This is a genomic window from Mesorhizobium sp. WSM4312 (assembly GCF_002294875.1).
GTDB lineage: Bacteria > Pseudomonadota > Alphaproteobacteria > Rhizobiales > Rhizobiaceae > Mesorhizobium.
Window position 1 is genome coordinate 1 of sequence record NZ_NSFU01000003.1, and the last position, 56,623, is coordinate 56,623.

Here is a 56,623-nt window from a genome sequence, read left to right on the forward strand (position 1 = left end):
TACAACACCCGCCGATTGCATTCAGCGCTCGGCTATCTCAGCCCGCAACAGTTCGAAGACCAACACGCCCGGAAGATGGTCAAAACTGCCGCTTGATCCTGTCCGCTCCGAGGGGCGCACTCCATTTTCCGGGAAAAGAGCGTGGCGGTTTCCCTTGGGAATTGCGTCGGAACAAAGAGATGGAACGGCTCGCCGTTTCCGTGAAACGGTGAAACGCTCTATCATTTCGCGGCCTGGATCGCTCATCATGGCAAAACCTCCACCAGACGGGCCTGGTGGAGGTTGGAACTCGTTGTGCGATGGATCGGAGCGGCTGGATCGCGCCGAAGTCTGCGACCTATTGGCTGGCCAGCGGTGCCAGCTTGACCTTGATCACGTCGCCGGGCAGCACCGGTGTTTCTTCCTTCGCCGCGATTTCGCTGGTCTTGCCGTCGACATTGCGCACCAGCGAATAAAGCAGGGTAGGCTGCTGGCCATTGGTGATGGCGGCCGTCGTCGCGGGATCGCTGGCCTGGGCTATCAGGCCTTTCTGCATGTTCACCTTCAGCGCGGCCTCGTTCAGGTCGGCTTCGGTCTGCTGCCGGTCGGCGGCGAGGCTCGAGCTCAACGTGTTCTGGGCATCGATGGCATCCTGCGTCGCCTTGCTGATCGACTGCTTGGCGGTGAGAATGGCCGTCTCGTAGTCGAGGATCTTGCCCTGCAGGTCGGTGACGGACTGCTGCGAATCCAGCAGTCGCGCATTGGCGACCAGTCCCTTCTGCGCCAGCGGACCGATACTGGTGAGCTGCTGCTGCGCCAGGTCGACCTGCTTCTGCTGGTTGACGATCTTCTTCTGCAGTGATTCGATTTCGGACTGAAGGACACTCTTGAGATCGTCGAGCGCCTCGAGCTTCAGCTTCAGCGCCTTCTGATCTGCGGTCAGGATCGTCATTTCGTCGGCGACGATGGTCGGCAGCCGCGGATCGCCCTCGACCTCTTTGGGCGCTTCGAAACTTGCCTTGCCGGCCAGATCGGCATCGATGCGGGCGCGCCTGACGAGCAGCCGGACGCGCTGGTCGTCGGAGATATCGAAATTGCCCTTGGCGGTGACCAGGTCCTTGCCGAGCTGGGGACCGTAATCGGCGCTGCGCCTGATGCCGCCGGCGACGCTGATCGCTTTCAGCACCGTCAGTTCGGGCACAAAAGGAAACTGGCCGGGATTCTGCACTTCGCCCGAAATATAGAAGGGCCGGAACTGCGCCATCTCGACCGAGGCCTCGGGCTTGTCCGACAGAGCGAGCTTGTGCTGCAGTGCCTCGCCGATTGCCGCCGCGACTTCCGCCGTGGTCTTGCCGGCCGCCGGCAACTCGCCGACGAAAGGCACCGACAGCGTGCCGGCCGGGCCGATCGTGTATTCGCCGTTCACCGCCGACCAGTCGCGGAACGTGCCTTCGACGGTCTGCCATTCGGCTATACGGATGTTGAGTTTGTCCTGCGAGCCGAGCTGGTATTCGCCTGAGATGGCGACCTGGGGAAGAAAAGCGAGCGACATCGCAAGGCAGGTGGCCATAAGCCGAGAGCGGCCGGAAAAGCGGCCGCTGCCAAAAGCTTCGAACATGTCTTTTTTCAACTGAACGTTCCGATCCGTTTTAGCCCCATCGCCCGATGAGCTTGCCGCCGGATGCCTGGTCCCGGCGTCCGGTCAGTAGGAGCCGCGTGACATCCAGACGGCCGGCACGGTCTTGATGATGATGCGCACGTCGCCGAACAGCGACCAGTTCTCGACATAGTGGCGGTCGAAGGCGACGCGGCTGTCGTAGGAGACGTCGTTGCGGCCGCTGACCTGCCACAGGCCGGTCAGGCCGGGCCGCGACTTCAGATAGTAGACCGCGGCGCTGCCGTAGATTTCCAGCTCGTCGCGCACCACCGGGCGAGGCCCGACAAGGCTCATATCGCCCTGCAGGATGTTGATGATCTGCGGCAATTCGTCGAGGCTGAGCTTCCGCAACACCGCGCCGACACGGGTGACGCGCGGATCGTTCTTCAGCTTGCGGGTCGCTATCCATTCCGCATTGGCCTCCGGATTGGTGGCGAGATAGGCGGCCAGCACCTTGTCACCGTCCGGAACCATGGTGCGGAATTTCAGGCACGGAAAAATCCGTCCGCCGCGCCCGATTCGCCGATGGCCGTAGAAAATCGATCCACCGTCGGAAAATTTGACCAGCAGCGCTACCATGATGAACAGCGGGCTGAGCGCGATCAGACCAACCAGTGAACCGACAATATCGAAGCTGCGCTTGATGAGGCCGCCGATAGGCGGCGGAAAATCGGTGTCAGCCTGCGAAAAGCCCGCCGTGGCCGACTTGGCAATATCCCTCATGCGGAAACTCCATGCGTTGAACGAATGGTTCACCACACGATACCAAAAAAATGTTGCAGCGCAACACACAATTTCCCGGCCCACTGAAATAGTCACGTCATGAATTGACTAAATAATAAGCTAGCGATGCACATTTTTCAGGATGTTTAGCACAATTGTGACAATAAATGGGCAAGCGTAAAAAAATGCAGCCCTTTTCGCGGCGAATCTGGGGCAAGGCGTTCTCGCAGGCCCGGAATGGTACATATTAGAGCTTTAGGAAGGCGCAAAGTTCCCGACTATTAACATAAAATACTACATAATATTGGGAATTGTACTGAAACGGGTCGGCGGCTGCAGGTTGAGTGAATTGCGGTGGTGTGCGTTGCAGCATGCCAGAGTCGATCGCGCAAGCTCAATCAAAAATATGTGCGGTTGCCCTTGCCGCCTTCTGCTCGCCTTAATAGAATTGCAAATTATACCTGTCAGAGTGGCGACAGGTTGAAAGGCCGGAAGCAACCGGCCGATAGCGGGCACCTCTACAAGCCCGCATGACAAGGGACGGCGCTCGGGTGGGGCTATCGTTTGATATAACCCGGGCCGGTTTATGGGCTGTTGGGTATGTCGCTTCCAAAATTCATCGTTGGGATGATTTTCGCTCTTGCAATCGTCGTCGCCTGGTCATGGCTTGGCGGCGCTTCGCTGGGCATGACGCTGATGCGCGTCATCATCTGTGCCGGTATCATCCAGGCCGGCTATTTCGTCCTCGTCTATGCCATGATCGCCAGGAGTGCGCCGACGCAAGCCGACAGGCTGCGCGAAGCTGAGAGAAAGCTGAGTGCGCCCGACGTGACCGAAGGCGAGAAGCTGGGAAACGCCCGGCGCAGCCTGCATTAGCTCCTGCAAAGGTATCCGCGGCCTCAGGCCACATCGGCGGATTCGGTTTCCGATTGTTCCCCCGACAGCATCCTCGACAGCCGGCTCGCCGGCTTGGCCTTCAGCCGCTGATACTGGCCGACCTCCACGATACGGCCGTCTTCCATCGCCACCACCCAGTCGGCGAAGGCGATCATCGATGGCCGGTGCGCGATGGTCAGGATGGTCATCGCGCCGCGCAAGCCGTCGATCGACCGGGCGATCAGCGACTGGTTCTGCCAGTCGAGCGCGCTGGTCGCCTCATCGAGGATGAGCAGCGACGGCTTGCGCAGCAGCGCACGCGCCAGCGCAATGCGTTGGCGCTCGCCGCCGGAGAGCCGCACGCCGCGGTCGCCGACCACCGTCTTGAGCTGCAGGTCGAGCCGTTCGACGAAGTCACCGGCATGAGCGGCGCGCAGCGCGATCCACAGATCGTCGTCGCTGGCCTGCGGCGCGGCAAGGCGCAGGTTCGCCGCGATCGTGTCATGCAGCAGGAACACGTCCTGCGGCACATAGGCCACCTGATCACGCCAGCGCCGGCGATTGCCGGCATCGATCTCGACGCCGTCGACCAGGATCTTGCCGGCGGTCGGCTCGAGCAGGCCGAGCAGCATGTCGGCGATCGTGCTCTTGCCCGATCCCGAGGGGCCGATCAGGGCAGTGACTTTTCCGGCAGGGAGACCGAAGGTGATGTCGCTCACCGCCGCCTTGCCGGAGCCGTCGTCGTAGCCGAAGGAGACGCCGCGAATGTTCAGCCCGGTATCGAGCGACAGCTTGCCGGCATCCCCGGATTCGGCATGGCCGGGTTCGCGCTCGGCGTCGAAACGGGCCTGCAGGCTGCGCATGGCCGTATAGGCAGGCAGGTTGATCAGCACCTGCTGGGCCTGCGTCTGCATGTCCATGAAGCGCGGCGCGATGCGCATGAAGACGAGAAGCAGAACGACAATCTCGGCCAGCGACAGGTTGAAGCGGACCAGCGCCACATAGATGAACAGGCTGAGGCCTACCACGCTCGCCACCTGGAACACCGCGGTGCCGATCGAGCTGTTGCGCACATAGTCGATATTGTCGGCCTTCATCTTTTCCAACGTCGACCGCAACTGCGCGAAATAGCTGGCCTCGACATTCAGGCTCTTGGCCACCTTGATGCCGCCGAGGAACTCCGAGACCGTGCGGTACTGATCCTGGCGATTGCTGGTCAGGACGCGCCCGAAAGCGGTGGCGCGCGCGCGAAACGGCTGCAGCGCTATGAACATCACGATGCCGATGACGATCGCAAACGCCGTCATCACCGGTGAGATGAACATAGAGATCACGAGATAGCCCACCAAAAGCACCGCGATCTGCACCAGCATCAAAAGCGAGAAGGCGGCGCCCTGGACGCGATCGATGTCGCCGGTCAGGGCATGGTCGAGATCGGAGCTTCGCATGCGCGAGAACACGCCCCAGCGCGCCTTGCCGATGCTCTCGAACAGGTTCATGCGCAAACGGTTGACGAAATCGAAGAGAAGCCTGGCCATGTAGACCGACTTGAAGCGGTTGAATGCTGCCTGCACGGCAACGAGCCCGACCAGCGCGCACAGCACCGTCGTCAGTTGCAGCGTTCCCTCGGGCACCAGCCAGCGCACGAAATCATTGTTCGGCAAGCGGACCGCGAAATCCTGGTCGGCGCGCCCGACCAGGTGCAGCAGCGGCACAAGCAGCAGGATCGAAATGCCTTCCGTCAGGCTGCCGAGGATCAGGAACAGCAGTGCCGTCCAGGTCCGCCGCCCGCCGATCTGGGCGATGACGGCGCCGAACGCGGCGACATCGCGAAACAGCGACAGGCGAAGGATCGAAGATTTCGACATGATTGCGCTCACCGCTGCCGACGGCCGGCCGCCAGCTCTCTGGTCGTGAGGTCCGGGGCCGCCAGATCCCCGGCCGCCAGGTCGCCTTCGATCAGCGCCACGGCCTCGCCAATCCTGTCGAGGCCGGTCGGAACTTCCAGCCGGAAGACGCCGATATGGTTAGCGATTGCTGAACATTGGCGAAGATGCAGCGCCGCGAAATCGCCAGGGAGCGCCGCGCGGCCGAACCGCGTCACATAGGAGAACTTGATGATCGCCGGCAGGGCGGCAATGCCGGGCAAGGGCGTGATCGCGGCCTTCGCACCGCGCTCGAGGACATAGATCCTGGTCGCCGGCACCATGCCGCCGGAGAAGGCGCCATGCAGGCGGTGCTGCATCTTCTCGATCGCCGGATGCACTTGCGGCCGCACCTCCGCCTGGCCAAGCGAGATCGCGGCCGCGGCGTCCGCGGCAAGCTTGATCTGGGGAAAGCCCGGAACGATCATCGGCGCGTCCGGCCTGGCGAGATCGAGCGCCACGACATCGTCGGTAAGCAGATGATGACCGGCCCGGATCATGGCGCTTGCCGTGGTCGATTTGCCGGCACCCTTGTCGCCCATGAAGATGGCTCCCCTGCCGGCCACCGCGATGGCGCTGGCATGCAGGACGAGCAGGCTGCGCTGGTGCAGCAGCAGCGCCATCACCGGCCCAAGCAGTGGAAAGGCAAGCAGGGCGTCATCCACGCCGGGTGCCGGCTCGATGTCGATGCGGCTGGCATCGCTGATCAGGAAGGCGCCGACGGCATGCCAAGCCAGATATTGCCGGTCCGGCTCAAAGCGGAAGATCGTCGCGGCCTCGGACGAAGGCTTCGGCATGTCGATCGTGCCGATGGCGATCAGTATATCCGCCGCAGCCGGCTCCGCCGGCTCCAGCTCGGGCAGCGCCACGTCGGACGCCACGGTCAGGCCGTAAGCCCGGTAGTAGCGACGCTCCCTCGTGGTCCGGCCATGGGAGGGAGGATCGCCGACATATGTGGCGAGCGGCTGGTTGCGCGGCATCATGCGGGGCTCCCGCCGTGCTGGACCTGCCGCAGCCACAACGACAGCGAGGCCGAACGCCAGACATACTGGACATCCAGCGGCGCTGCCTGATCGGGCTGGCGCAGCAGCCGCGCATAGGCGGCGCTCACCTGCGGCAGGTTGACATAGGGCGCGATACGGCCGGCATCCGAAACCAGCAGCTGTTGCAGGAGGTCGCGGTGGTTGCGCACCATGCCGTTGACGAGATTGGCGGTGAAATCGATCTTGTCGCGCCGCCACTGCACCGCTGCCGGCAGGATGCCCTCCATCGCCCGGCGCAACACGTAGCGGCCAAAGCCGTGGTTGAGTTTCTCCTCGCCCGGCAGCGCCAGGCAGAATTCGACCAGCGGCTTGTCCCAGAACGGATAGCGCGGCTCGACGCCGAAATTGGCAGCGGCCTTGTCGAGCACTTCGAAAGAGTGCGGCACATAGCCGTTGGACAGGATCCAGCGATGGCTGAGTGCGTCGCTGGCCTGGACGCCGGGCGGCATATAGCCGGCCCGATGGAAGCGGTCGATGAGTTCGGTCCGCCTGGCCAGGTCCGGATTGATCAGGTCGCGCCAGCTGCGGCCGCGCTGCATTTGCGTGGGCTTGCGTATCCTGTTGAGGGCACGGTTCGCCAGCTGTCTCGCCTTGGCGATGCGCCAGGCCGGTCCGTAAAGGGTCAGGAACTGGAAATAAAGGCCGAGCGTGCTGTCGCCATAGGTGTTGGAGGCGCTGCGAACCTCGCGCCAAAGGTCCAGCCACCTTCCGCCATTGGCAAGCTCGTGCAGATGGCCATGTCCCTGTGAGACGACCTCGTCGCCGCCATGGCCGTCGAGCAGCACCTTGACGCCTTTTGCGCCCGCCGTCCGGTAGATGCCGCGGGTCAGCGTCAGGCCCGGCGCCAGGAAGGTGCCCTCCTGTTCCTCCAGCACCCGTTCGAACTCGGCGAAGGGCGCATAATTGCCGACGGGGATCAATGTCGGATCGGTCTTCTGCTGATCGAGCACCGCATCGATGAAGACCCGTTCGTCCATCGACGAGCCCTTCTCGAAAACCAGCGAAAAGGTCGGCAGCCTGGGTTTCCGCTCGGCGGCGTTCTGCAGGCCGGCGACACAGGCGATCGAGGAGGAATCGAGGCCGCCGCTCAGCATCGCGCCGACCGACGGGCTTCCGCGCATGCGATTGCGCACCGATTGCGAAAACAGATGCGCGAATTCCTCCGCCGCATCCGACCGCGGCGGTCGTGCCGACGGCTCGATCTGCCAGTATCGGCGCAGCACCACTTGTTGCGCGGTGACCGTCAGGCTGTGACGCGCCGGCAGGCTGAAGATATCGCTGTAGGGGGTGGATTGCGGGTCGTCGGGAAGCCCGGCCAGGAATCCCGAAATCCGATGCTCGCTAATGCGCGCGCCGACCCCGTCAAGCCCAAGCATAGGCCCGATCTCGGAGGCAAAGGCAAAAAGCCGGTCCGCCGCGTGGTAGTAGAATGGCTTGACCCCGAAATGGTCGCGCGCGCAGAACAGCAGCTGCCGCTCGGCGTCCCAGATGGCAAAGGCGAAATCGCCCTGCAGATGCACGGGGCAGGCTTCGCCCCAGCGCAGATAGGCCCGCATCAGCAATACGGCGTCCGCAACCGACCTGTCGCGTATGCCAAGCCTCGCCATCAGCTCGTCGCGATTGTCCAGCCGGCAATCGGCGGTGATGGCGAGCTTGCCGCCGGCCATCGTCAGCGGGCCGGGGCCGGCTTCATCCGTGGTGTTGAGCCAGGCGTGGCCAAGGGCGACGATGCTGTCCAGCCACCATGAATTTCCGTCGGGACCGCGATGGCGCATGCGGGCCAGCATCCGCTGGATATCGGTCGCCGCGTCCGCCAGCGCGTGTCCCCGGACCGTTTCAGCGTGTCCTCGGACCGCTACCGCGTGTCCCCGGACCGCTACAGCGTGTCCCTGTCGCAGCAGGATTCCGGCCACGCCGCTCATCGGCTGCCGTGGTCGACCAGATGCGCGAAACCATCGACGGAGCCGCCAAGCACGACATGGTTGTCGCTGACCAGCCAGGCATGCGCCTTCAACTGCTCGCCCGTGCCGCGTTCGATGCCGATGCGGATGTTGGAGGCATTGCCCTGGCGCGCGAGAATGTATTGGCCCGAAAGCGCCTGGGTAAGGCAGGTGGCGCGCGGCACGAACCGTGCGGCCGCGGCAACCCCCCAGGCGACGAGCCGCAGTTCGCCCATGCTGGCGCACTGGCGCGCGTCGAGCCGGGTCACCATGCCGCGAACACGGTTGTAGGAAAACAAGGTCAGCCCCAGCCGGACGGTCGCGACCACCAGCAGGCAGTGGCAGAGGAAAAGGGCTTCCGAGCCGCTCAGGGACAGGATCCTGGCCAATCCCCGGCCGGGCCGGCGTTTGGCAGCCCTCGGTCTTTGGTCCATCGCAGGTCTCTGCCGCGAGATCATGGCCTTCTGCGGAACCTGCCTAGACAAGTGCCTCATTGTGCAGCCTCGCAAGTCCGTTTTCGGCGAAGCCCTTAAGCAAGGCGTCGACGTCAGCCTTACAGCGCTCGGCGTCGACATTGTAGCGCGCAAGCACGGCGCTGCGGATATCGGCGATCGACTTCGGCTCCTGGATCTGCTCCCAGATGAACGCACCGACGCTGTTGAGGCTGTAATAGATATTGGATTTCAGGTTGAGAAGCGCGAGGCCATCGCCGAATTCACAGGCCACCGCATCCCCGGTGGCACTTACGCAATCGTGCTCGGATGGGTTCCAGTTCATGCCAAAACCTCGTTAGCAACACACGGTCTACGCGTCGTCAGTTCAAAAAGCGGAAAGTCGGGGATTTTCATCCCCGGCTCCATTTGCGGTCTTCAATCCTGGAGGCCCAACGTCACTCCTCCAGAACCAAGCTAGTCTCAGGAGAACGTCAGGTCGCCAATCGGGGTGTGCGCCGGAAACGACGCGTCGATTGCCGTGCTGCCGCCACCGCCCTGGGTAATGGTTTCGATCGAACCATGTACTGTCAGGCTTGGCGTTTCGTACTCATGCTTTTCAACATTCTGTTCCATTTTACTCTCCACTGAGGACTGGAAACGGCCTGTCGAGTGCCGTCAGCACTTTCATGCTGCGATGCAATAGCTGCATAGCAACATTTATGAGTCAAGCCTGATTTACTTCTGGTTAATCAATTACGGGTTGCGGACGTCACCATGCGTGTGCGGAATGCTCAAGATTCCACCTTTGTCGAGTTGAAGCTTGATGCAGTCTGCCTTCAGCGCTGGCGATTCTTTAAGCAATTGAATTTGCTTGCATAAAAAGTTCATGGCGATGACGCTTTTTTAGGCATGTCTAAAATGATGGATTCTTGTCAGCCAGCTGGTGTCGATGATCAGCTGTAGCGCCACGATTGCGTCGGAATTTCAGCCGAATGTTGCGCCGCATCGAGGAAGCGCGGCAAACGCTCTGGTTGCAAAATTTCGCACTGCGAAAGGAAAGACTTTACGGCGTCCAGGTTTTTGAGGATGCTTTGTTTCGCATTTGCAGCATAAACGCCGTGCAAACCGCATTTTGGAGACCATGCGCTCAATGGCCTTGCCGGAAAGTTCCTATGAACGACTGCGCGCCGCCGACTGTGCCGACGAGATTGCCTATGTGCAGGCCTGCCTGCGGTTGTATTTCTCAGGCGCGGCGGCTCTGGCCGGCAATGTGTCGACGCCGAGCCTTTCCGCCGCCGCCGTCGCCGATATCGCCAGGCTGAACAAGGTCGCCACCTTCGTTTTGAAAGCGCTGTCGCGCGCCCCGGCCACCGAAAGGCCCGCCGTACTTTTCCAATGGCTCGACACCTATCGCCGGCGGACGGTGTCGATGAACGCCGCCTGTCTCATGGATTCGATGGCGATCCATCGGGCGCTGCGCGACAGGCAGATCGATTTCGTCTTTCTCAAAGGTCCCTTCCAGCAGCATCTGCTCTATGACGACCATTTCATGAAGCCTTCGGGCGATGTCGACATCCTGGTTTCCCCGTCCGGATTCACGAAAGCACGCAATGCGCTGCGCTCGATCGGCTATGAGGTCTCAGGCAAGTCACGCTCCCTCTGGTGGGTCCGCTTCCTTGGCGAGCAGCACATGATCCGTGGCAACGGGCCGTCCACGGTCGACCTTCATTACCGCCTCCAGCAGCCCGGCTCGCCCAGTCCGCGCGATGCCGACGGTTTCCTGCGGCGCAAGCGGCTGGTCGAGATCACCGGCACCGAAGTGCCGTTCACATCGGCCGCCGACACGTTGATGCTGTCCTGCATCAGCGTCGCCAAGGCACTGTTCAACCGCGAACCCTGCGCCGGCTATGTCTGCGATATCAGGGCCAGCGCCAACCGTCTTGGCGAGGCCGATCAGCAGCGTGTGCTGGATGCAGCGGTGAGCCAGGGGCTGGACGACACGTTGCTGCTCGGCCTGCGCGCCGCCGATGTGCTGCTGGGCGCCACCGGCACGCTTCTGTCGGAGCGGGCCAAGCCGGTCTTGTCGCGCATCGGCAACGAGGACCTGCTCAACATGGTCATCGCGCCATGGCTGTCATCCTTGCGGTGGCCGCAGCGGCGAACGGTGTTGTGGGAATTGTGCGGCAGGGCTCCCGTCCGCTACCTGGCCGAAGCCGGCTGGGCAGCGTCGGCGGATATCAGCCGCCGCATCTTCGAGCGGCCGGCCAGCCCGTGATGGCGGTGGTGTTGCAATACGTACAGGGCGAGGGCAAATCGGAACCTGTGCAAGAGGCTAACCCATGTCGATGACGAAATCAGAGGTCTGCGTGATCATCGCGGCCAAAAACGCGGCACGCACGATCGCGGTCGCCATCGCGTCCGCATTGCGCGAGCCCGAGGTGGCGGAGGTCGTTGTCGTCGACGACGGCTCTACCGACAATACGGCCGAGGTCGCCCGCGCCGCCGACGACGGCAGCGGCCGGCTCAAGGTCATGCGCCTTGAGGTCAATCGTGGCCCCTCCTTCGCGCGCAATGCCGCGATCGCAGGTTCGAAAGCGCCGTTCATCAGCATTCTGGATGCCGACGACTTCTTCCTCGGGGGCCGGTTCCGCAATCTGTTTGCCGCCGCCGACTGGGATTTCGCGGCCGACAACATCATGCTCATCAGGGATGATGCGACTGATGACGCGACCAAGATCGTCGCTCCGGATTTTGCCGCCGATCCGGAATTCCTCGACTTCGAGCGCTTCGTCGAAGGCAACATCTCCAGGCGCCGCGTGCAAAGAGGCGAGCTGGGCTTCTTGAAGCCGGTGATCAGCCGCGCCTTCCTCGATCGGCACCGATTGCGCTACGACGAAAGCCTGCGGCTGGGCGAGGACTACGAACTCTACGCCCGCGCGGTCGCCCACGGCGCGCGGTTCAAGGTCATCCGTTCCTGCGGCTACGGCGCCATCGTACGCGCTGATTCGCTCAGCGGCCGCCACAAGACGCAGGATCTGAAGCGGCTGGCCGACGCCGATCTGGCGCTGTTGGCGATAGACAGCCTGCCGGAAGGCTCCAAGGCGGTGCTGCGGCGGCACGAGCGGCATGTGCGCGACAAATACCGGCTGCGCAATTTTCTCGACGTGAAGGCCGAGCGCGGGCTGGCTTCGGCCGCGGCCTACGCCTTTGCAAGTCAATCCAACCTGGTCCCCATCGTCCAGGGCGTGGCCTTCGACAAGCTGGAGGCGCTGTTTCGGCGCGTTGGCCTTGTGTCCAGGCAAAAGCGCGTGCCGCCGTTGCGTTTCCTGATGGCCGGGACCAGTGCGGGCAAGGAGCGGTAAGGGGCGCCCGCGTCACCCCTCAAACAGCATTCGCACTGTGCAAACCATTTCCACTGGATTTAAGAGTTTACGAATTGGGTGGTTGCCTCACGGCTCCGACGATGGCAGTCTATGTTGCGGTGCAGCAAATCGAACGACCAACCGAATTGGCCCCCGATCGGATTGGTCCGACGTCTCTCCCGTCAAAGGAGTTGGACGATGCGGTACGAGCTTTTCAGCCCTGCTTGCGGGGATCGGCCAGTGGTCGGCAGTAAGCCGGCGATGACAGGAATTTAAGCCCATGGCCTCGATATTTGGCTTCAGATCAAGGGATCCTGCCCGCGACCGGCAGGCCGACATCGCCCGCCTCGACCGGCTGGCGAAACTGTTCGAGCAGATCTCCGCCGAGATCGCAGCCGAGAAAACGGGCCTGGAGAGCCGCTACCGCAAGACGGCGACCAACGCGGCCTTTCTCGTCGAAGCCATGGAAAACGGCTCCGCTTCCGAGAAGCGCTCATCCGAAGTCAGCGCGCTGACGCAATCGATCCTGAATTGCGAGCGCCGCATCGCGGCACTGTCGCGCCAGCACGGTTTGATGAAGGAACTGCGTCATTCGCTCGATATGGTCTTCGACGCGGTTGGGGAGTCCGATTCGGCCGCCACGGCTGATTTCGCCAAGCCCGCGGGCGCCAGCCGGGCGTGAGACTACTTCAAAGGCATGATGCAAGCTTCAAAGCTATGATGCAGGACAGGAGAGGGATTTCTGGGGGCTCGAAAAGGAGGCCAAGGTTGGCCCGTTTGGAAGCGGTTCAAACGTCGACTTTGGGTTGGGGACGCACAGCACAAAGGTGAGTTTGGCATGAATTTAGATCCGAAAACCACGTCCACGACAGCAATTGCCGCAACCTCCGTCGCGCATGAGATCCGGCAAGGCGACCTGCGGCGGTTGGGCTTGATCGGCGGATTGCTGCTGGCTGCTCTCGGCAGCCTCTTTGCGGCTCCATCCCATGCGCAGGATATCCAGTCCGCTCCCTCTTTCGTCGATGATTTCAAGAGCTTCGACAAGTCTCGCTGGTATGTCTCCGACGGCTGGAGCAACGGCAGCCACCAGAATTGCACCTGGTCGAAGGGGCTGGTCGAGCTTTCAGACGGTGTGCTGTCGCTCGGCTTCGGAAAACAGAAGCTGAAGGATCGCGAGTTCGCCTGCGGCGAGATCCAGACCAAGCAGCGCTTTGGTTATGGCACCTATGAGGCGCGGCTGAAGACCGACACCGGTTCCGGCCTCAACGCGGCCTTCTTCACCTATATCGGCCCGTCGGACAAGCAGCCCTGGGACGAGATCGACTTCGAGATCCTGACCAAGGACACCTCCAAGGTGCAGGTCAACGCCTATATCGACGGTAAGGGCAAGAACGAGAAGCTGGTCGAGGTGCCGGGCGGCACCGACAAGGCCTTCAACGACTACGCCTTCGTCTGGGAGAAGGACAGTTTGCGCTGGTACGTCAACGGCCAGCTGGTGAACACCATCACCGACCCGGCGAAGCTGCCCAGCCACGCGCAGAAGATCTTCTTCAGCCTTTGGGGCAGCGACACCATGAAGGGTTGGATGGGCGCCTTCGCTGATCCGGGCCGCAAGCTTTCGCTGCAGGTCGAACGCGTTGCCTTCACCGCGCTCGGCGAGCCATGCCAGTTTCCGGAATCGCTCGTATGCAGCGTAAAAGAGTTGGGAAAGACGAATTGAACCGGCCGGACCGAGAACGGGTCGCGGCCATGGATGGGAATGAAACCGAATGAACTTGACGGTGTTTGGAATTGGCTATGTCGGCCTCGTGCAGGCGGCGGTGCTTGCCGAGGTTGGCCACCAGGTGGTTTGCGTCGACATCGACGAAAGCAAGGTGGAGCGCCTCAACCAGGGCTTCGTCCCGATCTTCGAGCCAGGCCTCGAAAGCATCGTCAGGGAGAATCATGCCGCCGGCCGCATCAAATTCACCACCGATGCCGCCGCCGCCGTCCGGCACGGTGAAATCCAGATGATCGCGGTCGGCACGCCGCCCGGCGAGGACGGCTCGGCCGACCTCAAATACGTGCTGGCGGTCGCCGAGACCATCGGCCGCGAGATGGATAGCGCCAAGATCGTCGTCGGCAAGTCGACCGTGCCGGTCGGTACCTGCGAAAAGGTGAAAGCCAGGATCGCCGAGACGCTGAAGAAGAGAGGGCGTGAGGATCTTGCCTTCGACGTCGCCTCCAATCCCGAATTCCTCAAGGAAGGCTCGGCCGTCGCCGATTGCATGAAGCCCGACCGTATCATCGTCGGCACCTCGAGCGAGGAGACCGAGGTGGTGATGCGTGAGCTTTACGCGCCCTTCAACCGCAACCACGAAAAGATGATCGTGATGGACGTGCGCAGCGCCGAATTCACGAAATACGCCGCCAACTGCATGCTGGCCACCAAGATCAGCTTCATGAACGAGATGGCCAATCTGGCCGAGCAGCTCGGCGCCGACATCGAGGAGGTGCGCAAGGGCATCGGCAGCGATCCGCGCATCGGCTACCACTTCATTTATCCGGGTCTCGGCTATGGCGGCTCGTGCTTTCCCAAGGACGTCCGCGCCCTGATCAAGACCGCCGAGGGCGTCAAGTTCGACGCCAAGCTGCTGCGCGCCGTCGAGGAACGCAACAATGACCAGAAATCCGTGCTGTTCGACAAGGTGAACCGCTATTTCAAGGGCAGTCTCAAGGGCAAGACCTTTGCGCTGTGGGGCCTGGCCTTCAAGCCCAACACCGACGACATGCGCGAGGCGCCGGCACGCGTCCTGATGGAAGCGCTGTGGAAGGCCGGCGCGACCGTACAGGCTTATGATCCGGAGGCGATGCAGGAATGCCAGGCCATTTACGGCCTGCGCGACGACCTGCTGCTGTGCGGCACCAAGGAAGCGGCCTTGCGCGGCGCCGATGCGCTGCTCATCGCCACCGAATGGAAGAGCTTTCGCGCCCCGTCCTTCGACGCGTTGAAGGACGCGCTGACCACGCCGGTCATCTTCGACGGCCGCAATCTCTATGACCCCAAGGTCGTGGCGCGCCACGGCATCGAATATCACTCGATCGGCAGAATGGCGGCATGAGAGCGACCGCGGGAAGCAAGCGGAATTTGGCATACGCGCCCGGCGCGGAAAGGAGTTGCGGCTGATGGTGCTGGACGTAAAGCCAGAGCAAATCACCAAGGATCATTTCGATCTCATCGCGATCGGTTCCGGTTTCGGTTCGACCTTCTTCCTGCACGAATTCGCCATGCGGCGTAAGGCGCGCATCCTGATCCTGGAATGGGGTCGGCACAACACGCATGAATGGCAGCTCGCCCAGAACGCCAACACCGACATCGACGACGAGTCGACATACAAGACCAACTCCGACAAGCCGTGGAATTACACGATCGGACTGGGTGGCGGGACCAACTGCTGGTTCGCCCAGACGCCGAGGTTCCATCCCAATGACTTCAGGCTGAAAAGCACCTATGGCGTCGGCAATGACTGGCCGATCAGCTATGACGACGTCGAGCCATTCTACTGCGATGCCGAAGAGATCATGTCGATCTCCGGCGATCCCGACATGGCGGCGATGCTGCCGCGCTCGAAACCGTTTCCGCAGCCGCCGCATCGCATGTCGACGCCGGACAAGATGATGAAGGTGGCCCAGCCCGGCCAGCATTTCGTCATGCCGACCGCTCGCGCCCGGGTCCCGACCGCGCAGCGCACCTCGTGCTGTGCCAATCTGCGCTGCTGGCTGTGCCCGGTCGACGCGAAATTCACCGCCAACAATGGCCTGATGCATGTCTTCGAGCATCCCGACGTTTCGGTCTGCCTCGGTGCGGAAGTGCGCAGGCTCGATCAGGTCGGCGGCGCGGTCCGTTCGGTCACCTTCGTTCATGACGGCAAGGAGTATCAGGTCAGCGGCGACCTTTTCATTCTCGGCGCCAACGCCATCCAGAGCGCGGCGATCATGCTGCGCTCCGGCCTGGGAGACGAATTCGTCGGGCGCGGCCTGCATGAATCCTATGGCTGGAATTTCGAGGTCTATCTCGACGGCGTCGACAATTTCGACGGCAGCACCATCACCACCGGCCTGAATTTTGGCCTCTATGACGGTCCGCACCGGTCCGAGCATGCGGCGGCACTGGTCTATTTCGAAAACCGCTGGCAGCACGGGATGCGCGCCGAGCAGGGGCGGTTGCGCCAGACGCTGCCGCTGGTCGTGGTCACCGAAAACCTGCTCGATCACGAGAATTTCGTCACCCTCGACAAGGACGACAATGCCTTCGTCTCCTTCAAGGCACCGTCGGACTATGCGGTCAAGGGCATGGCCCGGGCGCTGGACAAATTGCCGGCGCTGCTTGCCCCGCTGCCGGTCGAGCGGCTCTTCGACCGCGGCATCCGGCCAACGGAATCGCATGTCCAGGGTACGCTGAGGATGGGTACCGGCCCGGCTGATTCGGTGATCGACAGCAACATGATCCATCACCGGTTGAGAAACCTGGTTGTCGTCGGAACCAGCACCTATCCGAGCTGCTCCTGCGCCAACCCAAGCCTGACCGCGGCGGCTTTGTCCCTGCGGGCGGCGAGCCGGATCGCGTGAGAGGAGCGGCCCGATGATCGAAGTCACACGGCGTTCCGCACTGGCCATCCTGGCGGGTGGCGTTGCCTCGACGGGCGTTGCCTACGCCGCCGTCTCCTCGTTTTCGGACGAGGATCTGGTTCGCGTCACGCTCGAAAAATATCTCGGCAGGCTGAATATGCGCATCGAGCACCTGCAGCAGTTCGTGCTGGAGTTCCGCAACCGCAATCCCTGGATCTTTCCGAGCGAGAAATTGAGCGACGCAGTCACTCTGGCCGAGGAGCTCAAACTGGGCGCCGTCCGCCGTCTGCTGCCCCATGAAAAGCGGGAAGATCTGGTACATTTCGACCGCTGGGTCATCGCCGAATTCCATATGCTGACGGACTACGCCTGGCGCAGTTCGCCTGACGATCCGATCCGGTTCACCGGATGGCACTCATGTACCAATCCGTTCGCGACGCTTGACCCGCCAAAGAGCGCGTGAGGCGCTTTCGACACGGCGAAAAGACAGGAGCCACGACCATGAAAGTTCTTTTTGCAGGCGGCAACGGCTACCCGCCGGAGTTCAGCGGCGGCGTTCAGTCGAGCACGCATCATCTGGCCGAACAGCTGATCGAGCACGGACATGAGGCCGCGGTGCTTGCCGCCCTCTTCGGCGACGGCGTCTTCGGCTTGAAGGCGCGTGCCAAGATGAAGCTGTTGCGCCAGCCTGCGGTCGTCGACAGTTTTCCCGGCTACCCGGTGATCCGGGCGTGGTTTCCCTGGGAAGCGGCGGGTTTTGCCGTCAAGAAACTGAGGCCGGACGTGGCGGTGGTTCAGTGCCACAAATCGGTGCCCCTCAGCAAAGCGCTGAAGGCCGAGGGCGTGCCGCTGGTCGTCTATCTCAGAAATGTCGAGTTCCACGAGTTGGGCGGCGATTTGCGCGAACTGGGTTCCGCACTCTACATCGCCAATTCGGAGTTCACCGCGCGCACCTACAAGCGGGAATTCGGCATCGAGGCGACAGTGATCCCGCCGACCATCAACCCGACGCAGTACAGCACGCCGACCACGGGCCAGTTCGTCACGCTGATCAACCCCTATGAGGAAAAGGGCTTCGAACTGGCGGTCCGCATCGCCGGCGCCTGCCCGGAAATCCCGTTCCTGTTCGTCGAAAGCTGGAAGCTGGACGACGACCACCGCGCGCGCATCGAGGAGACGATCGCGCCGCTCGGCAACGTCACGCTGGAGAGCCGCACCAACGACATGAAGACGGTCTATGGCCGCACGAGGATCCTGCTTGCGCCCTCGAAATGGGAGGAGGCCTGGGGCCGAGTCGCGTCCGAGGCCCATTGCAGCGGCATCCCGGTCGTCGGTTCGCGGCGCGGTGGCCTGCCCGAAGCCATCGGCCCCGGCGGCACGGTACTCGACTACGATGCTCCGCTCATCGACTGGGTCGCGGCTGTCAGGCAGCTGTGGAACGATAACAAGGAATATGAAGGGGTTTCAAACCTGGCGCGCGGCTTCGCGGCGCGTCCGGAGCTCGATCCGGACCGCCAGTTCGTCACCTTCTTCTCTATCCTGGACAGGGCGGTTCAGCAGCGGGCGCGCCAGGCGGCGTAGCCGGCGCTCAGAAAGCCAGCCGATCAGGCCGGGCGCTTGACCCGGCTTTTCAGCGTCTCGTAGCCGCGGGCGCCGAGCAGGGCGCGGGCCAGGGCCTTGGCGGCGCCCTTGCGGCCTTGCTGCGAGTTGATCTGCCGCAGCCTTGCCGGCAGATTGCGCGCGGCTTGGCCGAGCGCCGGCAGCGACAGCGCATCGGGGAAGCTCACCATATGGGTTTCGACGCACAGCACCGGCTTGCCCGACAGCTCCGTGATCTTCAGCGCCTGCGCATGCTCGCTTTCGATGAACAGGATAGCGTTGGATTTGCGGTAGAAATCAGCCTTGAAACTGCCATGCGCGCCGAGCCGCTGGCGCTCCGCCTTGCTCGGCAGGTCGAGCATGATCAGTTGGTCGTACACGATCCCATTCTTGGCCAGCCACGCCTCGGTCAGCGCACGGTATTTCTCCAGCCGGCTGGTGACCAGCCAGCCGATCCGGTGGGTCGGGGCATGAAGCGGGCGCGCTTCGCTGAGGAATTTCTCATAGGCCGGACCATCGTCGTTTTCCGCCTCGGTCGGATCGAGGCACAATACGCCGTCAATGTCGACGCAGCATTGCGCCAGGAATTTGTGATGCATGAAATTCCACTGGAACATGCGCGGATGCGGCACGACTTCGAAGACGACGTCGGTTTCCCGATGCTTCGGCTCCAGGCCGAATACCGCGGCATAGATGAAATCACCCTCTATGCCGGCAGCCTCGATACGGGCACGGGCATCGCGCATGGCGTTGCCGCCGGCGATGCTGTCGTCGATCACCAGCACCTTGCGCATGTCCGAGACCTTGCGGTCGAGCGCGGCGCGCCGCTTGGTGATGCCGGACGTATAGACCCGGCCGTCCAGGAAGGAATCCAGGTCGGTCATCGGAATGTTCGCCGCAAGGCTGACCAGCGTCGCCGCCAGCACGCCGCTTCTGGGCACGCCGACCACCAGGTCGATGTCGCGCGGCAGCCGGTGAAGGTTGCCGACAATCGTGTCGTTCATGTCGGAGATCGATCGGTAGTGCATGCATCAGACCTGATGTTCGTGTGGATATTGGGTAGCTGGCAAAGGCGCCGAAATTATTGCGCCTCGCGCGGCGTTGCCGCCGGCTGTCGTGCCGGCAGCATCTTCAGGGCCTCGCGCAAGGCCTCGCGGCCGGATGCGAAGGCCAGCGCGACGACAATGGTGATGAGGTAGGCAAGCATGGCGCCGCTGGCCAGGGCGACGACATGCTGCTGCGGCAGCATCGGCTTGATCAGCCAGACCGCCGCCAGTGCCAGATGCGCGCCGAGCACGAATGGCGTTGCCGCGCGCAGCACATGGCTGGCCCGCAGCGGTCCGCTCTTGCCGACATAGAGCCACAGGAACGGCGTGCGCAGATATTCGCTAACCGCATAGGCTATCGCCACGCCGAGCGCGCCATAGGGCAGGCCGAGCGCGAAGGCGAGCACCGAGGTCACGGCGGTGATGATGCCCCAGCGCATGAAGTCGCCGGAGCGGCCCTGGCTGACGAAAAGCCAGCCCGCCGGGTTGTTGAGCGGCTGCAGCAGCCCGGCAAAGCCGAGCGCCAGGAAGATCGAGGCGCTTGCCCGCCACTGTTCGCCGAGCACGAAGGGGATCAGCACATCCGACATTGCGGTGGCGAAGGCGACGCCGGGCAGCGCCACCAAAAGGATCAGCGGCATGACGCGCAGATAGGCGCTGCGGTAGCGGTCCGGCTCGTCTTTCAGCCTGGACAGCGCCGGCACCATGACCTTCGACAGCGGATTGGTGATCTGGCTGAGCGGGAACAGAAGCAGCTTGTAGGCGCGGTCGTAGAGGCCGAGTTGCTGCTCGCCCCAGTATTTGCCGATCAGCACATTGTCGAGGTTGCGGGCGAAGAAATTGGCGAAGTTGAAGCCGGTGATGCCGGCGCCGAAATTGATCAACTCGCCGATGCCGGCGACCTTGCGCGGCAGGCCTGGCCGCCAGCGCGAGCTTGCCCAGTAGCACAGCGTCGGCAGCACCGCGCCGGTCAGCGTGCCGGCAAACAGCGCCCAGTAGGAGCGGTCGATGAAGGTCCAGGCGATCGACACCACCAGCCCGGCAACCGCGCTGGCGACGTCGATGACCGCCAGGCGCCCGAACTGCATGCGTCGTGTCAAAAGCGCCAGATGCTGGGCGCCGAGCCCATAGGCCATGATCTGCAGCCCGAACGCGGCGACCAGCCCGGCCACGCGCGGCTCACCGTAGAAGGCGGCGACCAGCGGTGCCGCACCCGCGAGCACGCAGGCCAGGATGGCACTGACCGCGACATTGATCCAGAAGAGGTAGTTCACCTCCTCATGGCGGATGCCCGATTTCTGGATCGTCGCCTGGGTCAGGCCGAAATCCTGGAACAGCGCGATGAAGGCCAGCACCGGCGCGCACATCGCCACGACGCCGAAATCCTGCGGCGACAAGAGCCGCGACAGCACGATGACGGATATGATCTGCGTCGCGACCCGCACCGATTGCGACATGGCGGTCACCACCGCGCCGCGCCCGACCGATTTACGCAGCGAGCCTTCCGGCGGATCGAATGGGTTGGCTTCCAAATTCAGGATTCCTGATTTTTTGCGCGGATTTCCGAACCCTGAAAATCCACGACCGCCGCCATCCCCAAACTACGGCAATAATTTTGCAGTGCAACAGAAAATGTCCATTGCCGCGCCAAAAATGTTGCGATGCAGCAAGAGCTGTACTAGCATCCTTGTGGGTGGGGTCAAACAGCGGTCGAGTTTTCATGCTGCATGTCTTGTACCTGGTGCACGATGTTTCCGATCCGGCGGTTCGCCGACGGATCACAATGCTCAGGACAGGCGGTGCCCGGGTCACTCTGGCGGGCTTTCGCCGCACCGCGACCCAGATCGCCGACATCGAAGGATTGCAGCCGGTCGACCTCGGGGCGACGCGCGACGGCCGATTCGCCCAGCGCCTGGCGGCGGTGGCGAAAGCGGCGGTTTCGATAGGCTCGAAGCTGAAGGGCGCGCCGCGGCCCGATCTCATCATCGCGCGCAATCTGGAAATGCTGGCGCTGGCGCGCCGCGCCAGGTCGGCCTTCGGCGCCACGGTGCCGATTGTCTATGAATGCCTCGACATCCACCGCCTGGTGCTTCGCGACGACATCTTCGGCAAGGCGCTGCGCGCCACCGAGCGCCATCTGGCGCGCGACGTGAAGCTGCTGGTGACCAGTTCGCCCGCCTTCATCGCCAATTATTTCAAGCCCTTCCGCCAGGTCGCCGCACCCGTCGAGCTGATCGAGAACAAATATTTCGAGGCAGCGGCGATCCTGCCCGGCGAGCGTGAAACGGTCGAAGCGCCCGCCACCCCGCCATGGCGGATCGGCTGGTTCGGAGCGCTGCGCTGCCGCCGCTCGCTCAAGCTTCTGGCTGATTTCACCCGCCGCATGGATGGACGTTTCGAAATCGTGCTGCGCGGCCGTCCGGCGCTTTCCGAATTCCCCGATTTCCACGCCTTCGTCGATGCCGAACCTTATCTGTCGTTTCGTGGACCCTACCGCAATCCAGAGGATATGGCGGCGATCTACCAGGACGTGCATTTCTCCTGGGCGATCGATTTCTTCGAGGAGGGACAGAATTCGGAATGGCTGCTGCCCAACCGCCTCTATGAAGGCTGCCGCTTCGGGGCGGTGCCGATCTCGATGGGCCATACGGAAACCGGACGGTTCCTCAGCCAGCAGGACGTCGGCATCCTGCTGCCCCAGGCGACGCCCGAGGCGCTCGAAACCGCACTCGGCACGATGGAGGAGCAGCGCTTCGGCAGACTGAAGGCGCGCGTGCTTGCCCGCAATCCGAGGACGTGGAGCTACGATCGCAGCGACTGCAGCGCGCTGGTCGAAAAACTGCGCCGCCTGACCACCGTGCGCGAGTCCCTCGCGACTGAAGCCCTGGCATAGGATGGACTTCTCCCGATGACGCAAGCGCTTCCCTCCAGCCTGATCGTGATCCCTTGCCTGAACGAGGCAGCCCATATCAGCGCCCTGCTCGGCCAGCTTTGCCCGGCTGCGGCAAGGCTTGGCGCCCGGATCGTCGTTGCCGATGGCGGCAGCACCGACGGCACGCTGGCCATTGTCGAGCAGATCGCCGCGAAGGACCCGCGCGTTGTCCTGCTTCACAACAGGCGGCGCATCCAGAGCGCAGCGATCAATCTCGCCGTCGGCACTTGTGGCGAAGGTGCGGAATATCTCATCCGCATCGACGCGCATGGCGGCTATCCCGACGATTACTGCGACCGGCTGCTTGAGGAAGCGCTGGCCTCATCAGCCGATTCGGTCGTGGTTTCGATGCTGACCAGCGGCAGCGGCGCCGTGCAGAAGTCGGTTGCGGCGGCGCAGAATTCGAAACTCGGCACCGGTGGTTCCAAGCATCGTCACCTCTCGGCCGGAGAATGGGTCGACCACGGCCATCACGCGCTGATGCGGATATCGGCCTTCGGCGCTGTCGGCGGCTATGACGAGAGCTTCAGCCACAATGAGGATGCCGAGCTCGACTACCGGCTGCGGCAGGCCGGCTACAGAATCTGGATGAGCGGCAAGACGCAGATGGTCTACTATCCGCGCGCCTCGCTCAAAGGCCTCTATTTCCAGTATCTCGGCTATGGCCGCGGCCGCGCCAAGAATGTGCTGAAGCACCGCGTCATCCCGAAGGTCCGGCAGATGGTGCCGCTGGCGGTCTTCCCGGTGGTTCTTCTGGCGGCCTTCTCCTTCGTGCACTGGATCGCGGCTGTGCCGCTGCTGGTCTGGGCTTCGGTCTGCCTCGGCTATGGCCTGGTGACGGCCATTCGCCAGCGCAATGCCGACATCGCACTGGCCGGCGTTTCGGCCATGGTCATGCATTTCGGCTGGTCCGTCGGCTTCTGGCTGCAGCTTCTCGGCCTCGGCGCGCGACGCGGGGTGGCGTGATGGTGGCTCAGGCCAAGAACCGCAGCATCGACATCGGCGTGTGCACGTTCCGCCGGCCGGAGCTGGCCGACACGCTGCGCTCGCTTGCCGCCATGGAGATGCCCGAGGGCTTCGATATCGGCGTCATTGTCGCCGACAATGACGACACGCCGAGCGCGCAGGCATTGGTGACCGCGCTGTCGCAGGAATTGGCGCTGCCGGTCCGCTACCGGCATGCCCCGGCGCGCAACATCTCGGTCGCCCGCAACGCTTGCCTCGATGCCAGCGAGGCGGATTTCCTCGCCTTCATCGACGACGATGAGACTGCCTCCGCCCGTTGGCTGGCCGAGTTGGTGGCGACGGCCGAGGACAGTGGTGCAACAGCCGTGCTCGGTCCGGTGCGGGCGCTCTACCGTCCGGATGCACCCGAATGGATGCGCCGGGGCGATTTCCATTCGACCTTGCCGGTCTGGGTGCGCGGCGAGATCCGCACCGGCTACACCTGCAACGTCCTGCTGCGCATGCGGTCGGACAGCCTGCGCGGCCGTCGCTTCAGCCTGGCGCGCGGCCAGACCGGCGGCGAGGACACCGAACTCTTCGATCAGATGGTCAAGGTCGGCGGCCGCATCGCCTTCGCTCGAGAGGCCTGGGTGGACGAGGTGGTGCCGCGCTCAAGGGCCGCGTTCGATTGGCTCGGCCGCCGCCGTTTTCGCGTCGGCCAGACGCATGGTCACCTCTTGGGCAGCAATGCGCGCGGCATCGGGCTGATCAAGCATGTCGGCCTTGCCGCCGCAAAGGCAGCCTTTTGTTTCGCCGCGGCCCTTCCCGTGGTCGCCAGCCCGGTGCGCAGGAACCGCAGCGTGCTGCGCGGCATCATGCATGTCGGCGTCGTCAGCGGCCTTGTCGGCGTCCGCGAACTCCGGCTCTACGGCCAATCGTCATCCCCGGAAGGAGGCAAGCGTGCAGCCTGACGTTTCCTTCGCTCCGGATGTTTCCTTTGTCATCGCCGCCTACAATGCAGAGGCGACGCTCGACCGCGCGATTGCCAGCGCCATGGCGCAGACGGGTGTCAGCGTCGAGATCATCGTCGTCGACGACCAGTCGCGCGATGCCACGCTCGATGTGGCGCGGGCCTATCCGCAAGACATTGTGCGCGTCGTCGCGCTTGCCAGGAATCGCGGTCCCGGCGGCGCCCGAAATGCCGGACTCGACGTCGCCCGCGGCAGGTGGGTCGCGGTGCTCGATTCCGACGATGCCGTCTTCCCTGGCCGTATCGCCGCCATGATCGGTCGTGCCGAAAAAGCGGATGCCCAGATCGCCGTCGACAATCTCCAGGTCATCCGCGAGGACGGCGTCGTCGAGGATGCGATGTTCCCAAGGCGTTATCTGGAAGGCCTGCGCGAGATTTCGCTGGCCACCTACATCGCCGGCAACGTCGTCTTCGAATCGAAGTTCAACCTCGGCTACCTCAAGCCGATCTTCCAGCGCCGGTTCCTGGACGAAAACCGGCTTCGCTATGACGAGAAACTGAGGATCGGCGAAGACTACATCCTGTTTGCCGAGGCGCTCGCCAAGGGCGGCAGATGCGTGGTCGAGCCGGAGATCGGCTACGCCTACCATATTCGCAGTGGCTCCATCTCGCGTGTGCTCGAGCTTCACCATGTAGAAGCGATGCGCAAGGCGGATGCCGTATTCGCTCAAACCCATCGGATGGACGAGGCGGCCCAGGCGGCCTTTGCCCGGCGCGGCCGCAGCCTGCGCAAGGCAGCCTCCTTCCTGGCGATGGTCCAGCACATCAAGGCGCGGTCCCCGCTCAAAGCGATCCGGACGGCGCTCAGCGACCCGGCGGCGGTCAGGCATATGGGCATGCCGATCGCCGTGCGGTTGCGACGAGTAGCGGCACAATTTGCCGTGGGGGCGGGGAGGTGAAGATGCAGGCACATGGAGGGATTTTTCGTGGCCTGTGAATGGACTGAAGTCGATCTCCTCAGAAGGAATTTGCGATGAAGAAAATCAGGAAGGCCGTGATACCGGTGGCGGGGCTTGGAACACGGTTCCTGCCGGCGACCAAGTCGATGCCGAAGGAAATGCTTCCGGTGGTCGACAGGCCTGTCGTGCAATATGCGGTGGACGAGGCCTTCGAAGCCGGCATCGAGCACATCGTGTTCGTGACCGGCCGCAACAAGGCGGTCATCGAGGACTATTTCGACCTGCATCCGGAATTGATCGGAACCCTGGAGCAGACCGGCAAGAAGACCCAGCTAGAGGCGCTCGAAAGCATGCTGCCTGTGGCCGGCGCCACCTCCTTCATCCGCCAGCAGTCGCCGCAAGGTCTCGGTCACGCCGTCTGGTGCGCCCGCGAGGTCATCGGCAACGAGCCCTTCGCCCTGCTTTTGCCGGACATGGTCTCCTTCGGCGGGCGCGGTTGTCTTGCCGAAACCGTCGACCTCTATGAGCGCACCGGCGGCAATGTCATCGCCGTCGAACGCTGCGATCCGAGCGAGACCAACAAATACGGCATTGTCGGCCGCGGTGCCGAAATCGGCGGCGGCTTCGAAGTCACGGCCATGGTCGAAAAGCCGGCCCCGGCCGACGCGCCGTCAAATTTCTACATCAACGGCCGCTATATCCTGCAGCCCGAGATCTTCGCGCTGCTGGGCAATCAGCAGCGTGGCGCCGGCAACGAGATCCAGCTGACGGACGCCATGGTCCGCCTGTCGAAGGACCAGCCGTTCTTTGCCCAGCCTTTCCTGGGACGCATGTTCGACTGCGGGTCCAAGGAAGGCTTCATCCAGGCCAACATCGCTTTTGCGCTGGCGCGCAACGACATGAAGGGTCCGGTTTTCGAGATGCTTCAGGAGTTCGTCCGGTCGCATGAACGCCAGGAAGAAGCCGCATAATGCCCATCTTTCGGGAGTATTGCCGGATGGCTGGCGGCGAGGGGCCGACAGGCCCCGTCGTCTGGCATGAAGCTTGCGTTGCTTCTTGGCAATGCTCCCGACCGTTGGGGCGCCTGCAAGCCCAAGCATGATCCCGGAAAGTGGCTCCCGGTTTCCGCAAAGGTCATGCTTAAACTTAGACAGGTCATGATTCCCGAAGGTTTCGGATGATCATGCCCAAACAAAGAGATAGAGCCTCAACCCGATTATCGGGAACGCAGCGGGCTCTGGGATTGGACCGACGATGAATTATGCCAACTTTCCTCTCGACAAGAGGATGCCATTGCCGAATTCGGACGCAGGAAACGGCGAAGACTTCATCGATATCGAGCGGCTGCTTGGCATGGCTGCGCGGCAGGCCAAGGTGGTTGCCGTGTGCGCCGTCATCGGTCTTTTCCTGGGCATGCTCTATCTGCAGACAACCCCGCCCAAATATGTGTCGGTCTCGAGCGTGCTGATCGACGAGGGCCTGAACAAGATCGTCGACGACATTTCAGCGGCGTCGACGACCATGCAGACCGATTCCGCCATCCTGAGCCAGATCGAGATCCTGACCTCGACGCGGCTTGCCGCGGTCGTCGTCGACAAGCTCAAGCTCGACCAGAACGATGCGTTCATGAACCCGCCGCAGTCCGCCCTTGCCCAGGGCGTCGGCCTGATCCGCGGCCTGATCCAGTATGTCCGGCCCAGCCCGACCATCCCGGGCGTCGGTGACATCAGCAAGCTCGACCCCGCCACCCGTGATGCGCTGATCGCCACGTCGCGCCGCGACTATGCGATCCTCAAGCTGCAGAGCGAGATCCAGGCGGATCGCATCGGACGAAGCTACGTCATCGCGCTTGGTTATCAGGCGACCGATCCGGGCCTGGCGAAAGCGATTACCAAGGCCTATGCCGACGCCTATCTGGCCGATCAGCTCGATGCCAGCTTCGACGCCACCGAGCGCGCGGCGGTCTGGCTGCAGGGCCGGCTGACGGAACTGCGCGAGAGCTCGCAGCAGGCATCGCTGGCGGTCGAAAAATTCAGGGCCGAACACGGCCTGTCCGCCAACAGCGATGGCCAGCTGTTGAGCGACAAGCAGCTTGCCGACCTCAACGCCCAGCTCATCGTGGCGCAGGCCGACACGGCGCGCGCCAGCGCCCGCTACCAGCAGTACAAGTCGATCGTCGACAGCGGCTCTGACAACGCTTTCAAGGATGCCGCCATTTCGAGCGATCAGCCGAGCAGCTCGGTCATTTCGGCGCTCAAGACCCGCTACCTCACCGTCTCCAAGCGTCGGCAGGATGTCGAGGCGAATTTCGGTCCTCAACATCCGCAGGCCGTGGCGCTTGCCAAGGAAAAGGCCGACATATCGGCGCAGATTTTCGGCGAGCTGAAGCAACTCACCGAAAGTTATCGCAACGAGTATGAGGTGGCGCTGGCGCGCGAGACCGCGCTCAGGGCCAATGTTGCCGCCGCTCAGGGCAAGAGCTCCGTCGACAACCAGTCGCAGGTGCAGTTGCGCGACCTCGACCAGAAGGCGACGGCGCTCACCACGCTCTATCAGACGTTCCTCGGCCGCTACGAGGAAGCCGCGCAGCAGCAATCTTTCCCGGTCGGCAAGATCCGCATCATCTCGGATGCCTCGACGCCGCTCTCCGCCTCGAGCCCGCGCACCATCATCGTGCTCGGACTGTCTCTCGTGCTCGGCGTGCTGATGGGCGCCGGCTTCGGCGGCCTCAACGAGTTCAACGAGCGGTTCTTCCGGACCGGCGAGGAGGTCCGCGACCGCGTCGGCCTCAAATTCCTCGGCTATCTGCCGACCATCGGCAGCAGGCCCGCCAAGGACGACAAGCCGGCCGAGGCTCAGCCGGATGCCAAGGCAGCGAGGTCGCCGGCGGCCATCGAAAGGCGCGCGCGCATGCGGGTGAGCATCGACGCGCCGGCGTCGATGTTCTCCGAAACGCTGCGCAGCGCCAAGATCGCCTTCGATGTCGTGATGGAAGGACAGGGCAGCCGCGTCGTCGGCGTCATCTCGGTGCTTCCCGGCGAAGGCAAGTCGACGGTCGCGGCCAATCTTGCCGGACTGCTGGCCGCCAATGGCGCCAGGACGCTGCTCATCGACGGTGACTTGCGCAATCCGGGGTTGAGCCGCAGCCTCGGCATGGAAGCCGAGCAGGGCCTGATGGAAGCGGTGATGAATGGCCAGACCTGGCAGTCGGTCGGCAAGATCGACCGGCAGACGAAACTCGCCATCATCCCGGCCGTGCTGCGCGGCCACTTCTCGCACACCAGCGAGCTGTTGTCCTCGGCTGGCATGCGGCGCTTCATCGAGAACGCCAAGGAGACGTTCGAATACATCGTCGTCGATCTGCCGCCGCTCGGGCCGGTGGTCGACGCCAAGGCTTTCGCGCCGTTGGTCGACGGCTTCGTGCTGGTCACCGAATGGGGCCGCACGCCGCGCGCCATGGTCAGGTCGATGCTGGAATCCGAACCCTATGTCGCCAACAAGATCGTCGGCGCGGTGCTGAACAAGGTCGACCTGAAGAAGCTCGCCAAATACGGATCGTTCGGCGCGTCGGAAAAATTCTTCGACAAATATTCGAGCTACTATCTCGACAAGTCCGAAGTGCGCAGCAAGGCGACGGTATAGAGCATTCCAGGAAAGCCGTTTCACGCTTTCCTGGAGCGGCTCCAAAATGAATATCTCAAGCGGCTACCTGGATTTCCGTCTTGACGGAATTGGCGATGAAGCACTGTTCATGCGCCAAGTGGTGCAACTCCGCTTGCGTTGCGGCATGTGGCAGCTGGAAATCGCCGCGATGTAGGCCTCCTCCGGATCGACATTGGCCTCGACGGAATAAGGAAGCGGAACGATATGCGGCGACGCCGACGCCGGCACGACCTGGCCGCCGTCAAAGCGCCAAATGTGCGCGCGGCTGTAACGCTTGTCAGTAAAGACCGCTCCTTCGCGCTCCCAATGTACTGGTTCTTCCGGTCGACGCCGGCCTCACGCCGGCATGGACGAACACCATTTCCTCAAACGGACGATCGCGGCTACGCTGCCTTGAGCCGATAACGGAAGACGGTGTGGTCGAGCAGCAGCCTTATGCGCGGTTCGGCTTCCGTCGCCACCAGCCAGCTTGCCGCGATCATGGTCGCGCCGACCACTGCCATCGACAGGAGATAAGGCATCCCTGCACGGACCATCGCCCCGAGCATCGCCGCGCCGACGACGTCGTGGATCAGGTAGAGCGGATAGGTCATCAGGCCGATCCGGCGCCAGCCGCTCCAGCTGAGGTCGAGCCGCAGCGACCACGCCATCAGCGCGATGGCGACGAGGAAGATCAGGATCGGCGGCGCATAGGGCATCACGGCATTGACCTTGATGCTGTGGACGTCGACTGAACTGGCGATCTGCAGCACGCCCCCGCCGAGGAACAGCAGGCAGAAGCCAAGGCGAGGCGCCGTCAGCGCCTTGAACCGGATCAGCCACAGCAGCACGCCGACGGCGAAGAAGCAGCCGTGATGCACCAAAGTGAGCTGGAGCAGCCGCGTCTCGGCGAAGTCGGCCCAGCCGAGCGGATAATAGAGGCACCAGAACAGCGTGCTGACCAGGCCGATGACGATGGCGACCGCCTCCATCAGATCGAAGCGGCCAAGCCGCAGCAGGATCCAGACGATGGCGTAGAAGGCGATCTCGATGCCGAGTGTCCAGTAGACGCTGTCCACCCAGGGACCATAGGGCACGAACAGCCCGGTGCGAACCAGCCTGACCACCGCGTCGGTCGGCCAGCTCAGGCCGATGGCAAGAAGCAGCACGGCGGTGACCGGCGCGCAGATCCAGACCGCCGGCGCCAGCCGCTTCACCCTGGCCTCGAAGAACCGCAGCGGCGTCGACTTCTCGGCGCTGAAGGCGATGACGAAACCGCTGATGACGAAGAAGATCTCGACGCCGACCCATCCGGATCCGACCCAGGCGCCTATGTCAGGCTGCGCCGGCACGCCGCCCGTGGCCTGTGCCGAGATGCCATCGGGATAGGCCCACACCCAGAAGCCATAGTGGTAGACCATGACCAGAACGGCTGCGAGAAACCGCAGGATGTCGACGCCGCCAAAGGTAATTTTTTGCTGAGCCATACCGCACCGTCGGATGGCCCCCCAGAAGACACTGTAGGGTGGCTTGCTGCATTGCACAATAAGAGATTGGTGCTGAAGGGTAATCGCGTCAGGTTTCGGCTTCGCCGAGGCACCCTCCCACTCCGGGGGAGAGAACGGCGCGAGTTCGCCGGCCTTGGCGCGTGTCCGAACCGGATAGATAGGTAACAGAATGGACCGGTAGCATGGGTGACAGTTCTCTTGTCCGCCGGAGGACCGGCGATGGCCTAAAGCGCGTCGCGTCTGAACGGATTCATACGACGCGCTTTAGGCCTTTGTTTTCATGCATGTCGTTCTCCCAAAACCGGGGCCACTTTTGGGCGGCATGCATTATGCGATTGGCTGCCCCTAAACCCCGATCCCCCGCGCCTTTATCGCCGCGGTGATCTCGTCGAGGATGGCCGGGTCGTCGATCGTCGCCGGCATCGTCCATTCTTCCTTGTCGGCGATCTTCTGCATGGTGCCGCGCAGGATCTTTCCGGACCGCGTCTTGGGCAGGCGCTTGATCGTCACCACGGTCTTGAAGGCGGCGACCGGCCCGATCCGCTCGCGCACCAGCGCCACGACCTCCTTCTCGATGGCGCCGCCGTCGCGCGCGACACCGGCGTTCAGCACCACGAAACCGAGCGGAACTTGCCCCTTCATCGCATCGGCAATGCCGACGACGGCGCATTCGGCGACATCGGGATGGGCGGCCAGCACCTCTTCCATGGCGCCGGTCGACAGCCGGTGGCCGGCGACATTGATGATGTCGTCGGTGCGCGCCATCACGTAGAGATAGCCGTCCTCGTCGATCATGCCGGCATCCGCGGTCTTGTAGTAGCCGGGAAACTCATCGAGATAGGCCTGGCGGAAGCGGGCGTCGGCGTTCCACAGCGTCGGCAGGCAGCCGGCCGGCAACGGCAGCTTGACCACGACATTGCCGAGCGTCCCGCGCGGCACCTCGTGGCCGGCATCGTCGAGCACGCGGATGTCATAGCCGGGCATCGGCACGCCGGGCGAACCGTATTTCACCGGCAGCAGGCCGAGCCCCGCCGGGTTGATGGTCATCGGCGAGCCGGTCTCGGTCTGCCACCAATGGTCGACCACTGGCAGGTTCAGCTTTTGCTCCGCCCATTTGATGGTTTCGGGGTCGGCGCGCTCGCCGGCGAGGAACAGCGTGCGGAATTTCGACAGATCGTATCTGGCAACGAACTCACCCCGCGGATCCTGGCCCTTGATCGCCCGGAACGCCGTGGGCGCGGTGAACAGCGCGACCACTCCATGGTCCGAGATGACCCGCCAGTAGGTGCCGGCATCCGGCGTCCCGATCGGCTTGCCTTCGAACAGGACGCTGGTGCTGCCATGCAGCAGCGGTCCGTAGACGATGTAGGAATGGCCGACGACCCAGCCGACATCGGACGCCGCCCAGAACACTTCGCCCGGCTTGACGCCGAACTCGTTTTCCATCGTCCATTTCAGCGCGACCATGTGGCCGCCATTGTCGCGCACGATCCCCTTGGGCTGGCCGGTCGTGCCTGACGTGTAGATGATGTAGAGCGGGTCGGTGGCCAGCACCGGCACGCAGTCGACATTGGCGCCGGCCGCCCGCTCACGCGCGACGGCGTCGGCATAGTCGATGTCGAAATGCTCCTTCAGGTCGCAGCGCAGCTGGTCGCGCTGCAGGATCAGGCAGGCATCCGGCTTGTGGTGGGACATCTCGATCGCCTTGTCGAGCAGCGGCTTGTAGGCGACGACCCGGCCCGGCTCCAGGCCGCAGGAGGCCGAGATGATCAGCTTCGGCTTGGCATCGTCGATGCGGGTGGCCAGTTCATGCGAGGCAAAGCCGCCGAACACGACCGAATGCACGGCGCCGATGCGGGCGCAGGCAAGCATGGCGATGGCCGCCTCCGCCACCATCGGCATGTAGATGATGACGCGGTCGCCCTTGCCGATGCCCCGGTTCTTCAGCACCGAGGTCAGCGCCACCACTTCGCGCTTGAGTTCGGCGTAGGTGAATTTTTTCACCGTTCCGGTGATGGCGCTGTCATAGATCAGTGCGATCTGGTCGGCGCGTCCGCCGGCGACATGCCGGTCGATGGCGTTGTAGCAGGTGTTGCAGGTCGCGCCGGTAAACCAGCGGCCATAGACGCCGGCGGTGGCGTCGAACACCTTGTCCCAGGGCGAATACCAGTCGATGGCGCCGGCCGCGTCCGCCCAGAATTGTTCCGGGTCGCGTTTCCAGCCGTCATAGACCTCATGATAGCGTGAAGCCATCCGTAACCTCCCCAGGAACCATTTGACGTCTTTGCCAACAGCCTATGCTGTTTTTTCCGGCGCTGTCTCCCCTGATTTTCGTATGAACCGGTCCCGGCTTGGATCGTGAAGTGAGGTCTTCTCGGGGGACGGGATCTCAGCGATGCGCCATCCGGTGTCGATCATGGCAAAACCGGTGTTTGCGCTGGCGATCGGCGCGGTGCTCGCGATCTCAACCGCCTTGGCCGGAGATGCCGCGGCCCATCATCGGCTTTTCGCCCGATGGCCGCTATTTCGCCTTCGAGCAGTACGGCCAGCGCCTTCCGGCAAACCGGCGGTGATTGTCGTGCTGGGACTTTGAAGGGCGCGACCGCCGCTTCATCGCCGTGACCGGGCAGCCTCGTTGAGAGGCCGGCCGATAGCCGCCTAACAAACGCTATTCATGGGACGAAATGTCTACCGCACTAGATCGGCAGGGCCACAAGCATGAGGCCCACGCCACCGAAGATCAAAATGGCCGCCGCTAGCGCTTTCCGATGACGTTCGAAAGTCGTCGGCGCCCGCTCCCAGTTGTAACGCATACGCTATCTCCCCAAAAATCCCGGGAGTCCTTACCTTACTTTGGGGAAGAAAGGCAACGGCCCGGCGAGTCAACGCACTTACCGGAGGCTTCATGGTGACGACTATTTCTGGGGTGATTTCCGCTGAGAGCAGGTGATAGCGCTTAGATCGCCATTCCCAACGGAAGCGCTATGGCTCTTCCAGGGAAAATCGCCGCGCACTCGAATTGCTACATGCCCCAACGCAGCGCCGCCGTATGGACAGGCCCGTCCCACCAGCCGGTCATCTCTTCGTCGAGCATGGTGAGCGTGATCGAGCAGCCGGCCATGTCGAGCGAGGTGACATAGCTGCCGACCAGCGAGCGGATTACCGTCACGCCATGCGTCTCGAAGATCTTTCGCGCGCTGTTGTACATCAGATAGAGCTCCATCAGCGGCGTGCCGCCGAATCCGTTGACGAACAGCAGCGCCGGTCCTTTCGCTTTGTCGCCGAGATCGCCGAGGATCGCTGTGCAGATCTCCCCGGCGATCGCGTCGGCGCTCTTTAAGGCATCGCGCCGGCGGCCAGGCTCGCCATGGATGCCGACGCCGAATTCCATCTCGCCGTCGCCGATGTCGAAGGTCGGCTTGCCGGCGGCCGGCACGGTGCCGCTGGTCAGCGCCACGCCCATCGAGCGGGTCGCGGCGTTGACGCGCTCGCCCAACGTCTTCAGCACCGGCAGTGCCAGGCCGTGCTCGGCCGCCGCGCCGACGATCTTTTCCACCACCAGCGTACCCGCCACGCCGCGCCGGCCGGTCGTGTAGGACGAATTCTCGACGGCGACATCGTCATTGGTCACCACCTGCTGGACGCCATCGGACATTTCGGCAGCCATGTCGAAATTCATCACATCGCCCTCGTAGTTCTTGACGATGAACAGGCAGCCGGCGCCGGTGTCGACGGCCTGCGCCGCCGCCAGCATCTGGTCCGGCGTCGGGGAGGTGAACACCTGGCCGGGGCAGGCGGCGTCCAGCATGCCATGGCCGACAAAGCCGCCATGCAGTGGCTCGTGGCCCGAGCCGCCGCCGGAGATCAGCGCCACCTTGCCCGGCCGCAACGTCCTGCGGCGGACGAATTTGTGCTCCTCGCCAAGCACGAGGATATCGGCGTGGGCGGCCACGAAACCGTCGAGGCTCTCCGTCAGCACCGTGTCCACCGCATTCATAAATTTCTTCATGGCGTCCTCCCAAACAGGCCGGCAAGGATGGTCAGCTGCCACCCTTGCCGGCGATGCTGGTGATCTTCTGGATGAATTCATTGATCGCCCGATCGAGCGCCGCATTCTGCTTGTCGTCGCCGAAATCCGGCACGACGAGCGACACATGCCGCGTCTTGCGCATGCCCGCGGCGATCGACATTTTTCCCGGATGTGCCTGATGGTAGGCGGCGAGAAACTGATCCCGCTCGGCTGGACTGAAATGGCAGACGGAAAAAATAGCCGGCAAATGCTTCGACGGAATCGGCACCGTATAGGCAGGGCTTGAAATCTGCGTCACGAAGCTGCGGTGCTTGCCAAGCGCGTCGGCCAGGCGCTGGCGCATGCCGGACGGTCGCTGGTCGATGACCTGCGACAGGATCGTCTTGTAGGCGCGGATCGCCTCTTCGGAGCCGGGTTCGGGTTTGATGTCAACCATGCCGGCCGCGCCTAGACCGGGACATCGGATATGGCCGCCTTGGCCATGGCGAGTTGCGCCGGTGCAACGGACAGATCGCGCAAACCAGCCTTCAGCAGCGAAGGGATCGACGCGGGATCGCCGCCGGCATCGCCGCACAGGCTGACTGGAATGCCGTTTTCCCGTCCGAAGGCCGTGACCGAGCCGATCAACCGCAGCACAGCGGGATGACGGACCGAATTGAGATGGGCCACAGCAGCGTTATCCCGCGCGGCCGCCATCACATATTGCGTCAAATCGTTGGAGCCGATCGAGAAGAAGGCGACGCCTGCGAATGCTTCCGGCGCGATGGCCACCGACGGCACCTCGACCATGATGCCCAGCGGCGGCATCCTGTGGGCGACGCCACGCGCGGCAAGGGCTGCCTGCTCTTCGGCGAACAGGGCGGCTGCGCGCTCATACTCATCGGCCATGGCGATCATCGGAAACATCACCTTGAGAGTGCCGTGTGGCGCGGCGCGCAGCAATGCCCTGATCTGTACGCGAAAAATATCGAGCCGCGCCAGCGACAGCCTGATGCCGCGCAGGCCAAGGAATGGATTGCCTTCCTCGACGGTGAAGCCCGGTACCGGCTTGTCGCCGCCGGCGTCGACAGTACGGATCGTCACTGGTTTTTCCCCAGCCCATTCCAGCACCTTGCGATAGGCGCGATATTGCGTCTCCTCATCCGGCAAATTCTTGCCGAACAGGAACTCAGTTCGCATCAGCCCGACACCGTCGCAGGTCGCGATGTCGATGCCGTCGACATCGGACGGATCGGCGATGTTGACCTGCACCCGCACCGCGGTGCCGGCCTTGGTCACCGCCGGCTGCGCCAGAAAACGCCGGGCCACGCCCTGGCGGGCGACGAAGGAAGCGGATGACTGCCGGAACGCGCCGATCTCCGCCGGCGAGGGCGCCAGCACGAGGCTGCCATGCTCGGCGTCGAGCAGTGCCATGCCGGCAAGATCGGCAAGCGGTTCGCGCAGCCCCACCACCATCGGCACGCCACGCGAGCGCGCCAGCATGGCGACATGGCTGGCGGTGCTGCCCGCCTTCAGCGCAATGCCGCCGCCATGGCTCCAGTCGGTTTCGAGGAAGCGCGTCGGCGCGATGTCCTCGCCGCAGAGGATGGCACCGGTAGGCGCTGTGCTGTCGACGTCCTCGGTCAAGGCACGCAGCACCTGGTCCCTGATATCGCGCAAATCCGTGGCGCGGGCGCGGAAATAGTCCTGGTCCGAGGCCTCGTAACCGGCGATCTCGGCATCAAGCGCCTCTCGCCATGCCGCGTCGGCGGTCTGTCCGGAAGCGATCGACGCGAAGGCCGGCCCGCTCAAGGCGTTGTCTTCCAGCATGGCAATGTGGAATTCGAGTATGCCGGCGGCGTCGCTGTCGGCGGTCTCCGCCATGGCGGCAAGCCGGCTCACTGCCGTGCCGATCGCGGCTTGCAGCGACGTCTTCTCTTCCGTAGCGGTGGCTTTGCCTGCGTAGACGGCCGGCGACCGATCGAGGTCGAACAGCGGCCCCTCGGCATAGCCGGCCGAGGCCGGAACGCCCTCAATCCGCATGGCCCGCATTCCCTGCGGGCCGGCGAAGAAGCGCGCCAGCCTCACGCCGAGCGGACATGACCGGCGTCCTCGTCGAAGTCGCGCTGCACCAGCTCGATCAGTGCGCGCACCGCATCATCGGCGCCGTTGCCCCTGGCCCTGATGTGCAGCACCGTGCCCTTCGGCGCCTTGGCTGCCATCACCTTGACGATGCTCTTGGCGTCGAACCACGGCCCGTTGGCGGCCAGCGCGATTTCCACGTCGGCGGCAAAGGTCTTGGCCAGCTTGGTGAACTTCACCGACGGGCGCGCGTGCAGCCCCACATCGTGGGTGATCAGGACGGTCGCTTCGGCGGCTGCGGACATTTTTCAGAAATCCCGTTTACTCACGACGGCGACAATTCGTGCGCCGTCGCCACCACTTCCTTCAGTGAGGCGCCGCCGGAGGATTCGGTCGCGGCCATCACCGCGCCCTCGACGATCGGCGCGTTGCACACGATGATCTTCTGCGCACGCGGCTCGCCGATCATCTCCACCGCCATTTCCGAGTTGGTCTCGGCGCCGCCGAGATCGACAAGGATGGCGACACCGGCTTCCGACCAGGCCTTGTCGATGGCGCCCATGATCGCCTCGACATTGGTGCCGAGCCCGCCATGGCCGTTTCCGCCGCACCATGCAAGCGGCACTTCGTCGCCCACCATCTGGCGTACCATGTCGGCCGTGCCCTCCGCGACCAGCGGCGAATGCGACACGATCACGATCCCGACATTGCTCATGCACTTTCCCCGATCGCTTGCCCCACCGAGCGCACCAGCAGCGCGGTTGAGCGCGCGCCGGCATCCATATGGCCGATCGAGCGCTCGCCAAGGAACGAGGCGCGACCGCGCAGCGCCTTCATCGGCACCGTCGCTTCGGCGGCGGCGTCGGCGATGTCGGCGATCTCAGCCGCCGTCTTGTCCCCGGCCAAGGCGTCATGCACCGGCTGCAGCACATCGAGCATGGTTTTTTGTCCGATCTGCGACTTGCCGCGAGCGGCCACGGCTTCGACAGCCTTGCCGAAGGCAGCGGCCAGGTTTTTGCGATCGGGGTCCGCCGCGATCTCCTTGCCCAAGGCCATGAACAGCGTGCCGAACAAGGGACCCGAAGCGCCGCCCACCGTCATCACCAGCTTGGTTCCGATCGCTTTCAGGGCGTCAGGCAACGGCTTTGCGGCGAACGCATCGGCCTCGGCTCGCACGGCCTCGAAGCCGCGCTTCATGTTCAGCCCATGGTCGCCGTCGCCGATCGCCTGGTCGAGCGCCGTCAATTCCTCGGCGTGAGCGGCAATCGTATCGGCGGCCACCGCGATCAGCCTGGCAAGGTGCAACGCCGCCATATCGCCCAAAATCCCGGTTTCCACTTTGCCGGCAGTAGCGAAAGAACGGTCATTCGACAACTGGTGCATGCGTCAGGCTGTGACGAGCAGCGTGGCGGCGGCCGAAAACACCTCGGCCACCGCATGGGCACCGGGGTCCACCACGCCTTGCAATTTGGTGCCGACATAGGCCGACCGTCCGGCCTTCGCCTTCTCCATGGCGGCCGTGGCCTCGGCACCACGCCTCGCCGCTGTTGCTGCCTCCTCCAGACCATCGGCATCAAGTGCCTTCAGCGCGGGCTCCAGCGCATCGACCATGGTGCGATCACCCGGTCTGGCGCCGCCGTAGAAGATCATCCGCTCAAGTCCGGCAAGCAGCGCCTTGGACAAACTGTCCCGGCCGCCGAGGGCCTGCGCCGCCGCCGTGAAGAAGATCGACAGCAGCACCCCGCTGGAACCACCCATCGACGCGCTCAATATGTCGCCTATCGCGCCAAGCGTCGCAGCGGGGTTGGCAAGCGGCAGCGCGTCGAGCCGATCGAGGACGCAGCGCGCGCCGGTCGCCACCGTCGAGCCGGTGTCGCCGTCGCCCGCCTTGGCGTCGAGCCCGTTCAATGACGCCTCGAGCGAGATCAGTCTTTCGCAGACCGTGACGATCAGGCGCCTGGTGCCGGCATGCTGGCTGGCCTTGTGCGCAGCGCTTTGTCCGGCTGCTTTCGCCATCGGCACGATGACAGGCGCCGCGACCGGCTTGGCCGGCATCCAGGCATGCGGACCGACCGGCGCCAGCAGGGCGGCTTCACGCGCCGTATCGAGCCGGATCAGCGACAGCGAGAAGCCGTTCATGTTGAGCGCCGTCATCAGCGGCCCCGGGCCGATCGTCAGCTTGACCGTCTTGGCCAGTGGCGAGGCCAGCACCGCATTGGCAATCAGCGACATTTCGAGCGGAGGCACCGCGCCGAGATTGTTGATCAGCAAGGCATGGCTCGCCTTCGGGTCGAGCCCAGCAGCGAGGCGCTCCGCCATGATCGCGACCAGCCTGTCGACGCTTTGCAAGGCAATCCGCTCGACGCCCGGCTCGCCATGAATGCCCAGGCCAAGTTCGCCGTCGTCCGCGCCAAACCTGTCTTCATGCGGCTGGCCGGGGATGGAACAGGAGGACAGCGACATTCCGAGCGATACGATATCCTTTGCCGCCGCCCGCGCCGCTGCCGCGATCTCGGAAAGATCATGGCCGGCCTCCGACAGATGGCCTGAAATCTTGTGCACGAACAGCGTGCCGGCGACGCCGCGCGGCTGGTTGATGTCAGGCAAGGCTATGTCGTCGGCAACAATCACCATCTCGACGCGAAAGCCCTCGGCGCGCGCCTTCTCCGCCGCCAGGCCGAAATTGAGCCGGTCGCCGGTATAGTTCTTGACGATCAGCAGGCAGCCGGCCGGGCCGGTGACCGCGCGGATCCCCGCCAGCACCGCCTCGACGCTCGGCGAGGCGAAGATCTCGCCGGAGACCGCCGCCGTCAGCATGCCCTTGCCGACAAAGCCTGCATGCGAAGGCTCATGCCCGGCGCCGCCGCCGGAGACGACGCTGACCTTCGACTTGTCCCAGTCGGCGCGCAGCACGACCTTGATCTCGGGATAGCCGTCGAGGCGCGCGAGATCGCCCGAGCCGATGGTGCGCAACAGGCCGTCCAGCGCCTCGGTGACGATCGTTTCCCTGCGGTTGAAAAAGTGCTTCATCGAATTCGTCCCGTATTCGCGATCGTCAATCGGAGGAGGCATTGTCCCTTTGGTGGGGAAACACCGAAACCATTCACATCAATCTTTGTCCATCGGCGCCGAAATAGAGTGGCGAGCGGTAGCGGATCACCACCTTGTCGCCTTGCGACAGATCGGTGTCCGGGTCGGTCAGCGTCACCAGCTTCTTCGGCCCGACCGTCACATGCAGATGGTTCTGGTCGCCGAGATGCTCGACCCAGTCGACGACGCCGTCGGCATGGCCGTTCATCGCTTTCTCGATCGTCAGATGTTCGGTGCGCGCGCCGATCGTCCTGGTGCCGGCCGGCGCGCCGCCATCGGGCAGCAGGCCGGTCGGCAGAAGATTGATCGCCGGTTGGCCGAGCCTTGCCGCGACATGCAGGTTTGCCGGCTCCGAATAGATGGTTCGCGGCGACCCGATCTGCACCAGCACGCCGTCGGCGAGGATGCCGATGCGGTCGGCCATGGTCATCGCCTCGATCTGGTCATGGGTGACATAAAGCATGGTCGCGCCGAGTTCGGACTGGATGCGCTTCAGCTCCAGCCGCAGATCTGCCCGCAGCTTGGCGTCGAGCGACGACAGCGGCTCGTCCATCAGATAGATCGCCGGTTTGCGCACCAAGGCGCGGCCGATGGCGACGCGCTGCATTTCGCCGCCCGACAGCTTGGTCGAGCGGTTGGCGAGCTTGTGATGGATGCGCACCATCTTTGCCACGTCCTCGACCCGCCGACGGATCTGGTCCTCCGGGATCTTCCGCGCTGGCGAGCGCAGCGGGAAGGCGAGATTGTCGTAGACCGACAGATGTGGATAGAGCGAGTACTGCTGGAACACGAAGGCCGTGTCGCGCTCGGCCGGCGACAGCGTCGTCGCATTATGGCCGCCGATTTCGATCGTGCCGGCATCCGGCCGTTCCAGCCCGGCGATCAGCCGCAGCGTCGTCGTCTTGCCGGCCCCGGTCGGCCCGAGCAGCACGACGAATTCGCCGTCCGCTATGTGCAGGTCGAGACCGTTGACGGCGACATGCTCGCCAAAGCTCTTGGTCACGTTCTTGATGTGCACGTCAGCCATGCTGCGCTCTCCCCTGAGAGGCGGTGTCGTGGACCGCTGTTCTCACCGCGCGGCCCGATCCCTTGTCGAACAGCGACAGCCGGGCGCTGTTCAGGGCCAGGCCGACATGATCGCCGGCATTGAGCCGGATTTCGGCCGGCACCCGCGCCTTGATGATGCCGTCGGCCGTTTCCACCGCGACGATCTGCGTGGTGCCGAGATATTCGGTGCCGTAGATGGCGCCGCGCAGCTTGGAAGTGTCGTCGAAACGGATATGTTCGGGCCGGATGCCGAGCGCCATGTCGGCCGGCGCGATATCCTCGCGCACCTCCGGCACCGCGACCTTCGCGCCCTGGACGACGATTTCCTTCGCGCCTTTGGCGAGCCCGCCGCCGAAGCCCAGAAAATTCATCGGCGGCGAGCCGATGAAGTCGGCGACGAACATGGTCGCCGGGCGGTCGTAGATTTCGCGCGGTGTGCCGAACTGCTCGATGACGCCGTGGTTCATCACAGCGATCTTGTCGGCCATCGACATCGCCTCCATCTGGTCATGCGTGACATAGACGGTGGTGGCGTGGATGCGGTTGTGCAGTTCGCGCAGTTCATGGACCATGAGGTCGCGGAATTCGGTGTCCAAGGTGCCGAGCGGCTCGTCCATCAAAAAACATTTCGGCCGCCGCACGATGGCGCGGCCGAGCGCCACGCGCTGGCGGTCGCCGCCGGCAAGGCCGGAGACCGACTTGTTGAGCAGATGGTCGATGCGCAGGAGTTTTGCCGTCTCTTCGACACGCGCGCGGATTTCGGCCGACGGCATGCCCTGCGCCAGCAGTGGAAAGCCGATGTTCTTGCGCACATTCATATGCGGATAGAGCGCGAACAGCTGGAAGACGAAAGCGATGTCGCGCTCGCGTGCCCGCAGCATGGTGACGTCCTCGCCGCCGAGCAGGATCTGGCCGCCGGTCGGCAGTTCGAGCCCGGCGATCATGCGCAGTGTCGTCGTCTTGCCGCAGCCCGACGGCCCGAGCATGACGAAGAACTCGCCATCCTCGACGAGGAAGTTGGAATCCTGCACGGCGACGAAATCGCCGAAGGCCTTTCTCAGGTGCTGAACACGGATCTCGGCCATGATTATTCCGGGAACTTCGAGACGATGATGAACATCACGGTGCCGGCGAGCATGGTGATGAAGGAATAGGTGTAGAGCGACAGCGCGAAAGGCTGGAACAGCATCAGGAAACCGATGGCGATCAGTGCGGTCGCGATGTTTTCCATCAGGCCGCGCCGCGCCCAGGCCGGCCAGCGCGATTTGCGTTTGACGGGATTGGTCATGCTCATTTGCGTACCGCGCCGAAGGTGATGCCGCGCAGCAATTGCTTGCGAAGCAGGATAGTGAAAACCAGGATCGGCACCAGGAAGATCGTCGTGCCGGCCGCCACAGCCGGCCAGTCCTGGCCGCCTTCGCCGATGATGGTCGGGATGAAGGGCGGCGCGGTCTGGGCCGTGCCCGAGGTCAAGAGTGCCGCGAAGGCATATTCGTTCCAGGCGAAGATCAGGCAGAAGATCGCGGTCGCGGCAATGCCGGTGGTCGCCTGCGGCAGCACGGTGCGCCAGAAGGCCTGCAGCCGCGTGTAGCCGTCGATCATCGCCGCTTCCTCATATTCGCGCGGGATCTCGTCGATGAAGCCTTTCAAGAGCCACACCGCCAGCGACACGTTGACCGCCGTGTAGAGCAGGATCATGCCGAGCGCGGTGTCCGACAGGCCGAGCTCGCGGTACATCAGGTAGATCGGAATGGCGACCGCGATCGGTGGCATGAAGCGGGTCGACAGGATGAAGAACAGAAGGTCGTCGGCGAGCGGAACCTTGAAGCGCGAGAAACCATAGGCCGACAGCGTGCCGAGAAAGACCGCGCAGAAGGTCGAGCCGAAGGCGATGATCAGCGAGTTGAGGAAGCGCGGCAGGAAGTTGGACGGGCCGGCGATCACCATGTTGCGCTTGCGCACGGTCTCGTCGCAGAAGCCGGTCGCCGGCCCCAGCGAGTTGATGTATTCCGGCGTCTGCCGCGTCCGCGTCGTGAACAGGTTGCAATAGCCTTCGATGCTCGGCTGGAACACGATTTTTGGCGGATAGGCGATCGAATCCGGCGGCGTCTTGAAGCTGGTGGCGAAGATCCACAACAGCGGCACGATCGAGATCAGCGCGTAGGCGATGATGATCGCGCCGGCGATGCGCTTCGAATTCGCTGACGGTGCGACGACCGAATGGGCAGTGGTCAGGCTCATCTCTGCTTCACCTTGTTGAGCGCCTTGACGTAGATGTTGGCCAGCCCGAACACCGCCACGAACAGGATGATGGCGAAGGCCGAGGAATAGCCGGTGCGCCAGCTCTCGAAAGCCTGCCGCTTCAGCGTGATCGAGGCGACCTCGGTGGTCGAGCCCGGCCCGCCGCCGGTCAGCAGGTTGACCATGTCGAACATCTTGAAGTTCTCGATGCCGCGAAACAGCACCGCCAGCATGATGAAGGGCAGCGCCATCGGCAGCGTGATCGACCAGAATTGCCGCCAGTTGGACGCGCGGTCGACCTCGGCCGCCTCATAGATGTATTCGGGGATGGAGCGCAGCCCGGCGAGGCAGATAAGCATCACGTAGGGCGTCCACATCCAGGTATCGACGATGATGATCGACCATGGCGCCAGCGACACGTTGGAAAGCATCTGGATGCTTGTCGGCGGGATGCCGCTGACGAACGAGATGACATAGGAGAACAGGCCGATCTGCGGCTCGTAGAGGAAGCGCCAGAAATTGCCGACCACCGCCGGCGACAGCATCATCGGCACCAAGATCAGCGTCGTCCAGAAGGCGTGGCCGCGGAATTTCCGGTCGATCAGCCAGGCCAGGGTGAAGCCGATCAGCGTCTGCAACAGGATGGTCCAGAACACGAAATGCGCCGTCGTCTGCATGGCGATCCAGATGTCCTGGTCGCCGAGGATGCGCTGATAGTTGGCAAAGCCGAGATTCTTCACCACTTCGTTCGGCCGGTTGGCCCGGAAGTTGGTGAAGGACAGGTAGATCGCCCAGAATAGCGGGAAGATGTTGATGGCCAGCAGCAACAGGATCGTCGGCGAAATGAACAGCCAGGCGAGGCCCTTGTCGCTGATGCCCCGGACCTTGCGAGCCAACGGTTCCGGGGTCGCCCGGGCAACGTTCTCCGCGGTCCGATTGAGCATGGTCAGTCCTGCTTCGGTCACTTGGGTCGTCTCTGTGATGGAATTTATCTGAACTGCGTCCCGTGCCAAGGGTGGCACGGGACGCGTCGGTCTGGCTCGGGAGGAGCCGGTTACATCTTGCCCCGGTTACATCTTGCCATCGTCCTGGAACACCTGGGTCCAGTCCTTGACCAGGCCGTCGAGTGCATCCTTGGCCGAACCCTGGCCGGCGACGACATAGTCATGGAAGCGCTTCTGCGAGGCCTGCAGCAAAGGCGCGTAGCTCGGCTCGGCCCAGAAGTCCTTCACGATGGCCATCGAGTCGAGGAAGGTCTGCGCGTAGGGCTGGCTGGCCGGGAATTTCGGGTCCTTCACCACGGCGTTCAGGCAGGAATAGCCGCCGAGCGACCACCACTTGGCCTGCACGTCCTTGTTGGCGAACCACTTGATGTATTTCAGCGCCGATTCCTGCTTATCGGAATAGGACACCACCGAAATTCCCTGGCCGCCGAGCTGGGCGAACTGGTCGCCGTCGGGTCCCTTCGGGTTGACGAAGTAACCGATCTTGTCGCCGCCGACATTCTCGTCCTTCTGCAGGCCGGGCCAGGTAAAGGCGAAGTTCATGTGCATCGCCACCTGTCCGGATTTGAAGGCATCGACGCCTTCGCCCATATAGCTGTTGGAGGCGCCGGGCGGCGTGCAGCAATCATAGAGCGCCTTGTAGAATTCCAGCCCCTTCACCGATTTCTCGGAATTGACGAAGCCTTCCATCTCGTAGGGCTTCTTCGGGTTCTCATACTGGAAGCCGTAGCTGTAGAGCACGTCCATGGCGCCCATGGTGATGCCTTCCGAGCCGCGCTCGGTGTAGATCGAGGCGCCATAGACCGTCTTGCCGTCGATCTGCCGCTTCTGGAAGAATTCGGCGATCTGTTTCAGCTGGTCGAAAGTGGCCGGCGGGCCGAGGTCCCAGCCATACTTTTCCTTGAATTCCTTCTGCAGCTCGGGCTTGGAGAACCAGTCCTTGCGATAGGTCCAGCCGACGACGTCGCCCATGGCCGGCAGCGCCCAGTAGTTCGGCGTGTTTTTCGGCCATTCCGAATAGCCGACGACGGTCGCCGGCACGAAGTCGTCCATGCTGATCTTCTCCTTGTCGAAGAAGTCGTTCAGCTTGACGTAGTGGCCGTTCTCGGCCGCGCCGCCGATCCACTGGCTGTCGCCGATGATCAGGTCGCACAATTTACCGTGCGAGTTCAGTTCGTTGAGGAAGCGGTCGGCATAGTTGGTCCACGGCACGAACTCGAATTTCATGCCGATGCCGGTTTCCTTGGTAAAATCCTTGGACAATTCGACGAGTGCGTTGGCCGGGTCCCACGCGGCCCAGCAAAGCGTCAGGTCTTCAGCGTGTGCGGCGCTTGAGACGGCTGTCGACGCTGCAATCGCCGAGGCCAGTCCCAACGCCAGTTTCAAGCTCGATTTCATGCCTTCCTCCCATTTGCGAAACGCGCCCGGATGACGGTTTCAAGAGCCCTCAACCTCTCTCCTCAGAGGCCCAAACATGGCGGCGCCGGAGCGCGGCAGATGTTTAGTAATTTGTTTAGTGATGCAATTTTTACTAAACAACGCAAGCGAATTCGTTGCTGCGTCGCAACATGACGAAACGGATGATTGAAATTGTTGGGAAATGGTCGCCGGATGTTTCTCCGGCAGCGGCTCAGCCGGCCTCGCTGATGGCGTTCGTCTGTGGCGTCACCGGCCGGACCGGCGGCGCGGGCGGCAGCAAGGCGCGTATGTCGGCGAAGGGAAATGTAGGCTCGAAGCGAAAAGCCTCGGCCAGAGAACCGGGGAAGGCGTTGCATTGGCCGGCGCGAAATTCATTCTGGATGCGCGCCCGGTCGACATATTGCTCCGGCCGCTGTGACCGGTGCATGCGGATCGCCTGTGTCTTGATATCCCGGTAGGCGGAAATATCGACATAGTGCGTCGGCGAGAACCCGGTGCCGCCCATCGTATCGGCATGCAGCACCGGAACCGCGAACGAGGCCGCGATGCGCACGCCGTCCGACAGCGCGCGGTGGTCGGCGTGATAGTCGTTGGACGCGTGCGCGATCACCAGCTCAGGCCCGGTCTCGCGGATCAGCGTTTTCAGCGCGCCAATGAGCGCGGCATCGGCCACCAGCTCGCCGTCGGGAAAGTCGAGAAAGCGTGGCGCGGCACCAAGTAGTGCTGCCGCCGCCGTTGCTTCCTCGCGGCGGACACGCGCAAGGACCGTGGCATCACTCTTGCCGCCCTTGGCCCCATCCGTGGCCACGGCAAAAGTCAGTTCTGCGCCTTGCGCCGCGTAGGCGGCCAGAGTACCGAACATGAAGATCTCGATGTCGTCCGGATGCGCACCGAGCGCCAAAATTTTCAAGCTGCTCTCTCCCGGAAATGGAAAAACGTGCCGAACGGAATCCTGCTCGCTCTGCTCGCCTATGCAAGCTATTCGGGCAGCGATGCCGTTATCAAGAGCCTGGGCGGACAGTTCACCGTCTTCGAGATCGGCTTCTTCGCCACTTTGTTTGCCGGCTTTTTCCTGTTCTTCACCCGCCCGGCGGGCGAGCACTGGCGCGATTTCTGGCGCATGAAGCGGCCATGGGCGGTGCAGGCGCGCGCCTGGGCCGGCATCGCCTCCGGCGTGCTCAGCGTCTATGCCTTCACCCACATTCCGCTTGCCGAAGTCTACGCGCTGATCTTCCTGGCGCCCTTGCTTGTCACCATCCTGTCCACCGTCATCCTGAAGGAACAGGTCGGCCCATGGCGATGGCTGGCGGTGGTGGCCGGCTTTGCCGGGGTGATGCTGGTGGTGCGGCCGGGTTTTCGCGAATTGAACCTCGGCCACCTGGCCGCCTTCGTGAACGCCTTCCTCGCCGCGACCAGCGTCATCCTGCTGCGCTCGCTCGCCCAGCAGGAAAAGCGCACCTCGATGCTCGGCGTGCTTGTCGGCTATGGTCTGCTGTTCAACGGGGCGGGCGCTGCGGCCACCTCCTTCACCTTGCCGAATGCCATGCAGCTCGTCTGGCTGGCGACGGCCGGCGCCTTCACTGCGGGTGGGCAATTCATGCAGCTGCTCGCCGCCAAATACGCTCCCGCCAACCGGATCGCGCCGACGCATTATTCGCAGATCGTCTGGGCGGTGATCCTCGGCGCGCTGTTCTTCCAGGAATACCCTGACTGGCTGTCGCTGGTCGGACTTGCGGTCGTCGGCGGGGCGGGCCTGCTGACCATGGTGCGGGAAGAGGTGCGGCTGGGCACCGTGCGCTGGAACCCGTTTGCGCGCACCCGGCTTTGAGCCGACGCCGGTTGCACGGTGACCGTGACCGCTGATATGCGGACGCGATGACGACAAGATCCCTGCCGGAGCTTCCGGTATCCGCCGTGCTGCCGGCGCTGGGCGCGGCGCTGGCCGAACGCAACAGCGCCGTGCTGGTGGCGCCGCCCGGCGCCGGCAAGACGACGCTGGTGCCGCTGGCGCTGCTCGATGCGCCATGGCTGGGGACAGGCAAGATCGTCCTGCTCGAACCGCGCCGGCTCGCCGCCCGCGCCGCCGCGCGTCGCATGGCGCAATTGCTGGATGAGGAGCCCGGCGCGACAGTCGGCTATGCCATGCGCATGGAAAACCGCACCTCGGCCAAGACCAGGATACTGGTCGTCACCGAGGGCGTTCTGGCGCGCATGATCCTCGACGATCCCGAACTGCCCGGCGTCTCGGCGGTCCTCTTCGACGAATTCCACGAGCGCTCGCTCGACGGCGATTTCGGCCTGGCGCTGGCGCTCGACGTGCAGGGTGCGCTGCGGCCGGATCTGCGGCTGCTGGTGATGTCGGCGACACTGGATGGCGCGCGCGTGGCAAAACTCCTGTCGGGCGCGCCGGTGATCGAAAGCGAAGGCCGCGCCTTCCCCGTCGACATAGGCTACGACGAACGGCCGGCCGGCGTCCCGATCGAGGATGCGATGGCCAAGGGGATCCGCGCCGCCCTTGCCGACGAGAGCGGCAGCGTGCTTGCCTTCCTGCCCGGCCAGCGCGAGATCGAGCGCACCGCCGAACGGCTGGCCGGCAAGGTCGGCGCCGACACCGACATCGTCCCGCTTTATGGCCAGCTCGACGGCAAGGCGCAGGACGCCGCGATCAAGCCGGCACCGCCGGGCCGCCGCAAGGTGGTGCTGGCGACTTCGATTGCCGAGACCTCCATCACCATCGACGGCGTGCGTGTCGTCATCGATTCCGGCCTGTCGCGCCTGCCGCGCTATGAGCCGGCGAGCGGCCTGACGCGGCTGGAGACGGTGCGCGTCAGCAAGGCATCCGCCGACCAGCGCGCCGGCCGCGCCGGGCGCACGCAGGCCGGCGTCGCCATCCGGCTCTGGCGCGCCGAACAGACGGCGGCACTTCCCGCCTTCACGCCGCCGGAAATCCTCGAAGCGGACCTTTCGGGCCTGTTGCTCGACTGTGCCGCCTTCGGCGTCGCCGACCCGACCGGTCTCGCCTTCCTCGATCCGCCGCCGGCGCCGGCGCTCAACGAGGCAAGGGTGCTGCTGCGCGCGCTCCATGCCATCGACGATGCGGGGCGTTTGACGGAAGCGAGCGCTTCGATGCGCAAGCTCGCTCTGCCGGTGCGGCTGGCGCATATGGTTGCCGAGGCCGCCAAGAGCGGCCATGCGGGCGAGGCGGCCATGCTGGCCGTGCTGCTCACCGAACGCGGCCTTGGCGGCGACGGCGCCGATCTGGAGCGGCGGCTGATGCGCTTTCGCGGGGAAAGATCGCCCCGCGCCACCGCCGCGCGACAACTCGCGGAGAGGCTGGCCAAACAGGCCGGCGGCGCGAAGAACGGTGAACCCGTTTCCGCCGGCGCGCTCCTCGTGAACGCCTGGCCGGACCGCGTCGCCAAGGCGCGTGGCGAGCGCGGCCGCTTCGTGCTGGCCAATGGCTCCGGCGCCATGCTCGATGCCGCCGACCCGCTGGCCGGCGAGCCGTTTCTGGTCGTCGCCGACCTGCAGGGCAAGGCGCAGAATGCCCGCATCGCGGCTGCCGCGGCAATAAGCGAGGACGACATCCGCGCCACGCTGGCCGACCGGATCGAAACGCGCCGGCAGACCAGCTTCGATCGCGAGCGCCGCGCCGTGCGTGTGCGTGAAGCCGTTCGCCTTGGCGCCATCACGCTCGCCGAACGGATGCTGCCGGCTCCTTCAGGCGCCGATGCCGACCGCGCCATAATAGATGCGCTGCGCGAGCACGGCCTGTCGCTGCTCGGCTGGAGCAAGGAGGCCGAGACGCTGCGCCAGCGGCTGTCCTGGCTGCATCGTGGTCTCGGCGCACCCTGGCCCGACATGTCGGATGAAGCGCTGATCGAACGCCTCGACGACTGGCTGCTGCCCTTCCTGTCGGGGGCGGCTTCCCTGGCCGCCATCAATCCGAGAGTTGTCTCGGCCGCCCTGGCCTCGCTCGTGCCGTACGAGCTGCAGCGCAAGGTCGATGCGCTGGCGCCGACGCATTTCGATGCGCCGTCCGGCAGTCATGTGCCGATCCGCTATGACGGCGAATGGCCGGTTCTGGCGGTGCGCGTGCAGGAGCTGTTCGGCCTCGACCGCCACCCCTCGATTGCCAACGGCACCGTGCCGCTGACACTCGAGTTGCTGTCGCCGGCGCACCGGCCGATCCAGACGACACGCGACCTGCCCGGCTTCTGGCGCGGCTCCTGGGCCGATGTGCGCGCCGACATGCGCGGGCGCTATCCCAAGCATGTCTGGCCGGAAAATCCGCTGCTTGCCGCCGCTACAGCCCGTGCCAAGCCACGCGGGAGCTAGCGCTCCTGCTTTCCCGGCTGTAATCCATGGCCATGATCAACATCCTGAACGCGCCCGATTTTCAGCAAAGCCAGCGGCTGCGCCTGAACACGCTGATCCGGCTGCGCTGGCTGGCCATCGTCGGCCAGAGCGTGGCGGTGCTTGTCGTCGCCTATGGGTTGAAATTCCCGCTGCCGGTCAGCCTGTGCTTCGCGCTGATCGCCTGTTCGGCCTGGATGAACCTGTTCCTGGCCTTCCGCTTTCCGGCGGCGCACCGGCTCACCCCGTTTGCCGCCTTCGGCATCCTGATCTTCGACAGCCTGCAGCTTGCCGGGCTGCTCTATATGACCGGCGGCCTGACCAATCCGTTCTCGCTGCTGATGACCGTGCCTGTCGTCATTTCGGCGACGTCGCTGCCGCTACGCCTCACCGCCATCCTCGGCGGACTGGTGATGCTGGCGGCGACCTTGCTGGTGTTCTTCCATCTGCCGTTGCCCTGGTATGAAGGCGCGCCGCTGGCCATGCCTTTCATCTATGTCGCCGGCATGTGGATGGCGGTGCTGTCCTCGATCGCCTTCACCGCCATGTATGCCTTCCGGGTGGCCGCCGAAGCGCGGCTTTTGGCCAATGCGCTTGCCGCCACCGAGCTGGTGCTGCAGCGCGAACAGCACCTTTCGGCGCTCGACGGCCTGGCGGCGGCGGCCGCGCATGAGCTCGGCACGCCGCTCGCCACCATCACGCTCGTCGCCAAGGAGATGGAAAAGGCGCTCGGCAGCGACCCGAAATACGGGGAAGACGTGAAGCTGCTGCGCTCGCAAAGCGAACGCTGCCGCGAAATCCTCAAGCGCCTGACCAGCCTTTCGTCGGAGGGCGAGGCGCATCTTTCCCGTTTGCCGCTGACCTCGCTGGTCGAGGAGGTCACCGCGCCGCATCGCGACTTCGGCATCTCGATCAAGCTTCGCCCGGGCGAGCGCACCGGCCCGGAGCCGGTCGGGCGCCGCAATCCGGGCGTTATCTACGGCCTCGGCAATCTGGTCGAGAACGCCGTCGATTTCGCCCGCAAGAGCGTCACCGTGCGCTGGAGCTGGGACGAGGCGACCGTCACCTTCTCGATCATCGATGACGGGCCTGGTTTCCCACCCGAAATCATCGACCGCATCGGCGAGCCCTATATGTCGACGCGCCAGGGCACCGAGGCCGGCGGCGGCCTGGGACTCGGCCTGTTCATCGCCAAGACTCTGCTCGAACGCTCGGGCGCCACGCTCGATTTCCGCAATTCGAGCGGCCTGGGCGAGGGCGCCGTGGTGCAGATTTCGTGGCCCAGATCGGTCTTCCTGAACCCGGAAACGGCCCCGGCCACCATGTTTGACACTGCGTGAATTGGACAATAGCGGCGCAAAACTATATCTGCGTAAAATTAAGGCAGCAGGAATTCTTACGACGATGACAGGCGATGAAAATATTGGCGCAATGGTTGAAGGCGAGGACACCTCGCTTCTGATCGTCGATGACGACAAGCCGTTCCTCACGCGTCTCGCCCGCGCCATGGAAACCAGGGGTTTTGTGGTCGAGACCGCCGAGAGCGTCGAGGAGGCCGTGGGCAAGGCCCGCGCCAATCCGCCGGCCTATGCTGTGGTCGACATGCGGCTCGGCGACGGCAACGGCCTCGATGTCGTCGCCGCCATCCGCGAGAAGCGCGAAGATTCCCGCACCATCATCCTGACCGGCTACGGCAACATCGCCACCGCGGTGACCGCGGTGAAGCTTGGCGCCGTCGATTATCTGTCGAAGCCTGCCGATGCCGACGACATCTTCGCCGCCCTCACCCGCACCTCGGGCGAGCGCGCCGCACCGCCGGAAAACCCGATGTCGGCCGACCGCGTGCGTTGGGAGCATATCCAGCGCGTCTACGAAATGTGCGAGCGCAACGTTTCCGAAACAGCGCGCCGGCTCAACATGCATCGCCGCACGCTGCAGCGCATACTGGCCAAGCGCGCGCCGCGTTAGGATCCAGGACACGCAAGGCAATTGCCTTGGGCCGATTTCGAGTTCGCGGTGGAGGCCGTCAATTCTCAAAGTCAGCGCCGCCCCTCATCGCCCTGCCGGGCACTTCTCCCCGTATAGTGACGGGGAGAAGGGGGCTGGCCGATGCCGGCGCCCTTCTTGCGACGTTGGCGATTGGCGAAATCGGCGATGACAGCGCCCCTCTCCCCGTCACTATACGGGGAGAGGATGCCGGCAGGCAGGTGAGGGGCGGCACCGGCGTTTGGATAGTGAAGCCTGCTGATCAGGCGGCTTAACGGAGGCGACATGCAGGATTTGAAGCAGCGGCCGGTTTCCGTCTTCCGCGAATTCCTCGACAGCGAGGCGGCTGGCGGCATCATCCTGATGGTGGCGGCGGCACTCGCCTTGATCGTCGCCAACTCACCGCTCGCCGAAACCTATTTCTCCGTTCTCCATGCCTATCTCGGACCGCTCAGCATCTCGCACTGGGTCAATGACGGGCTGATGGCGGTGTTCTTCCTGCTCGTCGGGCTGGAGATCAAGCGCGAGATGCTGGATGGCCAGCTGTCGACCTGGCCGCGCCGCGTGCTGCCCGGCATCGCGGCGGCCGGCGGCATGGTGGTTCCGGCGCTGGTCTATGTCTTGATCAACCGCAACAATTCGGCGGCACTCTCCGGCTGGGCGATCCCGACCGCCACCGACATCGCCTTCGCGCTTGGCGTGCTGTCGCTGCTCGGCAGCCGTGTGCCGGCTTCGCTGAAAGTCTTCCTGACCGCGCTCGCCATCATCGACGACCTCGGCGCCGTCATCATCATCGCCATCTTCTATACGAGTGGCCTGTCGCTCGCCTATCTCGGCGCCGCCTTCGCCGTCATTGCGGTGCTTGTCGTGCTCAACCGCATGCGGGTGATGACGCTGGTCCCCTATCTCGTGCTCGGCGCAATCCTGTGGGTATTGGTGCTGAAATCGGGCGTCCACGCCACGCTTGCCGGCGTTGCGCTGGCGCTGACCATTCCGCTCGAGCGCTCCGCCGGGATCGGCCACGATCTCGACCATTCGCCGCTGCACCGGCTCGAGCATGGCCTGCACAAGATCGTGCCCTTTTTCGTCATCCCGATCTTCGGTTTCGCCAATGCCGGCGTTTCGCTCGCCGGCCTGAGTTTTGGCGCGCTGATCGAGCCGCTGACGCTGGGCGTCGCCGCCGGCCTGGTGGTCGGCAAGCTGGTCGGCGTCTTCGGCTCTTCGGCACTCGCCATAAGGCTCGGCCTGGCCGACCTGCCGGCCCATGCCGGATGGTCGCATATGATCGGCATCTCGCTGCTCTGCGGCATCGGCTTCACCATGAGCCTGTTCATCGGCCTGCTCGCCTTTGCCGGCGACGTAGCCTTGCAGGATGCGGTCAAGGTCGGCATCCTCGCCGGCTCCTTCGTCGCCGCCATCCTCGGCGCGGCCGTGCTGCTGATGGCGCCGGCCGCGGGTGGGGCGGAAGAAGAGCAGGAGTAGCGGCGCGGTTCGCGGTTCCGCGAACTATTCGCTCTCCCCTTCCAGCGCCGGCACCGAGACGCCGGCCAGTTCCGCCGCCAGCAGCCGCGCCGCACCGGCGCGCGCGATGCGCAGCATCAGCGCCTTGCGCGTTGCCGCCGCCATGCGGTGCTCCGGCGCCTCGCGCAGGATCTCGGCGCCATAGCCGTCGGAGAGGATGAAGCCGCACTCTTCGGGAAAGATCTCCGAGGGCACGCCGGGATGGGTGGCGAAGAAGAAGCGGTCGGAATGCAGCCGGTAATCGGGCCATTTGCGGTCGACCCGGAAATCCTCGATCGAGGATTTGATCTCGATGATCCAGATGTCGCCCTGGCGGGTCAGCGCCACGAGGTCGGCGCGGCGGCCGGTGGCCAGCGACAGTTCAGGCAGCACATGCGCGCCCATCGCCATGAGCAGCCGCTGCACGCCGCGCCGCACCAGCATGGCGCGTTCGGACTGGCGACCGTCGATGAGGGGGTTGATTGCGATGGGGGAAATGATCGGCATGGCAGGCACCATGCCAGATTTTGTTCACGGTTTGAACCCTTTTGTGACGGGTGATTATCTGGTCGACAAACCCAATGGGTGAATATCGGGTGCGCTGATATGTCAAGAAGAACGCTTGCGCATCAGGATTCTGATAGCGGGATAGACAACGCTCATAACGATGGTGAGCACCACGAGAATTGCGATCTGCCAATACCAAACATAGTGGACACGTACCGCCGCAAAGACAGCCACGGCAACCATAGCCGCCCGGATGATCCGATCCCCGACGCCGCCATTCGAATAAGCGCTTTTATCCATCTTTGCTAGCCTTCTTAGCCTATCGCTCTTTAGCGGTGGTGACTTCGCCACCTACAACCGATGCAGCCCGTAGGGTGGTGGTAGGGAAGTCGAATCTGTCTAGCAGACCGATGCAGACCCCTGCGGCTGGGAATCAGTTCGATTCGCGCTGACGTACGCGTTGTTTTTCGAGGAACCGCTTGGCGTGTTCCCCCCACTCCGCTGCCGTGGTTTTGTGCTCTCGAACGTATGTGTCGAAGGCCTTGCGCAGAGCGTCCAGGTCCAAAGCCCAAAACTGCTTGTCTTTTTCGTCGTTCAACATTGTGTCGCCAAGCCCATTGGGCTGACGGTAAGCCCTTCAAGTCAAGCCTTCAAGAACCGATCCTGACTTCTTTTGGGTGTATCGGCCTTAAATATTCATCCCGTGGAAGTGCGGAACAGGTTCTGCTCTCTGAAGTTGGCAGTCCATGGGCAGGACTTCAGTCTTAATTGAGATGAAGCTAATATAGATATAGCTTAGGCAGTGCGGAGACGATCCCAAAAGCCTGACCCGCAACGACCCGGCACGACCCCATGTCCCCCCGACTGCGAGCGTGCCGGGTCGTTCCTGCGGGGCGTGGCAATCGGCGCATCCAAGGCGCGATCGCTCGCGCAACATTGGTCTGTCGATTATGCAATCGCGATATGCCGGCCGATTGGGTTGGCGAACCGCAGCCCTAGGGACCTTCCGTGATCGCGCAATATCCGGGTGGGGGCAGTCTGGTATTCATCTCTGTGGAGCCCTATGTCGTGGCGATCAACTTGCGTTCTTCACTAGAGAGCGGCAAGACTAAAGTCTTGCGTGCCGGTGTACAAAGGTCTGAGGGGACCTTTTAGGTTCCGCAAATGTCCATTGGACGTTCCATTACTTTAGATAGTCGGCATATAAGGGTTGGCGTAAGGAATATGCCTGGCGGAATGGCCGGCGCAGTTTGGCTTTGGTCTATAGGGGGCTGCACCGGCCATTGCGGGTTTGGGCTTTGGGTGATTGTCCCCGCGCTGATTAACCTATATGTATATTAGCAATCGCGCAAATAAGACTGAAGTCCCTGGTTCCACCGGACCTGGCCGGATGTCCTCATAATCTTGATTTTCGCCAGCCGGCCTTCCGGGCTTCTTGCTCCGAACAGAACCAGCGTTCGCCCTTCCACAGGCTGATCCGGGTCTCGTTGTAATATTGCTGTCCCGGAACGTGATAGATGCGCTCGCCCGTATTGTAGCTGATGTTTCCCTTGATGTTGCAGCCCACCAGAGGCGGCCCGGCCTTGACTGCGATCAGGCTGGCCAGGATGGCGATCGCCGCGGCAATCAATGTCCACCAGATGGTGTTGCGCGAGGGACGCCAATGCCGGCGACGCCTGGCGCGCCTTCGCCAGCGGTCGGAACGATTGTCGTAGCGAGACTTGTCCACTCCCCCTCCCGAGAGGAGAATGCCGCCGCTCTGGCGATGAGTCTATAAGCATTGTCTAACGTAATGGCGCGCCGTCCCGGCCGGCAGAGGGCGAACAACGGCGCCCAATGCGGTGGATGACGGAAAGCCATCTCTCTCGCTCTGCCCAAAATCCCTTGCTGGGGTCTGCTATGGTCTCGCCGGGACGGGTTTGTCGCCAGGCGCCACGGCCCCTGCCATGTCATCCAGGATCGGGCAATCCGGCCGCTCGTCGCCATGGCAGGCGTGGATCAGTTTCTGCAGGGTCGAGCGCATCGACTGCAGCTCGCGCACCTTCTCCTCGATGGCCGTGACATGGGCGGCGGCGATCTCGCGCACGTCGGCGCTGGCGCGGCTGCGATCCTGGTAAAGCGCCATCAGCTGGCGGCAATCGTCGATGGAAAAGCCGAGGTTGCGCGCGCGGCGCAGGAAGGTCAGCCGATGGATGTCGTCACCGGAATAATCGCGGTAACCGTTGGCGGCGCGCGCCGGCGCGATCAGGCCGATCTCCTCATAGTAGCGGATGGTCTTGGCCGGCAGGCCTGAACGATGGGCGGCGTCGCCGACATTCATGGCGTTGTCCTCGATCTTGCCGGGCCTGCGAGTCAGGCCCATTGAATTTCCTTCACAATCCCGTGAAGGCTGTTGCCGAAATGCCATACTGATACGCTTACCAGCACGTAAGTCCCAGCATATAGGCATCGTGCGCTTGGCAAGCAAAGCAAATGCCAGCATGAATGAAGGCAAGAAAGCGGCCGACTCGTGCCGCTGAAGTTTGGGCAGGGCACCGGATCATCTCATGCGCATGAAGTCGCTTGCAATAATTGCCGCATTGGCGCTGTCCACGGCCATCGCCGGCTGCAGCACCATAGGCGGACAGATCTTCTCCAACGACTACGGCGCAGTGACCGATGCTGGCTACCAACTACCGCGCGTCCCGATCGAAAAGGTGCCGAGGCAGTATCACCGGCAGGAAGTGAACTACGACACCAAGGAAAAGCCGGGCACCATCATAGTCGATACGCAGAACAAGTACCTCTACTTCGTCGAGGGTGACGGCCTGGCGATCCGCTACGGCATCGGCGTTGGTCGCGAAGGCTTCGAGTGGCACGGCACCGCCCATATCGCGCTGAAGCGCGAATGGCCGACCTGGACGCCGCCCCGCGAAATGATCAGGCGCCAGCCGGAACTGGCTAAGTTCGCCAATGGCATGGAGCCAGGCCTGAAGAACCCGCTTGGCGCGCGCGCCATGTATCTCTTCAACAAGGGCGGCGATATGGGCTACCGCCTGCACGGCAGCCCGGAATGGAATTCGATCGGCAAGGCGATGTCGTCCGGCTGCATCAGGCTGATGAACCAGGACATCATCGATCTCTATGACCGCGCCTCGGTCGGCGCCAAGGTCATCGTGATGTAAGGACCATGACCCCTCGCGGGATCACGGTCAAACGAGAAGACAAGTTCATACGCGGACCGTCTAGGCAACA

Annotated in this window: 53 protein-coding genes and 1 pseudogene; 22 read left to right on the forward strand and 32 right to left on the reverse strand. The window is 63.7% G+C overall.

Translation table 11 applies throughout. From position 1 onward, the window contains the following. Positions 1-337 precede the first annotated feature (337 nt). Together CK228_RS05295 and CK228_RS05300 are read right to left on the reverse strand one after the other, a co-directional pair. Positions 338-1,597 carry a polysaccharide biosynthesis/export family protein gene (locus tag CK228_RS05295; RefSeq protein ID WP_179295820.1) on the reverse strand — a complete coding sequence of 420 codons (1,260 nt, stop codon included), beginning with the start codon at positions 1,595-1,597 and terminating at the stop codon, positions 338-340. A gap of 84 nt (positions 1,598-1,681) precedes the next feature. After that, a complete protein-coding gene (locus tag CK228_RS05300) occupies positions 1,682-2,359 on the reverse strand; it encodes a sugar transferase (protein ID WP_095771942.1) in 678 nt (225 codons plus the stop codon). Between the two features lie 600 nt (positions 2,360-2,959). Between CK228_RS05300 and CK228_RS05305 the strand changes: the two genes are divergently transcribed. Next, positions 2,960-3,235 carry an exopolysaccharide production repressor exox gene (locus tag CK228_RS05305; protein ID WP_095771639.1) on the forward strand — a complete coding sequence of 92 codons (276 nt, stop codon included), beginning with the start codon at positions 2,960-2,962 and terminating at the stop codon, positions 3,233-3,235. A 23-nt stretch (positions 3,236-3,258) separates the two neighbouring features. Here the strand turns inward: CK228_RS05305 and CK228_RS05310 are convergent, their stop codons facing one another. The 6 genes from CK228_RS05310 to CK228_RS05335 form a co-directional block, all read right to left on the reverse strand. After that, positions 3,259-5,103: an ABC transporter ATP-binding protein gene (locus CK228_RS05310; RefSeq protein ID WP_095787150.1), complete on the reverse strand. Its 1,845-nt coding sequence runs from the start codon at positions 5,101-5,103 to the stop codon at positions 3,259-3,261. Between the two features lie 8 nt (positions 5,104-5,111). Then, a complete protein-coding gene (locus CK228_RS05315) occupies positions 5,112-6,143 on the reverse strand; it encodes a serine kinase (RefSeq protein WP_095787151.1) in 1,032 nt (343 codons plus the stop codon). Next, positions 6,140-8,125 (reverse strand): lasso peptide isopeptide bond-forming cyclase, encoded by a 1,986-nt coding sequence (locus CK228_RS05320; RefSeq protein ID WP_095787152.1) that lies wholly within the window; start codon positions 8,123-8,125, stop codon positions 6,140-6,142. Before CK228_RS05320 ends, CK228_RS05315 begins: the two co-directional genes overlap by 4 nt. Further along, a complete protein-coding gene (locus CK228_RS05325; protein ID WP_245437976.1) occupies positions 8,122-8,577 on the reverse strand; it encodes a lasso peptide biosynthesis B2 protein in 456 nt (151 codons plus the stop codon). Before CK228_RS05325 ends, CK228_RS05320 begins: the two co-directional genes overlap by 4 nt. Positions 8,578-8,620: 43 nt before the next feature. Next, a complete protein-coding gene (locus tag CK228_RS05330) occupies positions 8,621-8,920 on the reverse strand; it encodes a PqqD family protein (RefSeq protein ID WP_095787154.1) in 300 nt (99 codons plus the stop codon). A 137-nt stretch (positions 8,921-9,057) separates the two neighbouring features. Next, positions 9,058-9,210, reverse strand: coding sequence for a lasso peptide (locus tag CK228_RS05335; RefSeq protein WP_010913078.1), 153 nt, complete (start codon positions 9,208-9,210; stop codon positions 9,058-9,060). 517 nt (positions 9,211-9,727) lie between these two features. Here CK228_RS05335 and CK228_RS05340 point away from each other — a divergent pair. The 8 genes from CK228_RS05340 (at position 9,728) to CK228_RS05375 (ending at position 18,128) form a co-directional block, all read left to right on the forward strand. Next, positions 9,728-10,852 carry a nucleotidyltransferase family protein gene (locus CK228_RS05340; RefSeq protein ID WP_095787155.1) on the forward strand — a complete coding sequence of 375 codons (1,125 nt, stop codon included), beginning with the start codon at positions 9,728-9,730 and terminating at the stop codon, positions 10,850-10,852. Between the two features lie 64 nt (positions 10,853-10,916). Next, positions 10,917-11,939, forward strand: coding sequence for a glycosyltransferase (locus CK228_RS05345; protein ID WP_095787156.1), 1,023 nt, complete (start codon positions 10,917-10,919; stop codon positions 11,937-11,939). A 280-nt stretch (positions 11,940-12,219) separates the two neighbouring features. Next, positions 12,220-12,621 (forward strand): hypothetical protein, encoded by a 402-nt coding sequence (locus tag CK228_RS05350; RefSeq protein ID WP_095787157.1) that lies wholly within the window; start codon positions 12,220-12,222, stop codon positions 12,619-12,621. A gap of 156 nt (positions 12,622-12,777) precedes the next feature. Then, positions 12,778-13,659 carry a family 16 glycosylhydrolase gene (locus CK228_RS05355; RefSeq protein WP_095787158.1) on the forward strand — a complete coding sequence of 294 codons (882 nt, stop codon included), beginning with the start codon at positions 12,778-12,780 and terminating at the stop codon, positions 13,657-13,659. 49 nt (positions 13,660-13,708) lie between these two features. Then, the gene (locus CK228_RS05360) at positions 13,709-15,040 is read left to right on the forward strand and encodes a UDP-glucose/GDP-mannose dehydrogenase family protein (protein ID WP_095771649.1); all 1,332 of its coding nucleotides are present in this window, start codon (positions 13,709-13,711) and stop codon (positions 15,038-15,040) included. 64 nt (positions 15,041-15,104) lie between these two features. Further along, positions 15,105-16,547, forward strand: coding sequence for a GMC family oxidoreductase (locus CK228_RS05365; RefSeq protein ID WP_095771943.1), 1,443 nt, complete (start codon positions 15,105-15,107; stop codon positions 16,545-16,547). Between the two features lie 13 nt (positions 16,548-16,560). Beyond that, positions 16,561-17,010: a hypothetical protein gene (locus tag CK228_RS05370; protein WP_095771650.1), complete on the forward strand. Its 450-nt coding sequence runs from the start codon at positions 16,561-16,563 to the stop codon at positions 17,008-17,010. Between the two features lie 38 nt (positions 17,011-17,048). After that, positions 17,049-18,128, forward strand: a complete 1,080-nt coding sequence (locus CK228_RS05375; protein ID WP_095787159.1) for a glycosyltransferase — start codon at positions 17,049-17,051, stop codon at positions 18,126-18,128. Between the two features lie 23 nt (positions 18,129-18,151). Here the strand turns inward: CK228_RS05375 and CK228_RS05380 are convergent, their stop codons facing one another. Then, entirely contained in the window at positions 18,152-19,174 is a 1,023-nt protein-coding gene (locus tag CK228_RS05380; RefSeq protein WP_095771652.1) for a phosphoribosyltransferase family protein, read from the reverse strand. A gap of 53 nt (positions 19,175-19,227) precedes the next feature. Next, positions 19,228-20,724, reverse strand: coding sequence for a lipopolysaccharide biosynthesis protein (locus CK228_RS05385; protein WP_095771653.1), 1,497 nt, complete (start codon positions 20,722-20,724; stop codon positions 19,228-19,230). Positions 20,725-20,912: 188 nt separating this feature from the next. On the opposite strand from CK228_RS05385, the gene CK228_RS05390 reads away from it, so the two are divergent. The 6 genes from CK228_RS05390 (at position 20,913) to CK228_RS05415 (ending at position 28,640) form a co-directional block, all read left to right on the forward strand. Continuing rightward, positions 20,913-22,085: a glycosyl transferase family 1 gene (locus CK228_RS05390; protein WP_095787160.1), complete on the forward strand. Its 1,173-nt coding sequence runs from the start codon at positions 20,913-20,915 to the stop codon at positions 22,083-22,085. Between the two features lie 15 nt (positions 22,086-22,100). Continuing rightward, complete coding sequence (locus CK228_RS05395; protein ID WP_095787161.1) at positions 22,101-23,090, forward strand: glycosyltransferase family 2 protein; 990 nt, start codon at positions 22,101-22,103, stop codon at positions 23,088-23,090. Beyond that, positions 23,090-24,040 (forward strand): glycosyltransferase family 2 protein, encoded by a 951-nt coding sequence (locus CK228_RS05400; RefSeq protein ID WP_095787162.1) that lies wholly within the window; start codon positions 23,090-23,092, stop codon positions 24,038-24,040. Before CK228_RS05395 ends, CK228_RS05400 begins: the two co-directional genes overlap by 1 nt. Beyond that, positions 24,030-24,998 carry a glycosyltransferase family 2 protein gene (locus CK228_RS05405; RefSeq protein WP_095787163.1) on the forward strand — a complete coding sequence of 323 codons (969 nt, stop codon included), beginning with the start codon at positions 24,030-24,032 and terminating at the stop codon, positions 24,996-24,998. The genes CK228_RS05400 and CK228_RS05405 overlap by 11 nt, the downstream gene beginning before the upstream one ends. Before the next feature lie 74 nt (positions 24,999-25,072). Further along, positions 25,073-25,969: a UTP--glucose-1-phosphate uridylyltransferase gene (locus CK228_RS05410; protein ID WP_095787164.1), complete on the forward strand. Its 897-nt coding sequence runs from the start codon at positions 25,073-25,075 to the stop codon at positions 25,967-25,969. A gap of 283 nt (positions 25,970-26,252) precedes the next feature. After that, entirely contained in the window at positions 26,253-28,640 is a 2,388-nt protein-coding gene (locus CK228_RS05415) for a polysaccharide biosynthesis tyrosine autokinase (RefSeq protein WP_095787165.1), read from the forward strand. Between the two features lie 55 nt (positions 28,641-28,695). Here the strand turns inward: CK228_RS05415 and CK228_RS35685 are convergent. From CK228_RS35685 to CK228_RS05430, 3 genes and pseudogenes are all read right to left on the reverse strand, one after another. Continuing rightward, positions 28,696-28,973: pseudogene (locus CK228_RS35685) on the reverse strand (OsmC family peroxiredoxin); the annotation flags it as partial. A gap of 71 nt (positions 28,974-29,044) precedes the next feature. Beyond that, positions 29,045-30,127: an acyltransferase gene (locus CK228_RS05425; protein ID WP_095771659.1), complete on the reverse strand. Its 1,083-nt coding sequence runs from the start codon at positions 30,125-30,127 to the stop codon at positions 29,045-29,047. Positions 30,128-30,493: 366 nt separating this feature from the next. Continuing rightward, on the reverse strand, positions 30,494-32,401 hold the full coding sequence (locus CK228_RS05430; protein ID WP_095771660.1) for a propionyl-CoA synthetase: 1,908 nt from the start codon (positions 32,399-32,401) through the stop codon (positions 30,494-30,496). Positions 32,402-32,543: 142 nt separating this feature from the next. On the opposite strand from CK228_RS05430, the gene CK228_RS35185 reads away from it, so the two are divergent. Next, positions 32,544-32,741, forward strand: a complete 198-nt coding sequence (locus CK228_RS35185; protein WP_179295821.1) for a hypothetical protein — start codon at positions 32,544-32,546, stop codon at positions 32,739-32,741. A 429-nt stretch (positions 32,742-33,170) separates the two neighbouring features. On the opposite strand, the gene dhaK is transcribed toward CK228_RS35185, so the two are convergent. From dhaK to CK228_RS05505, 14 genes are all read right to left on the reverse strand, one after another. After that, a complete protein-coding gene (gene dhaK / locus CK228_RS05440; protein ID WP_095787166.1) occupies positions 33,171-34,157 on the reverse strand; it encodes a dihydroxyacetone kinase subunit DhaK in 987 nt (328 codons plus the stop codon). Between the two features lie 31 nt (positions 34,158-34,188). Next, positions 34,189-34,614, reverse strand: coding sequence for a hypothetical protein (locus CK228_RS05445; RefSeq protein ID WP_019862863.1), 426 nt, complete (start codon positions 34,612-34,614; stop codon positions 34,189-34,191). Between the two features lie 11 nt (positions 34,615-34,625). Continuing rightward, entirely contained in the window at positions 34,626-36,200 is a 1,575-nt protein-coding gene (ptsP, locus tag CK228_RS05450) for a phosphoenolpyruvate--protein phosphotransferase (protein ID WP_179295822.1), read from the reverse strand. 41 nt (positions 36,201-36,241) lie between these two features. Beyond that, positions 36,242-36,544 (reverse strand): HPr family phosphocarrier protein, encoded by a 303-nt coding sequence (locus CK228_RS05455; protein ID WP_095771662.1) that lies wholly within the window; start codon positions 36,542-36,544, stop codon positions 36,242-36,244. A 20-nt stretch (positions 36,545-36,564) separates the two neighbouring features. Next, positions 36,565-36,954 carry a dihydroxyacetone kinase phosphoryl donor subunit DhaM gene (gene dhaM, locus CK228_RS05460; protein WP_010913108.1) on the reverse strand — a complete coding sequence of 130 codons (390 nt, stop codon included), beginning with the start codon at positions 36,952-36,954 and terminating at the stop codon, positions 36,565-36,567. Continuing rightward, entirely contained in the window at positions 36,951-37,553 is a 603-nt protein-coding gene (gene dhaL, locus CK228_RS05465; protein ID WP_095771945.1) for a dihydroxyacetone kinase subunit DhaL, read from the reverse strand. Before dhaL ends, dhaM begins: the two co-directional genes overlap by 4 nt. A 72-nt stretch (positions 37,554-37,625) precedes the next feature. After that, positions 37,626-39,269 (reverse strand): dihydroxyacetone kinase subunit DhaK, encoded by a 1,644-nt coding sequence (locus tag CK228_RS05470; protein ID WP_095787167.1) that lies wholly within the window; start codon positions 39,267-39,269, stop codon positions 37,626-37,628. 73 nt (positions 39,270-39,342) lie between these two features. Continuing rightward, positions 39,343-40,356, reverse strand: a complete 1,014-nt coding sequence (locus CK228_RS05475) for an ABC transporter ATP-binding protein (RefSeq protein ID WP_095771664.1) — start codon at positions 40,354-40,356, stop codon at positions 39,343-39,345. Beyond that, positions 40,349-41,461, reverse strand: coding sequence for an ABC transporter ATP-binding protein (locus CK228_RS05480; protein WP_095771665.1), 1,113 nt, complete (start codon positions 41,459-41,461; stop codon positions 40,349-40,351). Before CK228_RS05480 ends, CK228_RS05475 begins: the two co-directional genes overlap by 8 nt. A 2-nt stretch (positions 41,462-41,463) precedes the next feature. Continuing rightward, the gene (locus tag CK228_RS05485) at positions 41,464-41,670 is read right to left on the reverse strand and encodes a hypothetical protein (RefSeq protein ID WP_095771666.1); all 207 of its coding nucleotides are present in this window, start codon (positions 41,668-41,670) and stop codon (positions 41,464-41,466) included. Then, positions 41,667-42,617: a carbohydrate ABC transporter permease gene (locus CK228_RS05490; protein ID WP_010913114.1), complete on the reverse strand. Its 951-nt coding sequence runs from the start codon at positions 42,615-42,617 to the stop codon at positions 41,667-41,669. The genes CK228_RS05485 and CK228_RS05490 overlap by 4 nt, the downstream gene beginning before the upstream one ends. Then, on the reverse strand, positions 42,614-43,561 hold the full coding sequence (locus CK228_RS05495; protein WP_095771946.1) for a sugar ABC transporter permease: 948 nt from the start codon (positions 43,559-43,561) through the stop codon (positions 42,614-42,616). The genes CK228_RS05490 and CK228_RS05495 overlap by 4 nt, the downstream gene beginning before the upstream one ends. Before the next feature lie 126 nt (positions 43,562-43,687). Next, positions 43,688-45,019, reverse strand: coding sequence for an extracellular solute-binding protein (locus CK228_RS05500; protein ID WP_095787168.1), 1,332 nt, complete (start codon positions 45,017-45,019; stop codon positions 43,688-43,690). A gap of 232 nt (positions 45,020-45,251) precedes the next feature. Next, a complete protein-coding gene (locus CK228_RS05505) occupies positions 45,252-45,950 on the reverse strand; it encodes a PIG-L deacetylase family protein (RefSeq protein ID WP_095787169.1) in 699 nt (232 codons plus the stop codon). A 27-nt stretch (positions 45,951-45,977) separates the two neighbouring features. Here CK228_RS05505 and CK228_RS05510 point away from each other — a divergent pair, with 27 nt between their 5' ends. The 5 genes from CK228_RS05510 (at position 45,978) to nhaA (ending at position 52,864) form a co-directional block, all read left to right on the forward strand. Next, a complete protein-coding gene (locus tag CK228_RS05510) occupies positions 45,978-46,868 on the forward strand; it encodes a DMT family transporter (RefSeq protein WP_095787170.1) in 891 nt (296 codons plus the stop codon). A 47-nt stretch (positions 46,869-46,915) separates the two neighbouring features. After that, positions 46,916-49,378 carry an ATP-dependent helicase HrpB gene (hrpB, locus tag CK228_RS05515; protein ID WP_095787171.1) on the forward strand — a complete coding sequence of 821 codons (2,463 nt, stop codon included), beginning with the start codon at positions 46,916-46,918 and terminating at the stop codon, positions 49,376-49,378. Positions 49,379-49,404: 26 nt separating this feature from the next. Next, positions 49,405-50,736 carry an ActS/PrrB/RegB family redox-sensitive histidine kinase gene (locus CK228_RS05520; protein ID WP_095771671.1) on the forward strand — a complete coding sequence of 444 codons (1,332 nt, stop codon included), beginning with the start codon at positions 49,405-49,407 and terminating at the stop codon, positions 50,734-50,736. A gap of 64 nt (positions 50,737-50,800) precedes the next feature. Further along, on the forward strand, positions 50,801-51,364 hold the full coding sequence (locus CK228_RS05525; RefSeq protein ID WP_010913121.1) for an ActR/PrrA/RegA family redox response regulator transcription factor: 564 nt from the start codon (positions 50,801-50,803) through the stop codon (positions 51,362-51,364). A gap of 303 nt (positions 51,365-51,667) precedes the next feature. After that, complete coding sequence (gene nhaA, locus CK228_RS05535; protein ID WP_095787172.1) at positions 51,668-52,864, forward strand: Na+/H+ antiporter NhaA; 1,197 nt, start codon at positions 51,668-51,670, stop codon at positions 52,862-52,864. A 24-nt stretch (positions 52,865-52,888) separates the two neighbouring features. Here nhaA and CK228_RS05540 read toward each other — a convergent pair whose 3' ends face one another. The 5 genes from CK228_RS05540 to cueR form a co-directional block, all read right to left on the reverse strand. Further along, positions 52,889-53,389: an MmcB family DNA repair protein gene (locus CK228_RS05540; protein WP_179295823.1), complete on the reverse strand. Its 501-nt coding sequence runs from the start codon at positions 53,387-53,389 to the stop codon at positions 52,889-52,891. Between the two features lie 102 nt (positions 53,390-53,491). Then, positions 53,492-53,689: a hypothetical protein gene (locus CK228_RS05545; RefSeq protein WP_143750572.1), complete on the reverse strand. Its 198-nt coding sequence runs from the start codon at positions 53,687-53,689 to the stop codon at positions 53,492-53,494. A 133-nt stretch (positions 53,690-53,822) separates the two neighbouring features. Beyond that, positions 53,823-53,990, reverse strand: a complete 168-nt coding sequence (locus CK228_RS35190) for a hypothetical protein (protein ID WP_179295824.1) — start codon at positions 53,988-53,990, stop codon at positions 53,823-53,825. 795 nt (positions 53,991-54,785) lie between these two features. Continuing rightward, the gene (locus tag CK228_RS05550; RefSeq protein ID WP_142876239.1) at positions 54,786-55,118 is read right to left on the reverse strand and encodes a hypothetical protein; all 333 of its coding nucleotides are present in this window, start codon (positions 55,116-55,118) and stop codon (positions 54,786-54,788) included. 168 nt (positions 55,119-55,286) lie between these two features. Beyond that, entirely contained in the window at positions 55,287-55,709 is a 423-nt protein-coding gene (gene cueR, locus CK228_RS05555; protein WP_095787328.1) for a Cu(I)-responsive transcriptional regulator, read from the reverse strand. A 226-nt stretch (positions 55,710-55,935) separates the two neighbouring features. On the opposite strand from cueR, the gene CK228_RS05560 reads away from it, so the two are divergent. Then, positions 55,936-56,553 carry a L,D-transpeptidase gene (locus tag CK228_RS05560; RefSeq protein WP_095787175.1) on the forward strand — a complete coding sequence of 206 codons (618 nt, stop codon included), beginning with the start codon at positions 55,936-55,938 and terminating at the stop codon, positions 56,551-56,553. Positions 56,554-56,623 lie beyond the last annotated feature (70 nt).

Excerpts from the sequence above, each read along its gene's own strand:
- CK228_RS05295 (WP_179295820.1), bottom strand. The coding sequence starts at position 1,597 with ATGTTCGAAGCTTTTGGCAGCGGCCGCTTTTCCGGCCGCTCTCGGCTT.
- CK228_RS05410 (WP_095787164.1), top strand. The coding sequence starts at position 25,073 with ATGAAGAAAATCAGGAAGGCCGTGATACCGGTGGCGGGGCTTGGAACA.
- CK228_RS05315 (WP_095787151.1), bottom strand. The coding sequence starts at position 6,143 with ATGATGCCGCGCAACCAGCCGCTCGCCACATATGTCGGCGATCCTCCC.
- CK228_RS05545 (WP_143750572.1), bottom strand. The coding sequence starts at position 53,689 with ATGGATAAAAGCGCTTATTCGAATGGCGGCGTCGGGGATCGGATCATC.
- hrpB (WP_095787171.1), top strand. The coding sequence starts at position 46,916 with ATGACGACAAGATCCCTGCCGGAGCTTCCGGTATCCGCCGTGCTGCCG.
- CK228_RS05360 (WP_095771649.1), top strand. The coding sequence starts at position 13,709 with ATGAACTTGACGGTGTTTGGAATTGGCTATGTCGGCCTCGTGCAGGCG.
- CK228_RS05335 (WP_010913078.1), bottom strand. The coding sequence starts at position 9,210 with ATGGAACAGAATGTTGAAAAGCATGAGTACGAAACGCCAAGCCTGACA.
- CK228_RS05525 (WP_010913121.1), top strand. The coding sequence starts at position 50,801 with ATGACAGGCGATGAAAATATTGGCGCAATGGTTGAAGGCGAGGACACC.
- CK228_RS05310 (WP_095787150.1), bottom strand. The coding sequence starts at position 5,103 with ATGTCGAAATCTTCGATCCTTCGCCTGTCGCTGTTTCGCGATGTCGCC.
- CK228_RS05415 (WP_095787165.1), top strand. The coding sequence starts at position 26,253 with ATGAATTATGCCAACTTTCCTCTCGACAAGAGGATGCCATTGCCGAAT.
- CK228_RS05325 (WP_245437976.1), bottom strand. The coding sequence starts at position 8,577 with ATGGACCAAAGACCGAGGGCTGCCAAACGCCGGCCCGGCCGGGGATTG.
- CK228_RS05480 (WP_095771665.1), bottom strand. The coding sequence starts at position 41,461 with ATGGCCGAGATCCGTGTTCAGCACCTGAGAAAGGCCTTCGGCGATTTC.
- CK228_RS05455 (WP_095771662.1), bottom strand. The coding sequence starts at position 36,544 with ATGTCCGCAGCCGCCGAAGCGACCGTCCTGATCACCCACGATGTGGGG.
- CK228_RS05355 (WP_095787158.1), top strand. The coding sequence starts at position 12,778 with ATGAATTTAGATCCGAAAACCACGTCCACGACAGCAATTGCCGCAACC.
- CK228_RS35190 (WP_179295824.1), bottom strand. The coding sequence starts at position 53,990 with ATGTTGAACGACGAAAAAGACAAGCAGTTTTGGGCTTTGGACCTGGAC.
- ptsP (WP_179295822.1), bottom strand. The coding sequence starts at position 36,200 with ATGCGGATTGAGGGCGTTCCGGCCTCGGCCGGCTATGCCGAGGGGCCG.
- dhaM (WP_010913108.1), bottom strand. The coding sequence starts at position 36,954 with ATGAGCAATGTCGGGATCGTGATCGTGTCGCATTCGCCGCTGGTCGCG.
- CK228_RS05300 (WP_095771942.1), bottom strand. The coding sequence starts at position 2,359 with ATGAGGGATATTGCCAAGTCGGCCACGGCGGGCTTTTCGCAGGCTGAC.
- dhaL (WP_095771945.1), bottom strand. The coding sequence starts at position 37,553 with ATGGCGGCGTTGCACCTTGCCAGGCTGATCGCGGTGGCCGCCGATACG.
- CK228_RS05540 (WP_179295823.1), bottom strand. The coding sequence starts at position 53,389 with ATGCCGATCATTTCCCCCATCGCAATCAACCCCCTCATCGACGGTCGC.
- CK228_RS05350 (WP_095787157.1), top strand. The coding sequence starts at position 12,220 with ATGGCCTCGATATTTGGCTTCAGATCAAGGGATCCTGCCCGCGACCGG.
- CK228_RS05345 (WP_095787156.1), top strand. The coding sequence starts at position 10,917 with ATGTCGATGACGAAATCAGAGGTCTGCGTGATCATCGCGGCCAAAAAC.
- CK228_RS05340 (WP_095787155.1), top strand. The coding sequence starts at position 9,728 with ATGGCCTTGCCGGAAAGTTCCTATGAACGACTGCGCGCCGCCGACTGT.
- CK228_RS05305 (WP_095771639.1), top strand. The coding sequence starts at position 2,960 with ATGTCGCTTCCAAAATTCATCGTTGGGATGATTTTCGCTCTTGCAATC.
- CK228_RS05495 (WP_095771946.1), bottom strand. The coding sequence starts at position 43,561 with ATGCTCAATCGGACCGCGGAGAACGTTGCCCGGGCGACCCCGGAACCG.
- CK228_RS05320 (WP_095787152.1), bottom strand. The coding sequence starts at position 8,125 with ATGAGCGGCGTGGCCGGAATCCTGCTGCGACAGGGACACGCTGTAGCG.
- dhaK (WP_095787166.1), bottom strand. The coding sequence starts at position 34,157 with ATGAAGAAATTTATGAATGCGGTGGACACGGTGCTGACGGAGAGCCTC.
- CK228_RS05395 (WP_095787161.1), top strand. The coding sequence starts at position 22,101 with ATGACGCAAGCGCTTCCCTCCAGCCTGATCGTGATCCCTTGCCTGAAC.
- CK228_RS05400 (WP_095787162.1), top strand. The coding sequence starts at position 23,090 with ATGGTGGCTCAGGCCAAGAACCGCAGCATCGACATCGGCGTGTGCACG.
- CK228_RS05475 (WP_095771664.1), bottom strand. The coding sequence starts at position 40,356 with ATGGCTGACGTGCACATCAAGAACGTGACCAAGAGCTTTGGCGAGCAT.
- CK228_RS35185 (WP_179295821.1), top strand. The coding sequence starts at position 32,544 with ATGCGCCATCCGGTGTCGATCATGGCAAAACCGGTGTTTGCGCTGGCG.
- CK228_RS05425 (WP_095771659.1), bottom strand. The coding sequence starts at position 30,127 with ATGGCTCAGCAAAAAATTACCTTTGGCGGCGTCGACATCCTGCGGTTT.
- CK228_RS05520 (WP_095771671.1), top strand. The coding sequence starts at position 49,405 with ATGGCCATGATCAACATCCTGAACGCGCCCGATTTTCAGCAAAGCCAG.
- cueR (WP_095787328.1), bottom strand. The coding sequence starts at position 55,709 with ATGAATGTCGGCGACGCCGCCCATCGTTCAGGCCTGCCGGCCAAGACC.
- CK228_RS05490 (WP_010913114.1), bottom strand. The coding sequence starts at position 42,617 with ATGAGCCTGACCACTGCCCATTCGGTCGTCGCACCGTCAGCGAATTCG.
- CK228_RS05445 (WP_019862863.1), bottom strand. The coding sequence starts at position 34,614 with ATGGTTGACATCAAACCCGAACCCGGCTCCGAAGAGGCGATCCGCGCC.
- CK228_RS05365 (WP_095771943.1), top strand. The coding sequence starts at position 15,105 with ATGGTGCTGGACGTAAAGCCAGAGCAAATCACCAAGGATCATTTCGAT.
- nhaA (WP_095787172.1), top strand. The coding sequence starts at position 51,668 with ATGCAGGATTTGAAGCAGCGGCCGGTTTCCGTCTTCCGCGAATTCCTC.
- CK228_RS05375 (WP_095787159.1), top strand. The coding sequence starts at position 17,049 with ATGAAAGTTCTTTTTGCAGGCGGCAACGGCTACCCGCCGGAGTTCAGC.
- CK228_RS05500 (WP_095787168.1), bottom strand. The coding sequence starts at position 45,019 with ATGAAATCGAGCTTGAAACTGGCGTTGGGACTGGCCTCGGCGATTGCA.
- CK228_RS05330 (WP_095787154.1), bottom strand. The coding sequence starts at position 8,920 with ATGAACTGGAACCCATCCGAGCACGATTGCGTAAGTGCCACCGGGGAT.
- CK228_RS05485 (WP_095771666.1), bottom strand. The coding sequence starts at position 41,670 with ATGAGCATGACCAATCCCGTCAAACGCAAATCGCGCTGGCCGGCCTGG.
- CK228_RS05390 (WP_095787160.1), top strand. The coding sequence starts at position 20,913 with ATGCTGCATGTCTTGTACCTGGTGCACGATGTTTCCGATCCGGCGGTT.
- CK228_RS05430 (WP_095771660.1), bottom strand. The coding sequence starts at position 32,401 with ATGGCTTCACGCTATCATGAGGTCTATGACGGCTGGAAACGCGACCCG.
- CK228_RS05380 (WP_095771652.1), bottom strand. The coding sequence starts at position 19,174 with ATGCACTACCGATCGATCTCCGACATGAACGACACGATTGTCGGCAAC.
- CK228_RS05370 (WP_095771650.1), top strand. The coding sequence starts at position 16,561 with ATGATCGAAGTCACACGGCGTTCCGCACTGGCCATCCTGGCGGGTGGC.
- CK228_RS05470 (WP_095787167.1), bottom strand. The coding sequence starts at position 39,269 with ATGAAGCACTTTTTCAACCGCAGGGAAACGATCGTCACCGAGGCGCTG.
- CK228_RS05560 (WP_095787175.1), top strand. The coding sequence starts at position 55,936 with ATGCGCATGAAGTCGCTTGCAATAATTGCCGCATTGGCGCTGTCCACG.